The organism is Bacillus sp. SIMBA_026 (genome assembly GCF_046535335.1).
Lineage (GTDB): Bacteria > Bacillota > Bacilli > Bacillales > Bacillaceae > Bacillus > Bacillus velezensis.
Genome location: NZ_JAWRWX010000007.1, coordinates 1 through 55,156, shown reverse-complemented (window position 1 = coordinate 55,156; position 55,156 = coordinate 1). Strand labels below are relative to the sequence as shown.

Annotated in this window: 71 protein-coding genes, 1 rRNA gene, 1 pseudogene and 2 other annotated features (1 of these 75 cut by a window edge); of the genes and pseudogenes, 1 reads left to right on the top strand and 72 read right to left on the bottom strand. The window is 44.6% G+C overall.

The window, feature by feature from the left end; all coding sequences use genetic code 11:
* Nucleotides 1-65 carry the start of a DUF2521 family protein gene (locus tag SB847_RS19925; RefSeq protein WP_216062047.1) on the bottom strand. The gene continues 379 nt to the left of window position 1, outside the view, so the window shows 65 of its 444 coding nt (coding positions 1-65); its start codon is at nt 63-65; its stop codon lies beyond the left edge, outside the window.
* 130 nt (nt 66-195) lie between these two features.
* On the opposite strand from SB847_RS19925, the gene SB847_RS19920 reads away from it, so the two are divergent.
* Complete coding sequence (locus SB847_RS19920; RefSeq protein WP_044803070.1) at nt 196-669, top strand: DinB family protein; 474 nt, start codon at nt 196-198, stop codon at nt 667-669.
* Nucleotides 670-682: 13 nt separating this feature from the next.
* Here the strand turns inward: SB847_RS19920 and SB847_RS19915 are convergent, their stop codons facing one another.
* The 71 genes and pseudogenes from SB847_RS19915 to rrf form a co-directional block, all read right to left on the bottom strand.
* Nucleotides 683-1,450, bottom strand: a complete 768-nt coding sequence (locus tag SB847_RS19915; protein WP_044803069.1) for a class I SAM-dependent methyltransferase — start codon at nt 1,448-1,450, stop codon at nt 683-685.
* 137 nt (nt 1,451-1,587) lie between these two features.
* Nucleotides 1,588-1,980 carry a 30S ribosomal protein S9 gene (rpsI, locus tag SB847_RS19910; RefSeq protein ID WP_003225846.1) on the bottom strand — a complete coding sequence of 131 codons (393 nt, stop codon included), beginning with the start codon at nt 1,978-1,980 and terminating at the stop codon, nt 1,588-1,590.
* Nucleotides 1,981-2,000: 20 nt separating this feature from the next.
* Nucleotides 2,001-2,438: a 50S ribosomal protein L13 gene (rplM, locus tag SB847_RS19905; protein WP_003225844.1), complete on the bottom strand. Its 438-nt coding sequence runs from the start codon at nt 2,436-2,438 to the stop codon at nt 2,001-2,003.
* A 159-nt stretch (nt 2,439-2,597) separates the two neighbouring features.
* Nucleotides 2,598-3,341 carry a tRNA pseudouridine(38-40) synthase TruA gene (gene truA, locus SB847_RS19900; protein ID WP_017419475.1) on the bottom strand — a complete coding sequence of 248 codons (744 nt, stop codon included), beginning with the start codon at nt 3,339-3,341 and terminating at the stop codon, nt 2,598-2,600.
* 12 nt (nt 3,342-3,353) lie between these two features.
* Nucleotides 3,354-4,151 (bottom strand): energy-coupling factor transporter transmembrane component T family protein, encoded by a 798-nt coding sequence (locus tag SB847_RS19895; protein ID WP_007410412.1) that lies wholly within the window; start codon nt 4,149-4,151, stop codon nt 3,354-3,356.
* The gene (locus SB847_RS19890) at nt 4,148-5,017 is read right to left on the bottom strand and encodes an energy-coupling factor ABC transporter ATP-binding protein (RefSeq protein ID WP_082999145.1); all 870 of its coding nucleotides are present in this window, start codon (nt 5,015-5,017) and stop codon (nt 4,148-4,150) included. The genes SB847_RS19895 and SB847_RS19890 overlap by 4 nt, the downstream gene beginning before the upstream one ends.
* Entirely contained in the window at nt 4,993-5,838 is an 846-nt protein-coding gene (locus tag SB847_RS19885) for an energy-coupling factor ABC transporter ATP-binding protein (protein ID WP_007615256.1), read from the bottom strand. The genes SB847_RS19890 and SB847_RS19885 overlap by 25 nt, the downstream gene beginning before the upstream one ends.
* Nucleotides 5,839-5,969: 131 nt before the next feature.
* Entirely contained in the window at nt 5,970-6,332 is a 363-nt protein-coding gene (gene rplQ, locus SB847_RS19880) for a 50S ribosomal protein L17 (RefSeq protein ID WP_003156550.1), read from the bottom strand.
* Between the two features lie 77 nt (nt 6,333-6,409).
* On the bottom strand, nt 6,410-7,354 hold the full coding sequence (locus SB847_RS19875) for a DNA-directed RNA polymerase subunit alpha (protein WP_003156549.1): 945 nt from the start codon (nt 7,352-7,354) through the stop codon (nt 6,410-6,412).
* Between the two features lie 176 nt (nt 7,355-7,530).
* Nucleotides 7,531-7,926: a 30S ribosomal protein S11 gene (gene rpsK, locus SB847_RS19870; protein WP_003156547.1), complete on the bottom strand. Its 396-nt coding sequence runs from the start codon at nt 7,924-7,926 to the stop codon at nt 7,531-7,533.
* A 20-nt stretch (nt 7,927-7,946) separates the two neighbouring features.
* Nucleotides 7,947-8,312, bottom strand: coding sequence for a 30S ribosomal protein S13 (gene rpsM, locus SB847_RS19865; protein WP_003156545.1), 366 nt, complete (start codon nt 8,310-8,312; stop codon nt 7,947-7,949).
* Nucleotides 8,313-8,334: 22 nt separating this feature from the next.
* Complete coding sequence (gene rpmJ, locus SB847_RS19860) at nt 8,335-8,448, bottom strand: 50S ribosomal protein L36 (protein ID WP_003156543.1); 114 nt, start codon at nt 8,446-8,448, stop codon at nt 8,335-8,337.
* Nucleotides 8,449-8,481: 33 nt separating this feature from the next.
* The gene (gene infA / locus SB847_RS19855) at nt 8,482-8,700 is read right to left on the bottom strand and encodes a translation initiation factor IF-1 (RefSeq protein ID WP_003156508.1); all 219 of its coding nucleotides are present in this window, start codon (nt 8,698-8,700) and stop codon (nt 8,482-8,484) included.
* Nucleotides 8,678-9,002 (bottom strand): annotated as a pseudogene (locus tag SB847_RS19850) (KOW domain-containing RNA-binding protein). Before SB847_RS19850 ends, infA begins: the two are co-directional and overlap by 23 nt.
* Nucleotides 9,003-9,024: 22 nt before the next feature.
* The gene (gene map / locus SB847_RS19845) at nt 9,025-9,771 is read right to left on the bottom strand and encodes a type I methionyl aminopeptidase (protein WP_007410408.1); all 747 of its coding nucleotides are present in this window, start codon (nt 9,769-9,771) and stop codon (nt 9,025-9,027) included.
* Nucleotides 9,768-10,421, bottom strand: a complete 654-nt coding sequence (locus tag SB847_RS19840; RefSeq protein ID WP_007410407.1) for an adenylate kinase — start codon at nt 10,419-10,421, stop codon at nt 9,768-9,770. The genes map and SB847_RS19840 overlap by 4 nt, the downstream gene beginning before the upstream one ends.
* Before the next feature lie 51 nt (nt 10,422-10,472).
* The gene (gene secY / locus SB847_RS19835) at nt 10,473-11,768 is read right to left on the bottom strand and encodes a preprotein translocase subunit SecY (RefSeq protein WP_007615246.1); all 1,296 of its coding nucleotides are present in this window, start codon (nt 11,766-11,768) and stop codon (nt 10,473-10,475) included.
* A gap of 1 nt (nt 11,769) precedes the next feature.
* Nucleotides 11,770-12,210, bottom strand: a complete 441-nt coding sequence (gene rplO, locus SB847_RS19830) for a 50S ribosomal protein L15 (RefSeq protein WP_003156499.1) — start codon at nt 12,208-12,210, stop codon at nt 11,770-11,772.
* Between the two features lie 30 nt (nt 12,211-12,240).
* Nucleotides 12,241-12,420, bottom strand: coding sequence for a 50S ribosomal protein L30 (rpmD, locus tag SB847_RS19825; RefSeq protein WP_003156497.1), 180 nt, complete (start codon nt 12,418-12,420; stop codon nt 12,241-12,243).
* Between the two features lie 13 nt (nt 12,421-12,433).
* Entirely contained in the window at nt 12,434-12,934 is a 501-nt protein-coding gene (rpsE, locus tag SB847_RS19820; RefSeq protein ID WP_003328273.1) for a 30S ribosomal protein S5, read from the bottom strand.
* Nucleotides 12,935-12,958: 24 nt separating this feature from the next.
* The gene (rplR, locus tag SB847_RS19815; protein ID WP_003156492.1) at nt 12,959-13,321 is read right to left on the bottom strand and encodes a 50S ribosomal protein L18; all 363 of its coding nucleotides are present in this window, start codon (nt 13,319-13,321) and stop codon (nt 12,959-12,961) included.
* Nucleotides 13,322-13,355: 34 nt separating this feature from the next.
* Entirely contained in the window at nt 13,356-13,895 is a 540-nt protein-coding gene (gene rplF / locus SB847_RS19810; RefSeq protein ID WP_003156490.1) for a 50S ribosomal protein L6, read from the bottom strand.
* 30 nt (nt 13,896-13,925) lie between these two features.
* Nucleotides 13,926-14,324, bottom strand: coding sequence for a 30S ribosomal protein S8 (gene rpsH / locus SB847_RS19805; protein WP_003156489.1), 399 nt, complete (start codon nt 14,322-14,324; stop codon nt 13,926-13,928).
* A 31-nt stretch (nt 14,325-14,355) separates the two neighbouring features.
* Nucleotides 14,356-14,541, bottom strand: a complete 186-nt coding sequence (gene rpsN / locus SB847_RS19800; protein WP_003156488.1) for a 30S ribosomal protein S14 — start codon at nt 14,539-14,541, stop codon at nt 14,356-14,358.
* Nucleotides 14,542-14,563: 22 nt separating this feature from the next.
* Nucleotides 14,564-15,103: a 50S ribosomal protein L5 gene (rplE, locus tag SB847_RS19795; protein ID WP_003156487.1), complete on the bottom strand. Its 540-nt coding sequence runs from the start codon at nt 15,101-15,103 to the stop codon at nt 14,564-14,566.
* A 26-nt stretch (nt 15,104-15,129) separates the two neighbouring features.
* On the bottom strand, nt 15,130-15,441 hold the full coding sequence (gene rplX / locus SB847_RS19790) for a 50S ribosomal protein L24 (protein WP_003156486.1): 312 nt from the start codon (nt 15,439-15,441) through the stop codon (nt 15,130-15,132).
* A gap of 36 nt (nt 15,442-15,477) precedes the next feature.
* Nucleotides 15,478-15,846 (bottom strand): 50S ribosomal protein L14, encoded by a 369-nt coding sequence (rplN, locus tag SB847_RS19785; protein WP_007410404.1) that lies wholly within the window; start codon nt 15,844-15,846, stop codon nt 15,478-15,480.
* Nucleotides 15,847-15,886: 40 nt separating this feature from the next.
* A complete protein-coding gene (gene rpsQ, locus SB847_RS19780) occupies nt 15,887-16,150 on the bottom strand; it encodes a 30S ribosomal protein S17 (RefSeq protein ID WP_003156484.1) in 264 nt (87 codons plus the stop codon).
* A 22-nt stretch (nt 16,151-16,172) separates the two neighbouring features.
* Nucleotides 16,173-16,373 (bottom strand): 50S ribosomal protein L29, encoded by a 201-nt coding sequence (gene rpmC, locus SB847_RS19775; protein ID WP_003156482.1) that lies wholly within the window; start codon nt 16,371-16,373, stop codon nt 16,173-16,175.
* Nucleotides 16,363-16,797 (bottom strand): 50S ribosomal protein L16, encoded by a 435-nt coding sequence (gene rplP / locus SB847_RS19770; RefSeq protein WP_003156478.1) that lies wholly within the window; start codon nt 16,795-16,797, stop codon nt 16,363-16,365. The genes rpmC and rplP overlap by 11 nt, the downstream gene beginning before the upstream one ends.
* A gap of 1 nt (nt 16,798) precedes the next feature.
* A complete protein-coding gene (gene rpsC, locus SB847_RS19765; protein ID WP_003156476.1) occupies nt 16,799-17,455 on the bottom strand; it encodes a 30S ribosomal protein S3 in 657 nt (218 codons plus the stop codon).
* 3 nt (nt 17,456-17,458) lie between these two features.
* Nucleotides 17,459-17,800 (bottom strand): 50S ribosomal protein L22, encoded by a 342-nt coding sequence (gene rplV, locus SB847_RS19760; RefSeq protein WP_003156475.1) that lies wholly within the window; start codon nt 17,798-17,800, stop codon nt 17,459-17,461.
* 16 nt (nt 17,801-17,816) lie between these two features.
* Nucleotides 17,817-18,095, bottom strand: coding sequence for a 30S ribosomal protein S19 (rpsS, locus tag SB847_RS19755; protein WP_003156472.1), 279 nt, complete (start codon nt 18,093-18,095; stop codon nt 17,817-17,819).
* 57 nt (nt 18,096-18,152) lie between these two features.
* Entirely contained in the window at nt 18,153-18,986 is an 834-nt protein-coding gene (gene rplB, locus SB847_RS19750; RefSeq protein WP_003156470.1) for a 50S ribosomal protein L2, read from the bottom strand.
* A 31-nt stretch (nt 18,987-19,017) separates the two neighbouring features.
* A complete protein-coding gene (rplW, locus tag SB847_RS19745; RefSeq protein WP_003156467.1) occupies nt 19,018-19,305 on the bottom strand; it encodes a 50S ribosomal protein L23 in 288 nt (95 codons plus the stop codon).
* A complete protein-coding gene (gene rplD / locus SB847_RS19740) occupies nt 19,305-19,928 on the bottom strand; it encodes a 50S ribosomal protein L4 (protein WP_007615239.1) in 624 nt (207 codons plus the stop codon). Before rplD ends, rplW begins: the two co-directional genes overlap by 1 nt.
* A 27-nt stretch (nt 19,929-19,955) precedes the next feature.
* Entirely contained in the window at nt 19,956-20,585 is a 630-nt protein-coding gene (rplC, locus tag SB847_RS19735; protein ID WP_007410402.1) for a 50S ribosomal protein L3, read from the bottom strand.
* Nucleotides 20,586-20,624: 39 nt separating this feature from the next.
* Complete coding sequence (rpsJ, locus tag SB847_RS19730; RefSeq protein WP_003156464.1) at nt 20,625-20,933, bottom strand: 30S ribosomal protein S10; 309 nt, start codon at nt 20,931-20,933, stop codon at nt 20,625-20,627.
* A 248-nt stretch (nt 20,934-21,181) separates the two neighbouring features.
* Entirely contained in the window at nt 21,182-22,147 is a 966-nt protein-coding gene (locus SB847_RS19725; protein ID WP_410565209.1) for an alpha/beta fold hydrolase, read from the bottom strand.
* 103 nt (nt 22,148-22,250) lie between these two features.
* A complete protein-coding gene (gene tuf, locus SB847_RS19720; RefSeq protein ID WP_007410400.1) occupies nt 22,251-23,441 on the bottom strand; it encodes an elongation factor Tu in 1,191 nt (396 codons plus the stop codon).
* Between the two features lie 119 nt (nt 23,442-23,560).
* Nucleotides 23,561-25,639 (bottom strand): elongation factor G, encoded by a 2,079-nt coding sequence (fusA, locus tag SB847_RS19715; RefSeq protein WP_007410399.1) that lies wholly within the window; start codon nt 25,637-25,639, stop codon nt 23,561-23,563.
* A 52-nt stretch (nt 25,640-25,691) separates the two neighbouring features.
* The gene (rpsG, locus tag SB847_RS19710) at nt 25,692-26,162 is read right to left on the bottom strand and encodes a 30S ribosomal protein S7 (RefSeq protein ID WP_003156447.1); all 471 of its coding nucleotides are present in this window, start codon (nt 26,160-26,162) and stop codon (nt 25,692-25,694) included.
* Between the two features lie 39 nt (nt 26,163-26,201).
* Nucleotides 26,202-26,618 (bottom strand): 30S ribosomal protein S12, encoded by a 417-nt coding sequence (gene rpsL / locus SB847_RS19705; RefSeq protein ID WP_003156445.1) that lies wholly within the window; start codon nt 26,616-26,618, stop codon nt 26,202-26,204.
* 115 nt (nt 26,619-26,733) lie between these two features.
* On the bottom strand, nt 26,734-26,982 hold the full coding sequence (locus SB847_RS19700; RefSeq protein ID WP_003156443.1) for a 50S ribosomal protein L7ae-like protein: 249 nt from the start codon (nt 26,980-26,982) through the stop codon (nt 26,734-26,736).
* A 168-nt stretch (nt 26,983-27,150) separates the two neighbouring features.
* Nucleotides 27,151-30,750 (bottom strand): DNA-directed RNA polymerase subunit beta', encoded by a 3,600-nt coding sequence (rpoC, locus tag SB847_RS19695; protein ID WP_007410398.1) that lies wholly within the window; start codon nt 30,748-30,750, stop codon nt 27,151-27,153.
* A gap of 62 nt (nt 30,751-30,812) precedes the next feature.
* On the bottom strand, nt 30,813-34,394 hold the full coding sequence (gene rpoB, locus SB847_RS19690) for a DNA-directed RNA polymerase subunit beta (RefSeq protein ID WP_003156440.1): 3,582 nt from the start codon (nt 34,392-34,394) through the stop codon (nt 30,813-30,815).
* A 244-nt stretch (nt 34,395-34,638) separates the two neighbouring features.
* Complete coding sequence (locus tag SB847_RS19685; protein ID WP_029325705.1) at nt 34,639-35,244, bottom strand: class I SAM-dependent methyltransferase; 606 nt, start codon at nt 35,242-35,244, stop codon at nt 34,639-34,641.
* Between the two features lie 91 nt (nt 35,245-35,335).
* Nucleotides 35,336-35,707, bottom strand: coding sequence for a 50S ribosomal protein L7/L12 (gene rplL, locus SB847_RS19680; protein ID WP_003156436.1), 372 nt, complete (start codon nt 35,705-35,707; stop codon nt 35,336-35,338).
* A 41-nt stretch (nt 35,708-35,748) separates the two neighbouring features.
* Complete coding sequence (rplJ, locus tag SB847_RS19675; protein WP_007410396.1) at nt 35,749-36,249, bottom strand: 50S ribosomal protein L10; 501 nt, start codon at nt 36,247-36,249, stop codon at nt 35,749-35,751.
* Nucleotides 36,250-36,312: 63 nt separating this feature from the next.
* Nucleotides 36,313-36,455, bottom strand: a sequence feature (ribosomal protein L10 leader region).
* A 48-nt stretch (nt 36,456-36,503) separates the two neighbouring features.
* Nucleotides 36,504-37,202: a 50S ribosomal protein L1 gene (gene rplA / locus SB847_RS19670; protein WP_003156431.1), complete on the bottom strand. Its 699-nt coding sequence runs from the start codon at nt 37,200-37,202 to the stop codon at nt 36,504-36,506.
* A gap of 94 nt (nt 37,203-37,296) precedes the next feature.
* The gene (rplK, locus tag SB847_RS19665) at nt 37,297-37,722 is read right to left on the bottom strand and encodes a 50S ribosomal protein L11 (protein WP_003156430.1); all 426 of its coding nucleotides are present in this window, start codon (nt 37,720-37,722) and stop codon (nt 37,297-37,299) included.
* 167 nt (nt 37,723-37,889) lie between these two features.
* A complete protein-coding gene (gene nusG, locus SB847_RS19660; RefSeq protein ID WP_003156423.1) occupies nt 37,890-38,423 on the bottom strand; it encodes a transcription termination/antitermination protein NusG in 534 nt (177 codons plus the stop codon).
* Between the two features lie 166 nt (nt 38,424-38,589).
* Nucleotides 38,590-38,769 (bottom strand): preprotein translocase subunit SecE, encoded by a 180-nt coding sequence (secE, locus tag SB847_RS19655; RefSeq protein WP_003156422.1) that lies wholly within the window; start codon nt 38,767-38,769, stop codon nt 38,590-38,592.
* 32 nt (nt 38,770-38,801) lie between these two features.
* Nucleotides 38,802-38,951 carry a 50S ribosomal protein L33 gene (rpmG, locus tag SB847_RS19650; RefSeq protein ID WP_003156421.1) on the bottom strand — a complete coding sequence of 50 codons (150 nt, stop codon included), beginning with the start codon at nt 38,949-38,951 and terminating at the stop codon, nt 38,802-38,804.
* An 85-nt stretch (nt 38,952-39,036) separates the two neighbouring features.
* Nucleotides 39,037-39,693, bottom strand: a complete 657-nt coding sequence (sigH, locus tag SB847_RS19645; protein ID WP_003156415.1) for an RNA polymerase sporulation sigma factor SigH — start codon at nt 39,691-39,693, stop codon at nt 39,037-39,039.
* Between the two features lie 62 nt (nt 39,694-39,755).
* The gene (rae1, locus tag SB847_RS19640; RefSeq protein WP_003156414.1) at nt 39,756-40,268 is read right to left on the bottom strand and encodes a ribosome-dependent mRNA decay endonuclease Rae1/YacP; all 513 of its coding nucleotides are present in this window, start codon (nt 40,266-40,268) and stop codon (nt 39,756-39,758) included.
* Between the two features lie 6 nt (nt 40,269-40,274).
* Nucleotides 40,275-41,024, bottom strand: a complete 750-nt coding sequence (gene rlmB, locus SB847_RS19635; protein ID WP_003156413.1) for a 23S rRNA (guanosine(2251)-2'-O)-methyltransferase RlmB — start codon at nt 41,022-41,024, stop codon at nt 40,275-40,277.
* Complete coding sequence (locus tag SB847_RS19630; RefSeq protein ID WP_003156412.1) at nt 41,008-41,439, bottom strand: Mini-ribonuclease 3; 432 nt, start codon at nt 41,437-41,439, stop codon at nt 41,008-41,010. Before SB847_RS19630 ends, rlmB begins: the two co-directional genes overlap by 17 nt.
* 4 nt (nt 41,440-41,443) lie before the next feature.
* A complete protein-coding gene (gene cysS / locus SB847_RS19625; protein WP_007615229.1) occupies nt 41,444-42,844 on the bottom strand; it encodes a cysteine--tRNA ligase in 1,401 nt (466 codons plus the stop codon).
* Nucleotides 42,841-43,494, bottom strand: coding sequence for a serine O-acetyltransferase (gene cysE / locus SB847_RS19620; RefSeq protein ID WP_003156410.1), 654 nt, complete (start codon nt 43,492-43,494; stop codon nt 42,841-42,843). The genes cysS and cysE overlap by 4 nt, the downstream gene beginning before the upstream one ends.
* Nucleotides 43,495-43,568: 74 nt before the next feature.
* Nucleotides 43,569-43,802: a binding site (T-box leader), on the bottom strand.
* A gap of 2 nt (nt 43,803-43,804) precedes the next feature.
* Nucleotides 43,805-45,256, bottom strand: a complete 1,452-nt coding sequence (gltX, locus tag SB847_RS19615; protein WP_410578349.1) for a glutamate--tRNA ligase — start codon at nt 45,254-45,256, stop codon at nt 43,805-43,807.
* Nucleotides 45,257-45,347: 91 nt separating this feature from the next.
* Entirely contained in the window at nt 45,348-45,824 is a 477-nt protein-coding gene (gene ispF / locus SB847_RS19610; protein WP_003156407.1) for a 2-C-methyl-D-erythritol 2,4-cyclodiphosphate synthase, read from the bottom strand.
* Nucleotides 45,817-46,515, bottom strand: a complete 699-nt coding sequence (gene ispD, locus SB847_RS19605; protein ID WP_410565234.1) for a 2-C-methyl-D-erythritol 4-phosphate cytidylyltransferase — start codon at nt 46,513-46,515, stop codon at nt 45,817-45,819. The genes ispF and ispD overlap by 8 nt, the downstream gene beginning before the upstream one ends.
* Before the next feature lie 12 nt (nt 46,516-46,527).
* Complete coding sequence (locus SB847_RS19600) at nt 46,528-47,628, bottom strand: PIN/TRAM domain-containing protein (protein ID WP_003156403.1); 1,101 nt, start codon at nt 47,626-47,628, stop codon at nt 46,528-46,530.
* 113 nt (nt 47,629-47,741) lie between these two features.
* A complete protein-coding gene (gene disA, locus SB847_RS19595; RefSeq protein WP_007615225.1) occupies nt 47,742-48,824 on the bottom strand; it encodes a DNA integrity scanning diadenylate cyclase DisA in 1,083 nt (360 codons plus the stop codon).
* A 3-nt stretch (nt 48,825-48,827) separates the two neighbouring features.
* On the bottom strand, nt 48,828-50,207 hold the full coding sequence (radA, locus tag SB847_RS19590; protein WP_014416742.1) for a DNA repair protein RadA: 1,380 nt from the start codon (nt 50,205-50,207) through the stop codon (nt 48,828-48,830).
* Nucleotides 50,208-50,300: 93 nt separating this feature from the next.
* A complete protein-coding gene (gene clpC / locus SB847_RS19585; RefSeq protein WP_015239036.1) occupies nt 50,301-52,733 on the bottom strand; it encodes an ATP-dependent protease ATP-binding subunit ClpC in 2,433 nt (810 codons plus the stop codon).
* Nucleotides 52,730-53,821 (bottom strand): protein-arginine kinase McsB, encoded by a 1,092-nt coding sequence (gene mcsB, locus SB847_RS19580; RefSeq protein WP_003156398.1) that lies wholly within the window; start codon nt 53,819-53,821, stop codon nt 52,730-52,732. Before mcsB ends, clpC begins: the two co-directional genes overlap by 4 nt.
* Nucleotides 53,821-54,378, bottom strand: coding sequence for a protein-arginine kinase activator protein McsA (mcsA, locus tag SB847_RS19575; RefSeq protein ID WP_007410387.1), 558 nt, complete (start codon nt 54,376-54,378; stop codon nt 53,821-53,823). The genes mcsB and mcsA overlap by 1 nt, the downstream gene beginning before the upstream one ends.
* Nucleotides 54,379-54,391: 13 nt before the next feature.
* Entirely contained in the window at nt 54,392-54,856 is a 465-nt protein-coding gene (ctsR, locus tag SB847_RS19570) for a transcriptional regulator CtsR (RefSeq protein WP_003156396.1), read from the bottom strand.
* Between the two features lie 226 nt (nt 54,857-55,082).
* A 5S ribosomal RNA gene (gene rrf / locus SB847_RS22605) occupies nt 55,083-55,156 on the bottom strand; the annotation flags it as partial.

Below are 55,156 nucleotides of genomic sequence, written 5' to 3'. Positions count from 1 at the left end.
AAACTCTTCTCAAGCTCAAAATCCTTCTGCCGTTTCACGTCTGAAAAAGATAATACTTCTGCCATTGCCAGCCACGCTCCTTTTTACTGTTATTTTGAAAGGAAAAGGGAAAAAGCATGCTTTGTTGATAGTGGAAATCCTCCCAAATGAAGGAGTTTTATGTTAACTGGAAGAATAAAGAGCTGAGGTGACGTGATGAAAAAGCTGTTTCAATACAATTGGACGGTGCGTGACGAGTGGTTTATGATATGTGAAAAGCTGAGCCGGGAGGAACTGACGAAAACCCGGACGGGCGGAATGGAGAGCATCTTGCGGACTTTATTTCATATCATTGATGTCGAGATCAGCTGGGCTCGTGCCATTTTAGGTAAAGATGATGTTTTACCTGCTGAGTCTGACTATACGAGCATTCAGGATCTCAGAAAGCTGTCTGAACAGTATCGGGAGGATGTCATTCATGCGGTCTCCCTCAAAGGACCGGATCTTGTTAAGCCGGACTGGATGGACCAAACCTTTCCTAAAGAAGATATTCTCCGCCACATCCTTGCGCATGAGATTCACCATATGGGACAACTGTCGGTTTGGGCCAGAGAAATTGGAATAGAACCGGTTTCGGCTAATGTGATCAGCCGTCCGCAGGAAAAAGCCGCAAAAAAACAGCACCTCTGACGGGATGCCGTTTTTATATTTTAATGCTTCTTGTTACGGAGTATGTATTAATGTATTCATCCAGCACGAGGCCGCCTTTGTCCTCGTAAAAACCGGCAACCATGAAGCCTGCGTCAATCTGACCTTTAATTTGATCCTCCAGCGTATGACCGAATTCAAGCGCTTCATGATTATCAATAAGTTCCTTTACCTTTTTCTTACTCAGGTCTTTTTCATCCGAAAACGGAATGGAATACTTTACTTTGAGTACACCTTCCTGCTCTAAATCCATATCAAATAAGAACACGACGGGATTTACAAAACCGGAGACTAAAGACCCGCCTTTTTTCAATACGCGATGAGCTTCTTTCCATACCGGAAGAACCGTATCAACAAAGCAATTCGATACCGGGTGCACGATAAAATCAAATGACTCATCATCAAAACAGCTCAGATCATTCATGCTGCCTTTGACAGTCCGAAGCGTAAGATCGTCCCGCTTGGCAACCATTCTGTCTTGCGCAAGCTGTTTTTCCGAATTGTCAAAGATGGTCACGTCCGCTCCTGCAGCAGCAAGGACCGGCCCTTGCTGTCCTCCTCCTGAAGCGAGACAAAGAACCTTCAGACCGTCTATGGGCGGAAACCAATCCGCCGGCACATCTTTTCCGGGGGTCATTCTGATGCTCCAATTGCCTTTTTTCGCTTCACCAATCGTATGAGAATCAACCGCAACCGTCCATTCATTGCCTGTTTCGACTTTTTTATCCCATGCCTTGCTGTTATGTATGACTAACTTATTCATTATAACTGCGCTCCTTATTGGTAATGAATAGAGTATAACAAACAATTCTAGAAAAACATCGGATAACCTCTTGAATATGAGAAAAAAATACAAAAAAACCACAACCAAGAAGTTGTGGTTTTTGCCATCCAAAACGATTAACGTTTTGAGAACTGAGGTGCACGACGAGCGCCTTTAAGACCGTATTTTTTACGTTCTTTCATACGAGCGTCACGAGTCAGAAGACCAGCACGTTTAAGTGTTGCACGGTATTCTGGATCTGCTTCAAGCAAAGCACGAGCGATACCATGACGGATTGCTCCAGCTTGACCAGATAAGCCGCCTCCATGTACGTTTACTAAAACATCATAAGTACCAGCTGTTTCAGTTAAAGTTAATGGTTGTTTGATATCTTCGATTAGGGCTGGAGATGGAATGTGCTCGCTGATTTCACGATTATTAACGACGATACGACCTTCTCCTGGAACTAAGCGCACACGCGCTACAGAACTTTTACGACGGCCAGTACCGTAATATTGAACCTGTGCCAAATTGGTAACCTCCTTTTTAATTAACCGCGAAGTTCGTAAACTTCAGGTTTTTGTGCTTCATGTGGATGCTCAGAACCACGGTATACGTTCAATTTCTTGAACATTTGACGACCTAGAGAACCTTTTGGAAGCATGCCTTTGATAGCAAGCTCAAGCATTTTCTCAGGGTAGTTTGTACGCATTTCAAGAGCAGTTCTTGATTTTAATCCGCCTGGATGTTGAGTGTGACGGTAGTAGATTTTGTCAGTTAACTTTTTACCAGTTAACTCGATTTTTTCAGCGTTGATGATGATCACATGATCTCCAGTATCAACGTGCGGTGTGTAAGTCGGTTTGTGTTTCCCGCGAAGGATAGATGCAACTTCTGTAGAAAGACGTCCTAAAGTCTTGCCAGCTGCATCAACAACTAACCACTTGCGTTCAATAGTACTTGCGTTAGCCATAGGTGTTGTACGCATTGAATTTCCCTCCTAAATGATCTGTCATTTTCAATAATCTTCGATTACGTTCTATTTCACAACACAATAAGTTCCGGGGCTTATCGTGGGGTTGAAATACATACCATATGATATCTTATAACTTTATGCAGACTCTGTCAAGAAAATGTTACACCTGGTTTAGTTGTCATAGCAAACGCTCCATAAATACAGCCCGTGCCCCGGTGCGGTGCGCCCCGCGGCTTCGCGATCTTTCGCTTCGAGCATTGCTTTTACATCATCGGGAGAAAATTTTCCAGCTCCTGTATCCAATAACGTTCCGGCAATGATTCTGACCATATTATAGAGAAAACCGTTACCGGTGATCCGCATCTGCAGGCCGTCTCCGGTCTCAGTCCAATCCAGCTCGTAAATCGTTCTGACCTTATCCTGAACCGCGGTATCAGCCGCGCAAAAGCTTGTGAAATCATGTGTCCCGATGAGGTGCCTTGAAGCTTCCCTCATTTTCTGCACATTAAGCTGATATGCAAAATGGTAAGCGTAATGTCGTTTAAATACGTCCGGGTGTTTCTCCGTATATACAATATAGCGATATTCCTTTTGGACTGCGCTAAATCGTGCATGGAACCCATCATCCGCAATCTCTGCTGTTTTGACGGCAATATCATCAGGCAGCAGGGCATTGAGCGCAAACGGCCATTTCTCAGCCGGGATGGACAGCGGCGTATCAAAATGAATGACCTGCCCGGCAGCATGAACATCGCTGTCCGTGCGGCCGGATGAGTACACAGGCACTCTGCCGTCCGTTTTATGGATGACGGCCAGCGCTTTTTCCAATTCACTTTGAACGGTCCGCTTTCCAGGCTGAACCTGATATCCGTTAAATAAATGCCCGTCATAAGCAATGGTACATTTCACTCTCATTCAGCAGCACCTCTAACTTCTTAAGAAAAACAATAACACGGCTAATACCATGATGAGCAGAATAGCTCCGGTATCCTTTCCGGTCCAGACGAGCTTTCTGTATTTCGTTCTCCCCTCACCGCCCTGGTAGCCTCTCGCCTCCATGGCGACCGCGAGCTCTTCTGCGCGTTTAAAGGCGCTGACAAACAGCGGGACAAGCAGCGGAACAACCGCTTTGATTCTGTCTTTCACCGGGCCGCTTGTAAAGTCCGCACCCCTCGCCATTTGCGCCTTCATGATTTTATCTGTCTCTTCCATCAATGTCGGGATAAATCTCAATGATATCGACATCATCAATGCGAGTTCGTGTACGGGCAGCTTCACCTTTTTAAAAGGATTCAGCAGCTGCTCCATTCCATCCGTTATTTCAATCGGCGTTGTTGTCAGCGTCAGCAGCGTCGTCATAAAGATAAGGTAAACGAAACGGAGGGAGATAAAAATACCCTGTATAAGTCCGCCCTCATACACTTTAAACCAGCCAAGCTGAAAAATGACTGATCCTTCATGCGTCATGAAAATGTGTAATAAAAAGGTAAACGCCACAATCCAGATAATCGGCTTAAGCCCCTTCAGCAAAAAGCTGAACGGCACGCGCGTTAAGGCAATCACCCCGAATGTAAACAAACCGAGCAAAGCGTACGTCTGTACGTTGTTTGCCAAAAAAACGATACATACAAAAAGAAAGATGCTGACAAGTTTTGTTCGCGGGTCCAATCGGTGAATAAGCGATGATCCGGGAACATACTTTCCGATAATCATGCTGTCCATCATTGGTCCTTTTCCTCCTGAAAGAAAGCCTTAATTTCACTGGCGGCATCCTGCAGGGTCAGCATGGGTTTCTCATACTTGACTCCGAGAGCCGCCTCAAGCCGTCTCTGAAACTTTACTGATTCAGGAAGATCCAGGCCCATTTCGGACATCTCTTCACCTTTTACAAACAAGTCACGCGGACTCCCCGTCGCTTTAATGGTTCCTTTGTGCATGACGATCATTTCGTCAGCATAGCGGGCGGCGTCCTCCATACTGTGGGTGACGAGAACGGTTGTCAGGTTTCCCCGCTGATGAAGCGCATAGAACATGTCCATAATGTCCTGGCGCCCTCTCGGATCAAGACCGGCCGTCGGTTCATCCAAAACCAGCACTTCCGGCTCCATTGCGAGAACACCGGCAATCGCCACTCTGCGCATCTGGCCGCCGCTGAGCTCAAATGGTGAACGATCCAAAATGTCTTCCGGAAGGCCCACAAGCCCCAGCATTTCTTTTGCTTTCCGTTCAGCGTCTTCTTTTTTTACACCGAAATTCATCGGTCCGAATGCGATGTCCTTCAGCACAGTCTCTTCAAACAGCTGATGTTCGGGAAATTGGAAAACGATTCCGACTTTTTTTCGTAAAGTCTTAAGGTCTTTATTCTTTTTACCGGCTGCCAGAATCGTGCTCCCGAGTTCAAGCTGTCCTTTAGTCGGTTTCAGCAAACCGTTTAAATGCTGCAGGAGCGTCGATTTGCCCGACCCTGTATGCCCGATGACGGCAACGTAGCTGCCCTCTTTTATTACGGCATTGATATCATACAGAGCAAGCCGTTCAAACGGTGTTTTCATTTGATAGCGGTGTTCTACATCTTTGATTTTAATGTCCACAGCTCATTCACCAGCCCTTCCTGAGTCAGATGGTTTTTCGTTAACGCCAGTCCGCTTTCTTTCAAAAGCAGGCTGAGCTGGAATGAGAAAGGCAAATCAAGACCGATGCGAACCAAGTCTTCGTTTAATTTAAAAATCTCTTCAGGCGTGCCCTCTGCATATTTCCTGCCGCCGTTCATTACAATGATCCTGTCCGCCCTTGCGGCTTCTTCCAGGTCATGAGTTATCGAAATGACGGTGGCCATGCCCTGATCTTTTAAGCGTCTGACAGTATCAAGGACTTCTTCTCTCCCAATCGGGTCAAGCATGGATGTCGCTTCATCCAAAATCATAATATCAGGACGCGCGGCAATAATTCCCGCGATCGCCACTCTTTGTTTTTGACCTCCGGAGAGATGGTGCGGCTCTTGATCAAGAAAATCCTGCATATTGACTTGTGTGACAGCCCAATCTACTCTCTCAATCATTTCTTCGCGCGGAACACCATTGTTTTCTAAACCAAAAGCCACATCATCGCGAACAGTCGTTCCGACAAATTGGTTATCGGGATTCTGAAAGACCATCCCTATTTTTTTTCGCACATCCCACACGGTATCCTCAGTCAGCTTGATGCCGCCGACTTCAATTTCTCCGGCCTCAGGCAAAATCAGTCCGTTCAGCGCTCTGGCCAAAGTCGACTTCCCTGAACCGTTGTGGCCTACGATAGCCAGCCATTCTCCTTCGTATACCTCCAGACTCACACCGTCCAGCGCCGGTCTTTCCGCATCTTTGCGGTATCGGAATAGAATGTCTTTTACGGATATAAGCTGTTTTTGATCCACGGGCGCCTGGCCTCCTCTCAGCTATAGCTCTGCTTGTCTGTCTCATGATAAAAAGTTCTGATATCTAAAAAAAGGGCATAGATCCAGTTAGAAACTGTCCCGCCCTTCTTTAGATACACAAAAATATGTGATTAAACCAATTCGATGATTGCCATTGGTGCACCGTCACCACGGCGAGGACCAAGCTTCATAATACGTGTGTATCCGCCTTGGCGCTCCTCGTAACGAGTTGCAATGTCAGAGAACAATTTTTGAAGTGCATCTTGGTTATTTTCCTCATTAGCAACCTCGTTGCGAATGTATGCAGCAGCTTGACGACGAGCATGCAAGTCACCGCGCTTACCAAGAGTGATCATCTTTTCAACAACAGAGCGAAGTTCTTTCGCACGTGTTTCAGTTGTTTCAATTCTTTCGTTGATGATCAAATCTGTTGTAAGATCACGAAGCATAGCTTTACGCTGTGAACTCGTACGTCCTAGTTTTCTGTATGACATGTGATGTCCCCTCCTTTAATGGAATGCTGTTTCTAAATAAAAAACACACGAAAATCCTAGTTCACATGGAAACTAGATCAATCGTCTTTGCGAAGGCCGAGTCCAAGTTCTTCTAGTTTCGCTTTCACTTCTTCAAGTGATTTGCGTCCCAGGTTGCGAACTTTCATCATATCTTCTTCCGTCTTGTTCGCAAGTTCTTGAACCGTGTTAATGCCCGCACGCTTCAAGCAGTTGTAAGAACGGACAGAAAGGTCAAGTTCCTCAATCGTCATTTCAAGAACTTTTTCTTTTTGGTCCTCTTCTTTTTCAACCATGATTTCAGCATGCTGAGCTTCGTCAGTTAAACCGACGAATATATTAAGGTGTTCAGTTAAAATCTTTGAACCGAGCGCAATTGCTTCCTTCGGTCCAGTGCTTCCGTCAGTCCAAACATCAAGTGTAAGTTTGTCATAGTTTGCAACCTGGCCTACACGAGTGTTTTCTACCTGATAAGATAAACGAGAAACTGGCGTAAAGATTGAATCGATCGGAATCACGCCGATTGGCTGATCGTCTCTTTTGTTCGAATCAGCAGGTGTATACCCACGTCCTCTTTGTGCAGTAAGGCGAACTCGGAAACTCGCATTCTCACCAAGAGTCGCGATATGAAGATCCGGATTAAGGATTTCAACATCGCTGTCGTGTGTAATATCAGCTGCTGTGACAGTTCCTTCGCCCTGTACATCAATTTCAAGCGTCTTCTCTTCATCAGAGTAGATTTTCAATGCAAGCTTTTTAATGTGCAAGATTATCGTTGTAACATCTTCCACAACGCCTTCGATTGTCGAGAATTCGTGCAGTACACCATCTATCTGGATCGATGTTACAGCGGCACCAGGGAGTGAGGATAAGAGGATACGACGTAAGGAGTTACCCAGAGTTGTACCATATCCACGCTCAAGCGGCTCTACGACAAACTTACCAAATTTGGCATCGTCGCTGATTTCAACCGTTTCGATTTTTGGTTTTTCAATCTCGATCATTACTTAAAACCCTCCTTCAAAACGTCGAAACCTCGAATAGAATCATATGAGATTCCATCCGAAATTCCCCATTGTTTAGTCCCGTATGTGCTCAGGCAACGAGTCGGTGCATTCGTTTCATAAATAACTGTATCATAACCCATTATTGACAGGGACACAAAATCTATACAAACAAATTACACGCGGCGACGTTTTGGTGGACGGCATCCATTATGAGGAACAGGAGTTACGTCTCTGATAGCTGTAACTTCAAGCCCGGCAGCTTGTAAAGCACGGATTGCAGCTTCACGGCCAGAACCTGGTCCTTTAACAGTTACTTCAAGAGTTTTAAGTCCGTGTTCGATTGAACCTTTAGCAGCTGTTTCAGCAGCCATTTGCGCAGCAAAAGGAGTAGATTTACGAGAACCTCTGAATCCTAGAGCTCCGGCACTTGACCAAGAAATAGCATTACCATGAGTATCAGTGATCGTAACGATCGTGTTGTTGAAAGTTGAACGAATATGAGCGATTCCTGACTCAATATTCTTTTTCACGCGACGTTTACGCGTGTTTTGTTTACGAGCAGCAGCCATTGTTTAGGTACCTCCCTTACTTATTTTTTCTTGTTAGCTACAGTACGACGCGGACCTTTACGAGTACGCGCATTGTTTTTAGAGTTTTGTCCGCGAACAGGCAAACCTCTGCGATGGCGGATTCCGCGGTAGCTTCCGATTTCGATCAGACGCTTGATGTTAAGAGAAACTTCACGGCGAAGGTCACCTTCTACTTTCAGTTTGTCAATAACATCACGGATTTTACCAAGTTCTTCTTCAGTAAGATCACGCACACGAGTATCTTCAGAAACACCAGCCTCTTTCAAGACTTGCTGAGCCGTTGTGCGGCCAATTCCGAAGACATATGTTAAAGAAATAACAACACGTTTGTCACGTGGGATATCTACACCAGCAATACGAGCCATTCTCTGGGCACCTCCTTATTAATTATCCTTGTTTTTGTTTATGCTTTGGATTTTCACAGATCACCATTACTTTTCCTTTTCTGCGAATAACTTTACATTTCTCGCAGATTGGTTTAACTGATGGTCTCACTTTCATGTGTTTCCAACCTCCTTCAGTTTCCGGAGTGCTTTATTTGTAACGGTACGTAATCCTGCCACGAGTTAAGTCATATGGAGATAATTCTACCGTAACTTTGTCTCCAGGTAAAATGCGAATGAAGTGCATGCGGATTTTACCAGATACGTGAGCCAAAACCGTATGGCCATTTTCGAGTTCAACTTTGAACATCGCGTTTGGCAGTGTTTCGACAATCGTACCTTCCACTTCAATTACATCGTCTTTCGCCATTCAAGTGTTCTCCCTTCTTCAAATCAGTAACTTGCTCTCTGACAAATTTCAAAAGAGAAAATCTCAGTTATCCGTTTGTCACACGCCCTGTTTCGTTTATACTGTTCTGAACTTCCGGAGATACGCAATCATAAAGGGTGAATGATTGATATTCTTTTTCTAAGGAGAATGAAATGTACGCTTTTCTCCGTCTGCTTTAGTACACGATGATGAATCTTCATTCCGATGACAGCAGCTAGCCGGTTTTTCTTCCGACCAATTGTAAACCTACAATCTGCCCAAGTGCGGAATGAAAAACATATGTCATGGAATTCATTTCATCATCTAGACTTTTGTCAGTATATCAAAACCCGTTTCCGTAATCGCAATCGTATGTTCAAAATGAGCACACTTTTTCCCATCTACCGTTACAACCGTCCAGTTATCAGCCAATGTTTTCACATATCGGCTGCCAGCGTTAACCATCGGTTCTATAGCGAGAACCATACCAGGCTTCAGCCTAGGTCCTTTGTTTGGCGGACCGTAATGAGGAATTTGCGGATCCTCATGCAAGTCTTGACCAACACCATGTCCGACATACTCCCTAACAACTGAAAACTGCTCATTTTCGACATACGTTTGTATTGCGTGGGAAATATTCGACAAACGTTCACCTGGTTTTGCTTCCTTCAAGCCTTTATATAAAGACTCCTCTGTTACTTCCAGCAGTCGTTTATCATCATCACTGATGTTTCCTACCGGATATGTCCAAGCAGAGTCACCATGATAACCATTTAATTTAGCACCGATATCAATGCTGATAATGTCACCGTCACGCAAAACCCTTTTACCGGGTATTCCGTGAACGAGTTCTTCATTAACTGATACACAGATGCTCCCGCGAAACCCATTATACCCCTTAAAAGATGGGATTGCACCCTGCTTCTCAATAAAACGTTCGGCAATTTGATCCAATTCTTTTGTCGAGATTCCTGGTTTAATGTGCTTTTTCATCTCTTCATGAGTCAAAGCCACGATTCGCCCTGCTTCCCGCATGATGCCAAGCTCACGAGGGGTCTTACAGATAATCATTTGCTCAATCCTCCAAGAAGCTCTTTCACATCTTTGTACACGTCGTTAATGTCCTGCTGGCCATTGACGTTGACAAGATACCCTTTCTCAGAATAAAAATCGAGTAAAGGCTGAGTCTGCTTCATGTTGACCTCAAGCCGTTTTGAGACGGTTTCCTCATTATCATCTGCCCGTTGATAAAGGTCTCCTCCGTCTTTATCACAAACACCCGGCGTTTTCGGCGGATTGAAAACCAAATGGTAGGTTGTGCCGCAAACACTGCAAATTCTGCGTCCAGTCAAACGTTCCATTAAAGAGTCTTTGTCTACTTTAATGTTAATGACATAATCAATCGGCTTGCCGTATTCCTCAAGAATGTTTTCAAGAGCTTCAGCCTGAGCGACTGTTCGCGGAAATCCGTCCAGAAGAAAACCTCTTTCACAATCATCTTTGCCGAGTCTTTCTTTGACAATGCCGATTGTGACTTCGTCCGGTACGAGCTCGCCTTTATCAATATAAGACTTTGCTTCGAGTCCGAGTGGTGTTTCTTCTTTCATAGCAGCACGGAACATATCTCCCGTTGAGATATGAGGTATCCCATAATCCTCAACAATTCGTTCTCCCTGTGTGCCTTTACCGGCTCCAGGAAGTCCCATTAAGACTAAGTTCATTCGGATTTCCCCCGTCCTCTCTTATTTAGAGGAATGGTTAAAACCAGTCCTCTAATTTTTCATAAATCCTCGGTAATTACGTTTCACTAACTGGCTCTCCAGCTGCTTCATTGTCTCCAAGGCTACCCCGACGACAATTAACAATGATGTTCCGCCAATCTGTGCACTTTGAGGCAATCCAGCGAATTGAATGAAAAAGATAGGAAGAATGGAAATCACGGCTAAGAATATAGAACCCACAAACGTAAGTCGATACAAAATGCTCGTAATTCTATCTTGAGTCATTTTCCCTGGACGAACCCCCGGGATATAGCCACCCTGTTTTTTAAGGTTATCAGCCATTTGTTCAGGGTTTACCTGCACAAAAGCATAGAAGTACGTAAAGGCGATAATTAATGCGACATAAACCGCCATGCCCACCGGATGTGTATTGTCAAAGTTGGCTTGAATCCACTTTGTCACATTGTTTTCTCCGAAAAATGACGCGATAGTACGCGGCGTAATAAGAAACGCAACCGCAAAGATTACCGGAATAACCCCTGCCGGATTCACTTTAAGCGGAAGGTGAGTTGACTGGCCTCCGCCAACAGGTGAACGACCTTGCCCTTTTGCATATTGAATCGCGATTTTGCGTACGGCCTGCTGAATGAATATAACACCAACAATAACGGCCAAAATCGCAATCACCAGTAAAGCGATTTTTACAATATGAATAAACAGCTGATCGCTGCTGCCGACAAATTGAGTCTCATAAATCTGCCCAACAGTTTTCGGAATACTAGCCACAATCCCCGCGAAGATGATGATCGAAATTCCGTTACCTACTCCATTGGAAGTAATTTGTTCTCCCAGCCACATTAAAAAAGCAGTTCCTCCAGTGAGTACTAAAGCAATAATCAGATATGTCGATATGCCGGATTTCTCAATCAGCATACCGTTTGCCAGGTTGTTAAACCCGTAAGACATACCTAATGCCTGGATAAAACCAAGCACAATCGTAAAATATCTCGTGAACTGAGCTAATTTACGGCGGCCGACCTCACCTTGCTTAGACCACTCGGTAAACTTCGGCACAACATCCATCTGAAGCAGCTGAATGATGATTGAAGCAGTGATGTAAGGCGTAATTCCCATCGCAAAAATGGAGAACTGATAAAGCGCACCGCCGCCAAATGTATTAAGGAGATCAAAAACCCCCATCGAACTTTGTGTCTGCAACGCCTGAGCATTTACATATGGCACAGGGATAAACGCACCTATGCGAAAGACGATAAGCATGAGTAATGTAAAAATGATTTTATTCCGAATATCACTCACACGCATAAAGTTGGAGATTGTCTTAAACAAGTTAGATCACCTCAGCTGTACCGCCAGCAGCTTCAACAGCTTCTTTCGCAGAAGCAGAGAATTTATTGGCTTTTACAGTTAATTTTTTCTCTAATTTACCGTTGCCAAGAATCTTTACTCCTGCATTAAGTTTGCTAATAACACCAGTCTCAAGAAGAAGTTCAGGAGTGACTTCCGTTCCTTCCGCAAAACCGTTCAATTTGTCTACGTTCACAATAGCGTATTCCTTACGGTTGATGTTTGTAAAACCGCGTTTAGGAAGACGTTGGAATAAAGGCATTTGTCCCCCCTCGAATCCAGGGCGTACACCGCCGCCAGAACGAGCGTTTTGACCTTTGTGACCTTTACCAGCTGTTTTACCGTTACCAGAACCAATACCACGACCTACGCGATTGCGTACTTTACGTGAACCTTCTGAAGGCTTTAATTCATGAAGTTTCATTAGGACACCTCCTTAGCCTATAATTTATTTTTATTGTTCTTTAACAGAAACTAGATGAGATACTTTATTAATCATACCGCGGATCGCAGCGTTATCTTCATGAACGACAGTTTGGTTTGTTTTCTTTAAACCAAGTGTTCTTACAGTAACGCGCTGATCTTCCGGGCGACCGATTACACTGCGTTTGAGGGTAATTTCTAATTTAGCCATTAATGTTCCCTCCTTATCCTAACAGTTCTTCTACAGATTTTCCACGAAGCTTCGCAACGTCTTCGGCACGTTTAAGCTCACTTAAACCTTGAAGTGTTGCACGGATCATGTTGATCGGTGTGTTAGAACCTAAAGACTTAGAAAGGATATCAGCAACGCCAGCAAGCTCAAGTACCGCACGTACAGGGCCTCCAGCGATAACTCCAGTACCTTCAGAAGCAGGTTTCAACAAGATATTGCCTGCACCGAAACGTCCGATGATTTCGTGTGGAATCGTAGTTCCAACCATTGGTACTTCAATCAAATTCTTTTTCGCATCTTCAACAGCTTTGCGGATTGCTTCAGGTACTTCTTGTGCTTTACCAGTACCGAAACCTACGTGACCGTTTTTGTCACCGACAACGACTAGAGCTGCGAAACGGAAACGACGACCACCTTTAACAACTTTCGCTACGCGGTTAACCGTAACTAAGCGTTCTTCTAACTCTAATTTGCTTGGGTCAATACGACGCATAATCATGTGTCCCTCCTTTTTTTATTAAAATTTCAGTCCGGCTTCACGAGCTGCATCGGCCAGAGCTTTTACACGTCCATGGTATAAGTATCCGCCGCGGTCAAATACTACGTCAGAAACACCTTTCTCAGAAGCGCGTTTCGCAACGAGTTCACCGACTTTAGCAGCAGCAGCGCTGTCACCAGTGCTTTCCACGTTCAAATCTTTATCGAGAGTAGAGGCACTAGCAAGTGTAACGCCATTTACATCATCGATGATTTGAGCATAAATGTGTTTGTTTGAACGGAACACATTCAGACGAGGTCTTTCAGCTGTGCCTGAAAGTTTAGCACGAACACGGGCATGTCTTTTTTGACGAGCAGCATTTTTGCTAGTTTTCGTAATCATCCTTAGGTCACTCCTTTCTTCACTTTAAGCGGTCTTACTTAGCAGATTTACCTTCTTTACGGCGAACAACTTCACCTTCGTAGCGGATTCCTTTACCTTTGTAAGGCTCTGGAGAACGTACAGCGCGGATGTTAGCAGCGATAGCTCCTACACGCTCTTTGTCTGTACCTTTTACAACTACTTTAGTTTGAGAAGGAACTTCGATTTCGATGCCCTCTTCAGGAACGATCTCAACAGGATGAGAGTATCCAACGTTTAAAACAAGTTTGTTTCCGGATTTAGCCGCACGATAACCGACACCGACTAATTCCAAACCTCTTTCAAATCCTTTAGATACGCCTTCAACCATGTTTCCAAGCAGACTGCGAGTCGTACCATGCAGCGCACGGTGCTCTTTGTGATCAGAAGGACGAGTAACTGTAAGCACGTTGTCCTCAATTTTGATTTCCATATCAGGATGGAAAGTACGAGTTAATTCTCCTTTTGGTCCTTTTACAGCTACAGTGTTGCCTTCGTTCAGCGTTACTGTAACTCCAGAAGGGATCTCAAGCAGTTTTTTTCCTACACGAGACATACTAAAACACCTCCATTCTTGTTAAACTTCTTACCAAACGTATGCTAGAACTTCTCCACCAGCTTGTTTTGCACGGGCTTCTTTGTCCGTTAAAACACCTTGTGATGTAGAAATAATCGCGATTCCAAGACCGTTAAGTACGCGAGGTACTTCATTTGATTTAGCGTATACACGCAAACCTGGTTTGCTGATTCTTTTAAGACCAGTGATAACGCGCTCGTTGTTTTGTCCGTATTTCAAGAAAACGCGGATGATACCTTGTTTGCTGTCTTCTACGAACTCAACGTCACGAATGAAACCTTCACGCTTTAAAATGTCAGCAATTTCTCTTTTCAATTTAGAAGCAGGAATTTCAAGCTTCTCATGACGTACCATGTTTGCATTGCGAATACGAGTCAGCATATCTGCAATTGGATCTGTCATAACCATTATATAATTACCTCCTTCCCATTCTTGGGGATTACCAGCTGGCTTTTTTCACGCCAGGAATTTGTCCTTTATATGCAAGCTCACGGAAACAAATACGGCAAAGTTTAAATTTACGAATGACTGAGTGCGGACGTCCGCAGCGTTCACAGCGAGTGTACTCTTGCACTTTAAACTTTGGTGTACGTTGTTGTTTCGCAATCATTGACTTTTTAGCCACGATTTCGCCTCCCTTTCATTGATTATTTCTGGAACGGCATACCTACTTGAGTTAATAGCTCACGAGCCTCTTCGTCAGAGTTAGCAGTCGTTACGATAACGATGTCCATTCCGCGAACCTTTGTTACTTTATCGTAGTCAATTTCAGGGAAGATTAACTGTTCTTTGATACCAAGAGTGTAGTTTCCGCGACCGTCGAAAGATTTCTTAGAAATCCCGCGGAAGTCACGTACACGCGGTAAAGATACAGAAATAAGTTTATCAAGGAAATCATACATGCGCTCTCCGCGAAGAGTTACTTTCGCACCGATAGGCATTCCCTCACGAAGACGGAATCCAGCAATTGATTTCTTCGCACGAGTAACGACAGGTTTTTGACCTGCGATAAACGTTAATTCTTCAACAGCACTGTCGATTGCTTTCGCGTTTTGAACAGCATCACCAACACCCATGTTGATTACGATTTTTTCGATTTTTGGCACCTGCATAACAGAGTCGTAGTTGAACTTCGTCATTAAAGCAGGTGAAATTTCTTTATTGTACTTTTCTTTAAGGCGGTTCATGAGATAGACCTCCCTTCCTTTAAATACTATTTATCTAAGACTTGCCCAGATTTTTTTGCAACACGAACTTTTTTGCCATCTTCCACTTTGTATCCTACGCGAGTCACTTCACCTGTTTTAGGATCGAGCGGCATAACGTTTGATACATGAATTGGCGCCTCTTGATTAGAAATACCGCCTTGAGGGTTTGCTTGAGTTGGTTTAGAGTGCTTCTTCACCATGTTTACGCCCTCAACTAGAACGCGGTCCTTTTTAGGGAAAGCAGCAAGGATCGTACCTTGTTTGCCTTTATCTTTACCAGAGATAACCATTACTTTATCGCCTTTTTTCACATGCATCCTGATCGCACCTCCTTGAGTAAGGCATTTATTTCATTAGATAACTTCTGGAGCCAGAGAAACAATTTTCATGAAGTTGTTTTCACGTAATTCACGGGCAACCGGTCCGAAGATACGAGTTCCACGCGGGCTCTTGTCGTCACGGATGATAACACATGCATTCTCATCGAAGCTGATGTATGATCCGTCAGTTCTGCGTGCTCCGCTTTTTGTGCGAACGATAACAGCTCTTACGACTTCACCTTTTTTGACAACGCCTCCTGGTGTTGCTTGTTTAACCGTGCAAACAATTACATCACCAATGTTAGCCGTTTTACGTCCAGAACCGCCAAGAACTTTAATAGTAAGTACCTCACGCGCACCGGAGTTGTCAGCAACTTTTAAACGAGTCTCTTGTTGAATCATTATTTGTTACCTCCCTTCGGAAAAAGAATTCCGAACTTTATTAGATAATAACAGCTTCTTCGACAACTTCTACTAGACGAAAACGCTTAGTTGCAGATAATGGACGAGTTTCCATGATCTTTACGATGTCTCCGATTTTAGCTTGGTTATTTTCATCATGTGCTTTGAATTTCTTCGAGTATTTTACGCGTTTACCGTAAATAGGATCCTTTTTGTATGTTTCAACAACAACAGTGATGGTTTTATCCATTTTGTCAGAAACAACACGGCCTTGGTAAACTTTGCGTTGGTTACGTTCGCTCATGCTCACGACCTCCCCTCAGTGATTATTTGTTGGCAGCAATTTCTCTTTCACGAATCACAGTTTTCATGCGCGCGATAGCTTTGCGCACTTCACGAATGCGAGCAGTATTTTCAAGTTGTCCTGTCGCTAATTGAAAGCGAAGATTGAAAAGTTCTTCTTTAAGAGACTTTACTTTTTGTTCAATTTCAGCAGTGGTAAGGTCACGAATTTCATTAGCTTTCATTTGATTCACCACCAATTTCTTCACGTTTTACGAACTTCGTTTTAATTGGCAATTTGTGAGATGCAAGACGAAGAGCTTCACGAGCTACCTCTTCAGACACACCAGAAATCTCAAATAAAACTTTGCCCGGTTTTACAACAGCTACCCAGCCTTCAGGAGCCCCTTTACCGGAACCCATCCGTACCTCAAGCGGTTTAGCAGTGTAAGGTTTTGAAGGGAAAATTTTAATCCAAACTTTACCGCCACGTTTCATGTAACGAGTCATCGCAATACGTGCAGCTTCGATTTGGCGGTTCGTGATCCAAGAAGCTTCAAGAGCCTGGATACCGTACTCACCAAAATGTACTTCAGTACCGCCTTTAGCGCGACCGCGCATTTTTCCGCGATGCTCTCTGCGATATTTAACGCGTTTTGGTAATAACATATTATTTTCCTCCTTCCTCAGTTTTCTTCTTAGTAGGAAGAACCTCTCCACGATAGATCCAGACTTTTACACCAAGCTTACCGTAAGTTGTGTCAGCTTCAGATGTTGCATAGTCGATGTCAGCACGCAAAGTGTGCAATGGAACAGTTCCTTCACTGTAGTATTCAGAACGAGCAATGTCAGCTCCGCCAAGACGGCCGGAAACCATTGTTTTCACACCTTGTGCTCCAGCACGCATAGTGCGTTGGATTTGTTGTTTCTGCGCACGGCGGAAAGAAATACGGTTTTCTAGTTGACGAGCGATGTTGTCAGCTACAAGCTGAGCATCAAGATCTGCTCTTTTGATTTCAAGAATGTTAATGTGTACACGCTTGCCAGTAAGGCTGTTAAGGGCTTTACGAAGTGCTTCAACTTCAGATCCGCCTTTACCGATTACCATACCAGGCTTAGCAGTGTGGATCGTAATGTTAACGCGGTTTGCTGCGCGCTCGATTTCTACTTTAGAAACAGAAGCGTCAGAAAGGCGTTTGCTAATGAATTCACGAATTTTTAAATCTTCGTGCAGGAAGTCAGCGTAATCTTTACCAGCGTACCACTTAGATTCCCAATCACGAATGACTCCGATACGAAGACCGACTGGATTTACCTTTTGACCCACTACTTATCCCTCCTTCTTTTCTGATACAACGATTGTAATGTGGCTCGTACGTTTGTTGATTTGGCTCGCACGTCCCATAGCACGCGGGCGGAATCTTTTTAACGTTGGGCCTTCGTCAACAAATGCCTGAGAAATAACCAGATTGTTAGCGTCCATCTCGTAGTTGTGCTCAGCATTTGCGATAGCAGATTTTAAAACTTTTTCGATGATCGGAGAAGCAGCTCTCGGAGTTAAGTTCAGGATAGATACTGCTTCGCCTACTTGCTTACCTCGAATCAGGTCCATTACTAGACGTGCTTTACGAGGAGCAATACGGACTGTTCTTGCAACAGCTTTAGCTTGCATTTAAAAGCCTCCTCTCTTAGCGTCTTGTTTTTTTATCGTCACTGGCGTGGCCTTTGTAAGTACGAGTCGGTGCGAATTCGCCCAACTTGTGGCCTACCATGTCTTCAGAAATGAATACAGGCACGTGTTTACGTCCGTCATATACTGCGATAGTGTGACCGATAAATTGTGGGAAAATAGTTGAACGGCGAGACCAAGTTTTTACAACTTGTTTCTTGTCCGTTTCATTTAATTTCTCGATTTTTGTCATCAAGTGTCCATCGACAAATGGTCCTTTTTTCAAGCTGCGAGCCATTTTGGAACCTCCCTTCGTGATTGCACTACGGTCCGTAATGAACCGTAGACAACCCCGTTATTTATTTTTACGACGACGTACGATAAATTTATCAGATTTGTTCTTTTTCTTACGTGTCTTGAATCCAAGAGTCGGTTTGCCCCAAGGAGACATTGGTGATTTACGTCCGATTGGCGCGCGACCTTCACCACCACCGTGCGGGTGATCGTTAGGGTTCATTACAGAACCGCGGACTGTAGGGCGGATGCCTTTCCAGCGAGAGCGTCCTGCTTTACCAACGTTGATAAGTTCGTGCTGCTCGTTACCTACTTGACCGATAGAAGCGCGGCAAGCAGAAAGGATCATGCGAACTTCACCAGAGTTAAGACGTACAAGAACGTATTTGCCTTCTTTACCAAGAACCTGAGCAGATGTACCAGCTGAACGTACAAGCTGTCCGCCTTTACCAGGTTTTAATTCAATGTTATGCACAACTGTACCAACAGGGATGTTGATAAGCGGAAGTGCGTTACCTACTTTGATGTCAGCTTCAGGGCCGGACATGATTTCAGTACCTACTTGAATTCCTTTTGGTGCAAGAATGTAACGTTTTTCTCCGTCTACATAGTTGATTAGTGCAATGTTAGCTGAACGGTTTGGATCGTACTCAACTGTAGCAACGCGTCCAGGTATACCATCTTTATCGCGTTTGAAGTCGATAACACGGTATTGGCGTTTGTGTCCGCCACCTTGGTGACGTACAGTCAATTTACCTTGGTTGTTACGTCCGCCTTTTTTGTGAAGGGGCGCAAGCAAGGATTTTTCCGGCTGGTCAGTCGTGATTTCAGCAAAATCTGAAGTTGTCATGCCACGACGTCCGTTAGAGGTCGGTTTATACTTTTTAATCGCCATTTTGAATTTCCCTCCTTCTTTTTACAGATAATTAAGCTTCAAAAATTTCGATTTCTTTGCTGTCTGCAGTAAGTTTTACGATCGCTTTTCTGCGACGGCTAGTCATACCAGTGTAGCGGCCGACACGTTTTGATTTCCCTTTGTAGTTCATGATGTTGACTTTGTCAACTTTCACTCCAAAGATACTTTCAACTGCATCTTTCACTTCTGTTTTGTTAGCTCTTACATCAACTTCAAAAGTATATTTTTTTTCAGTCATTAAATCAGCAGAACGTTCAGTAATGACGGGGCGCTTAAGAACATCACGAGGATCTTTCATTATGCAAGCACCTCCTCTACTTTTTCAACCGCAGCTTTTGTAATCAGAAGCTTCTCGTGGTTGACAACGTCTAACACGTTGATTCCGTTAGCTTGAACAACTGTAACTCCAGGGATGTTGCGTGCAGAAAGAGATACTGCTTCGTTTGCATCCGCAGTTACGATTAAAGCTTTTTTCTCAACAGATAATCCTTTAAGGATAGCTGCCATTTCTTTTGTTTTAACCGTATCAAGAGTAAGATCTTCAAGAACAATAATGTTGTTGTCGTTCACTTTAGAAGACAATACTGATTTGATTGCCAAGCGGCGAACTTTTTTAGGTAATTTGTAAGAATAGCTGCGTGGTGTTGGGCCGAATACGACACCACCTCCGCGCCATTGCGGTGAACGGATTGAACCTTGACGGGCACGACCTGTACCTTTTTGACGCCATGGTTTGCGACCTCCGCCGCGTACTTCAGAACGATTTTTTACTTTGTGAGATCCTTGACGTAAGGAAGCTCTTTGCATAAGAATAGCGTCGAATACTACGCTCTCATTTGGCTCAATTCCAAATACAGACGCGTTTAATTCGATATCACCAGCAGTAGAACCGTTTTGGTTGTATAATGCTACTTTTGGCATGATCAATTTCCTCCTTTCCTAAGAGACTTATTTAGATTTAACAGCACTTTTAACAGTGATTAAAGTTTTTCTCGCACCAGGTACGTTACCTTTAATCAAAAGAAGATTGCGCTCAGCATCTACTTTTACGATTTCAAGGTTTTGGACAGTGATTTGATCTCCGCCCATGCGTCCAGGTAATAGTTTACCTTTGAATACACGGTTAGGATCTACAGGTCCCATTGAACCAGGACGACGGTGGTAGCGTGAACCGTGAGACATAGGTCCGCGAGATTGTCCGTGGCGCTTGATTGCACCTTGGAAACCTTTACCTTTAGATACTCCTGTTACATCTACGATTTCTCCTGCAGAGAAAATTTCAACCTTGACTTCCTGACCAATTTCATACGCATCCATATCCACGCCGCGTAATTCTTTAACGAAGCGCTTAGGAGCAGTTTCCGCTTTTGCAACGTGTCCTTTTTCCGGTTTGTTTGAAAGCTTTTCACGCTTATCGTCAAAACCAAGCTGGATCGCTTCATAGCCATCGTTTTCAGCTGTTTTCTTTTGAAGAACAACGTTTGGAGCTGCTTCAATAACAGTTACCGGAATAAGATCACCGTTCTCTGCGAATACTTGCGTCATACCAATTTTTCTTCCTAAGATTCCTTTGGTCATTCGTCACACCTCCTATTAAGATCATTCTATATTTTAGAATTAAAGTTTGATTTCGATATCGACACCAGATGGTAAGTCTAATCGCATGAGAGCATCAACAGTTTGTGGTGTTGGGTTCACAATGTCGATTAAACGTTTATGTGTACGCATTTCAAATTGCTCACGAGAATCTTTGTATTTGTGCACCGCACGAAGGATTGTGTAAACTGATTTTTCAGTTGGCAACGGAATCGGACCAGATACGCTGGCACCAGAACGTTTTGCCGTTTCAACAATCTTCTCTGCAGATTGATCAAGGATTCTATGATCATATGCTTTTAAACGAATACGAATTTTTTGTTTTGCCATTATTTTCCCTCCTTTTCGCCTACATCACGTTAGACAGTTCTCCGTGAGAAAAACCTGATCACCTTGCCATGGCAAAGCGGCCGGGTGTGTCAGCAACCTCTCACTTCATCGCAGTCAAAGACCAACATACACTATTATACAGAAAATAGACGCATGTTGCAAGGTTTATTTAAAGAACCTTGTGGTTTTCACACTTTGATTATTATACAGGTGATAACATGATTAATCAAGGATATGCCTGTTTTCTTTCAGAGATGGAACGATGCGAACCGGCTGACAACTTCGGCAAAGCGATCCGGTTCCTCCAAGTGAGGCGAATGGGCTGAGTTTTCAAACCAATGCCATTCTTTATACGGCGCATCAACCTTCTGATAATATTCATAAGACGTCGTTCCCGGGACCGTCAAATCGTATCTCCCTGACATAAAACAGCACGGTATTATAATAGAAGAAACTGATTCTCCGGCATCAAAGAAAATGAGATCCTCCCACAGGTGTTTCAGGCTGAACATTTGTCCCCGCGCGGCTAAGAAGCTCCCTCTCACACCGTACGGTTCACCAAACAGCATTCGCCCCCCTGCTTTAAGAGCACCGATCGGATGATGGGTAAAGCCCCCTCCCCTCATCTCGATACATAGCAGAAATAACGATCGCTGCAGCTGTTTCTCCCATGGAGGCGCTCCGATAAAGCTCAGCGTCTTTTCCAGCAGGAAATGTTTCCGTTGCCTGCTCCATTCCATCATCAGCCGGTAAGCTTCCGTTTCTTCCTTTTGAATATTAACCACCTGACTGATACCGATATACCCATAATACAAATCAGGTCTCTCTTGAAGAACAGGAAGCGCCAGAACTGAACCCCACGAATAGCCGGCGATATATATTTTTTGCCTGCTGAATTGCTTGCATAAGCGTTCGGTCAAATGAACGGTATCGGCTGTCAGCTGATCCAAAGTCATAGATGAACCCGGAATTTCCTTTGAATAAGAGAGACCCGCCCCTCTCTGATCCCAGTTCACAACGGTGAAATGCTTTTCCAGCTTATTCTGGTATTTTCTCGCATAGCCGATTTGAGGCGTGCCGGGACCGCCGTGCAAAAACAAAAGCAGCGGATTACTCCTGTCATCACCATTAATCATAATGGTTTGTTCACTGCCATTAATCAGCAATTGCTGAAGCATTGAAATACGATTGGTTTTCTTGAAGTTATCGTTCATCGGTCTGCTCCTAAAATTTGTATACGTTCTATTATACATGGAATCAGCGGGGAAACAAAAAAGCGAGGCCCCATAAGGGACCCCGCATTAATGAACGAGTCGATTACTCAGTGATTGTAGAAACAACGCCTGAACCAACTGTACGTCCGCCTTCACGAATAGAGAAACGAGTTCCTTCTTCGATAGCGATTGTAGAGATAAGTTCAACGATCATTTCAGTGTTATCTCCAGGCATAACCATTTCTACGCCTTCTGGAAGATTGATGATACCAGTTACGTCAGTTGTACGGAAGTAGAACTGAGGACGGTAGTTAGAGAAGAATGGAGTATGACGTCCACCCTCTTCTTTAGAAAGAACGTAAACTTCAGCTTTGAATTTGCTGTGTGGAGTGATTGTACCTGGTTTAGCAAGTACTTGTCCACGTTGGATGTCTTCACGAGCTACACCGCGAAGAAGTGCACCGATGTTGTCTCCAGCTTCAGCGTAGTCAAGAAGCTTACGGAACATTTCAACACCTGTAACAGTTGTTTTGCTGTTTTCTTCTTGAAGACCGATGATTTCAACTTCGTCACCGACTTTAACTTGTCCGCGTTCTACACGGCCAGTAGCAACTGTACCACGACCAGTGATTGAGAATACGTCCTCAACTGGCATCATGAATGGTTTGTCAGTGTCGCGTTCTGGAGTTGGGATGTACTCATCAACTGCAGCCATAAGTTCAAGAATTTTTTCTTCGTACTCAGCGTCACCTTCAAGAGCTTTAAGAGCAGAACCTTTAACAACTGGTACATCATCACCAGGGAAGTCGTATTCGCTAAGAAGATCGCGAACTTCCATTTCAACAAGCTCAAGAAGCTCTTCGTCGTCTACCATGTCGCATTTGTTAAGGAATACTACGATGTATGGTACACCAACGTTTTTAGAAAGAAGGATGTGCTCACGAGTTTGTGGCATTGGGCCATCAGCAGCAGATACTACAAGGATAGCTCCGTCCATTTGCGCAGCACCAGTGATCATGTTTTTAACATAGTCAGCGTGTCCTGGGCAGTCAACGTGTGCATAGTGACGAGTGTCAGTTTCGTACTCAACGTGTGCAGTAGAGATTGTGATACCGCGCTCACGTTCTTCTGGAGCACCATCAATTTGATCGTACGCCATAGCTGTACCTTTACCAGATTTCTTATGAAGTACTGTTGAGATAGCAGCAGTTAATGTTGTTTTACCATGGTCAACGTGTCCAATTGTACCGATATTGGCATGTGATTTGGAACGGTCGAATTTTTCTTTAGCCATTCTAAAATCCTCCTTAAGAGCTTTTAATTAGTAATGTATAGAGTGATAGAAAGTGAAAGCAAGCTCTCACTTCCTCATCTTACAATAGTAGTTATACTTGAGTTAAGTGGCAAAATCAATTATTCGCCTTTATTTTTTTTGATAATTTCTTCAGCGATGCTCTTCGGCACTTCTTCGTAGTGATCCATGAACATTGTGAACGTACCGCGTCCTTGCGTGTTAGAACGAAGGGCAGTAGCGTAACCGAACATTTCAGCAAGAGGTACCATCGCACGCACAACTTGAGCGTTACCGCGAGCTTCCATACCTTCTACGCGTCCGCGACGAGAAGTAACATCACCCATGATGTCTCCCATGTATTCTTCAGGAATAACAACTTCAACTTTCATGATTGGTTCAAGAAGAACTGGGTTACATTTGCTGACTGCATTTTTCAATGCCATAGAAGCAGCGACTTTAAACGCCATTTCGTTTGAGTCAACATCATGGTAAGATCCATCAAAAAGTTTCGCCTTGATGTCGATTAGCGGGAATCCGGCTAGGACACCATTTTCAAGAGAGTCTTCAAGACCTGCTTGTACGGCTGGGATGTATTCACGAGGAACAACACCACCGACGATTGCGTTTTCGAATTCAAAGCCAGCGCCTTCTTCGTTCGGTTCAAATTCGATCCAAACGTGACCGAACTGACCGCGTCCGCCTGATTGACGTACGAATTTACCTTCAACTTTTGCACCGGTACGGAATGTCTCACGGTACGCAACTTGAGGAGCACCAACGTTAGCTTCAACTTTGAACTCACGCTTCATACGATCAACAATGATATCAAGGTGAAGCTCACCCATACCAGAGATGATTGTTTGACCCGTTTCAGGGTTTGTTTGTGTACGGAATGTAGGATCTTCTTCAGCAAGTTTCGCTAAAGCGATACCCATTTTATCTTGGTCAGCTTTTGATTTAGGCTCAATCGCTACGTCGATAACAGGCTCTGGGAATTCCATTGATTCAAGGATTACAAGATCCTTCTCATCACATAGAGTATCTCCAGTAGAAGTATCTTTTAGACCTACAGCAGCTGCGATGTCTCCAGCGTAAACAGTAGAGATCTCTTCACGGCTGTTAGCGTGCATTTGAAGGATACGTCCTACGCGCTCACGCTTGCCTTTTGTAGAGTTCTTTACATATGAACCGGAATCAAGTGTACCGGAATATACGCGGAAGAATGTCAGCTTACCGACATAAGGGTCAGTCATAACTTTAAATGCAAGTGCAGAGAATGGCTCTTCATCAGAAGAATGACGAACGATCTCTTCATCTGTGTCAGGACGTACACCTTTGATTGCAGCAACATCAGTTGGCGCAGGAAGGTAGTCAAGAACAGCATCAAGTACAAGCTGAACACCTTTGTTTTTGAAAGCAGAACCAACAAGTACAGGGTAGAATTCAACATTCAGTGTACCTTTACGGATAGCAGCTTTCAGTTCAGGGATAGTGATTTCTTCACCTTCAAGGTACTTTTCCATAAGCTCTTCATCAAGCTCAGCTACAGCTTCAATCAGGCTGCTGCGAAGCTCTTCAGCTTGCTCTTTGTACTCTTCAGGGATTTCTTTCGCATCTGAACGAGTTCCAAGGTCATCTTCGTAGAAATACGCAACGTTTTCTACTAAGTCGATGATACCTTCGAAGTTGTCTTCAGCGCCGATCGGCAATTGAATTGCGTGAGCGTTAGCTTGAAGACGGTCTCTTAAAGTGCCTACAGAGTAAAGGAAGTCTGCGCCGATTTTGTCCATTTTGTTGACAAATACAACACGCGGTACTCCGTAAGTTGTTGCTTGGCGCCATACTGTTTCTGTCTGAGGCTCAACACCTGATTGAGCATCAAGTACGGCAACCGCACCATCAAGTACACGGAGTGAACGTTCAACTTCAACTGTGAAGTCTACGTGTCCCGGTGTATCGATGATGTTTACACGGTAACCTTTCCACTGTGCAGTCGTTGCTGCAGAAGTGATTGTGATACCGCGTTCTTGTTCCTGCTCCATCCAGTCCATTTGCGAAGCACCTTCGTGAGTTTCGCCAATTTTGTGGATACGGCCTGTGTAGAACAAGATCCGTTCTGTAGTAGTCGTTTTACCGGCATCGATGTGAGCCATGATCCCGATATTACGAGTTTTTTCTAAGGAGAACTCTCTTGCCATTGGGTAATTTCTCCTTCCTTATTAGGGAATTATTATTTTGATTATATGAATCCTACCAGCGGTAGTGAGCAAATGCTTTGTTCGCTTCTGCCATCTTGTGAGTGTCTTCACGTTTCTTAACGGCAGCACCAGTGTTGTTAGCTGCATCAAGAATTTCGTTAGCCAGGCGCTCTTCCATTGTTTTTTCTCCGCGAAGACGCGCATAGTTAACCAACCAGCGAAGACCAAGAGTTGTACGGCGTTCAGGACGAACTTCTACAGGCACTTGGTAGTTAGCTCCACCTACACGGCGTGCTTTTACTTCAAGTACAGGCATGATGTTTTTCAATGCTTGTTCGAAAACCTCCATTGCATCATTGCCAGTGCGTTCTTTAATGATATCGAATGACTTGTATAGGATTGTTTGAGATTTACCTTTTTTACCGTCGATCATCATTTTGTTGATCAGGCGGGATACCAGCTTAGAGTTGTAAAGCGGATCAGGTAAAACATCTCTTTTTGCTACAGGACCTTTACGTGGCATCTGAATATCCTCCCTTCATAGTTTTAATGATTTATTTGATTACTTTGCTTTAGGACGTTTCGTACCGTATTTAGAACGGCCTTGCGCACGGTTTTCAACTCCGGCAGTATCAAGCGCGCCACGAACGATGTGGTAGCGTACCCCCGGTAAGTCTTTTACACGTCCGCCGCGGATCAGTACAACGCTGTGCTCTTGCAGGTTGTGACCGATACCAGGAATGTAGGCAGTAACCTCGATTCCGTTAGTCAAACGAACACGAGCATATTTACGAAGTGCTGAGTTCGGTTTTTTCGGTGTCATTGTACCCACACGAGTACATACCCCGCGTTTTTGTGGAGAAGATACGTTAGTGTGCTCTTTTTTAAAGCTGTTGTATCCTTTGTTTAGTGCAGGTGACTTAGAGTTTTCAACTTTGCTCACGCGTCCCTTGCGAATTAGCTGATTAATTGTAGGCATGTTGTGTTCCTCCCTTCATTACGTTTTATAACCCACATACCCAGGTGGTTCATCATTAGGCAAAAAACAATGTCTTTACACAAGAATGATATCTTATATAAAAACAAAAAGTACGCTATAACATAATGGCAACAGCTGCTGCTCCCACTTCAATTCCGCAGGCTTTGCCGAGCTTTTTCATGGAATCCACCATACAGACAGCGGTATTTTGATTCTTTGCAAGCTGGATAACGCCAGCCGTAAGAACTGAATCCGCGTCTTTTGCCACGACGACTTCCTTCACTGAACCTCGTTTTAGAGCTTTCACTGTTTGCTTCGTACCAATAATAATTGATTTGGCCTGTGATACTTTATCATAAGACATAAACATATCCTCCAAAGTAACAGGTTTTATTTCGAGCACCTTGGTTATATTATCACTCTGCGGGACGGATGTCAACAATGTATGACATTTTTTAGTGCAGTCCCCCGCCAGAATAATTGTAATACTGAGGAAAAGCTGTCGAAACAGCCTTTCCTGCAGCAGTTTCTATTATTCAGCCGGAACCATATCTTCCGAAGGCTGAACGTTTGAAACAGGTTTTACTTTTCTGTAATTCATCATACCGGTACCGGCCGGAACCAGTTTACCGATGATAACATTCTCTTTCAGGCCGAGAAGTTCATCGCGCTTGCCTTTAATCGCAGCATCTGTAAGAACACGTGTTGTTTCTTGGAATGATGCGGCAGACAAGAATGAATCCGTCTCGAGTGAAGCTTTTGTGATACCGAGAAGGACAGGGCGGCCTGTAGCAGGTCGATTGCCTTCAAGCAGCACTTTTTTGTTCGCTTCTGTAAATTGGTGAATATCAAGCAATGTGCCAGGGAGAACATCAGTATCTCCGGCATCGATCACACGGACTTTGCGAAGCATCTGGCGAACCATTACTTCTACGTGTTTATCGCCGATTTCAACCCCCTGCATACGGTAAACCTTCTGAACCTCATGCAGAAGATATTCCTGAACCGTTGTCAGGTCAGTGACTTTAAGAAGTTCTTTCGGATCGATAGAACCTTCTGTCAGCACTTGACCGCGGGTAATCTGATCACCCTCAGCCACTTTCAGGCGTGAGTTGTAAGGTGCCGTGTATGAACGTGTCTCAACAGCGCCCTGAACAACAATCTCCTGCTGTTTGTCGCGGACTTCATTGATTTCGGCAATTGTACCGTCAATCTCAGAAATCGTCGCTTGACCTTTCGGATTACGCGCTTCGAAAAGCTCTTGGATACGCGGAAGACCTTGTGTGATATCGTCTCCGGCAACCCCGCCTGTGTGGAACGTACGCATTGTTAACTGTGTTCCAGGCTCACCGATAGATTGAGCGGCGATAATACCTACTGCTTCACCGACTTCAACATCAGTTCCGGTTGCAAGGTTACGTCCGTAGCATCGTTTACATACACCATGAGGAGTGTTACATGTGAACGCGGAACGGATCCACACTTCTTCGATTCCGGCTTCAACGATTTCCAGCGCTTTATCTTCATCGATCAATTCATTTTCGTTAATGAGCACAGCACCCGTTTCAGGATGTTTGATCTGTTTTCTGGCGAAACGTCCGATCAGACGCTCTTCCAGACGCTCGATGATTTCCGTGCCTTCTTTGAGCGGTTTTGCAAGAATACCGCGGTCTGTTCCGCAATCTGTTTCACGAATGATAACATCCTGCGCAACATCAACAAGACGGCGTGTAAGGTAACCTGAGTCAGCTGTTTTCAGGGCGGTATCGGCAAGACCTTTACGCGCACCGTGAGTGGAGATAAAGTACTCCAATACTGTCAGACCTTCACGGAAACTTGATTTAATCGGCAATTCAATGATTCGTCCAGCCGGGTTGGCCATCAGACCGCGCATACCCGCAAGCTGTGTAAAGTTAGATGCGTTACCACGGGCGCCTGAGTCACTCATCATGTAGATCGGGTTGACTTCGTCTAATGATTTCATCAGTTTGCCTTGGATAACATCTTTCGCTGAACTCCAAATTGAAATGACTCTTTCATAACGTTCTTCTTCGGTGATTAAACCGCGTCTGAACTGTTTCAGGACATTATCAACTTTGCTTTGTGCTTCTTCAAGGATTTCCTGTTTATCATCGAGAACGACGATATCAGATACCCCTACTGTGATGCCGGCTTTCGTTGAATATCTGAAACCGAGGTTTTTCATGCGGTCAAGCATTTTAGACGTTTCCGTGATATGGAATCGTTTAAAGATTTCCGCGATGATTTTACCGAGAATGCCTTTTTTAAACGGTGCGTTGATCGGCTGCTCAGCAATCACAGCTTTTACGTCAGCACCTTTATCTAAGAAGAAACGGTCAGGTGTCTTCTCTTCAATGTTGCTCTTCGTTGGTTCATTCATGTAAGGGAATGATTCCGGAAGAATTTCATTGAAGACGAGCTTACCGACAGTTGTAATTAACAATTTTGAACGCTGTTCTTCAGTAAATGTCACATTCTTAAGGGAGTTCGCTGCAACAGCTACTCTCGTATGAAGGTGAACATAACCGTTTTGATAAGCAAGAAGCGCTTCGTCCGTATTTTTGAAAACCATACCCTCGCCGACTGCTCCGGCGCGCTCAAGCGTCAGGTAGTAGTTTCCTAATACCATATCCTGAGACGGCGTAACAACCGGTTTACCATCTTTAGGGTTCAAGATGTTTTGGGCCGCAAGCATCAGAATGCGCGCCTCAGCTTGAGCCTCAGCTGATAAAGGTACGTGAACCGCCATTTGGTCACCGTCAAAGTCAGCGTTATAAGCTGTACATACTAACGGGTGAAGACGGATGGCGCGTCCTTCAACAAGCGTCGGTTCGAAAGCCTGGATACCTAATCTGTGAAGAGTAGGGGCACGGTTCAGTAAGACCGGATGCTCCTTAATGACAGATTCAAGTACATCCCATACTTCAGGCTGCACGCGTTCGATTTTGCGTTTTGCGCTCTTGATATTGTGAGCAAGGCCTTTTTCAACAAGCTCTTTCATGACGAAAGGCTTGAAGAGCTCAAGCGCCATTTCCTTCGGCAAACCGCACTGATACATTTTCAGATGCGGACCTACGACGATAACGGAACGTCCTGAGTAGTCTACACGTTTACCGAGAAGGTTCTGACGGAAACGCCCTTGTTTCCCTTTCAGCATATGAGAAAGAGATTTAAGCGGACGGTTACCCGGTCCGGTAACCGGACGGCCGCGGCGTCCGTTGTCAATCAGAGCGTCGACTGCTTCCTGAAGCATACGTTTTTCGTTCTGAACGATGATGCTTGGCGCGCCGAGGTCTAACAGACGTTTTAAACGGTTATTACGGTTGATGACACGACGGTAAAGGTCGTTCAGGTCAGACGTTGCGAAACGTCCGCCGTCAAGCTGAACCATCGGTCTTAATTCAGGCGGAATAACCGGAAGCACGTCGAGGATCATCCAAGACGGCTTGTTTCCTGAATTACGGAAGGCTTCAAGCACTTCAAGGCGTTTGATCGCACGTGTACGGCGCTGCCCTTGAGATGTCTTCAGCTCTTCTTTTAACATATCAACTTCTTTGACCAGGTCGATGTCCTGCAGAAGTTTATTAATGGCTTCCGCACCCATAGAGGCTTGGAATTTGTTTCCGTACTTATCCAGATACGCACGGTATTCCTTTTCAGATAAAAGCTGTTTCTTTTCGAGCGGTGTATTGGCCGGGTCAGTTACGACGTAAGAAGCAAAGTAAATAACTTCTTCCAGCGCACGCGGTGACATATCCAATACAAGACCCATACGGCTCGGAATACCTTTGAAATACCAAATGTGAGAAACCGGGGCAGCCAGTTCAATATGCCCCATTCTCTCACGACGGACTTTAGCCCGCGTTACTTCAACTCCGCAACGGTCACAAACTACGCCTTTATAACGAACCCGCTTGTACTTGCCGCAATGACATTCCCAGTCCTTAGTCGGTCCGAAAATGCGTTCGCAGAACAGGCCGTCCTTTTCAGGTTTCAATGTACGATAGTTTATCGTTTCAGGCTTTTTCACTTCACCAAAAGACCATGAACGGATTTTATCCGGTGAAGCAAGACCGATGTTCATATACTCAAAATTGTTCACATCTAGCAAGGGGCCTACCTCCCTTTTTATCTTCGGATTAACCGATGTCACTTGCCTTTATCAATCAGAGACTATTCTTTCGTTACTGCGTCACGTTCAACGTCTGGAGATGCTGTTTCTTCCGGCGCTTCATCACCTGATAATGCAAGGCCGTCAGCTTGTTTCGCATCTTCCTCGTCTTCTAGATCTCTCATTTCTATTTCTTCTTCATCGCCTGAAAGGATTTTTACGTCCATACCTAAGCTTTGAAGCTCTTTGATCAATACTTTGAATGATTCCGGAACACCAGGCTCTGGAACATTGTCGCCTTTGACGATGGCTTCATATGTTTTCACACGTCCGACCACGTCATCGGACTTCACAGTCAGGATTTCTTGAAGCGTGTAAGCTGCGCCGTAAGCTTCAAGCGCCCAAACCTCCATCTCACCGAAACGCTGTCCGCCGAATTGGGCTTTACCGCCGAGAGGCTGCTGCGTAACAAGTGAGTAAGGACCTGTAGAACGGGCATGAAGTTTATCATCAACCATGTGCGCCAGTTTGATCATGTACATGATTCCGACAGATACACGGTTGTCAAACGGTTCTCCCGTACGGCCGTCATAAAGAACTGTTTTAGCGTCTCTTGACATGCCTGCTTCTTCAAGTGTTTCCCACACATCTTCTTCACGCGCGCCGTCAAATACAGGTGACGCGATGTGAATGCCGAGGTAGCGGGCAGCCATACCCATGTGAAGTTCTAATACCTGACCGATATTCATACGTGATGGTACACCCAGCGGGTTAAGCATGATATCGATCGGCGTGCCGTCAGGAAGGTAAGGCATATCTTCTTCAGGAAGAATCTTCGAGATAACCCCTTTGTTTCCGTGACGTCCGGCCATTTTATCACCTTCAGAAATCTTACGTTTCTGAACGATATATACGCGTACAAGCTGGTTCACTCCCGGAGGAAGTTCGTCGCCGTCTTCACGGTTGAAGACTTTTACGTCGTGGATAATTCCGCCGCCGCCGTGAGGCACACGGAGAGAAGTATCACGGACTTCACGCGCTTTTTCTCCAAAGATCGCATGCAGAAGGCGTTCTTCAGCCGTAAGCTCAGTTACACCTTTAGGCGTTACTTTACCTACGAGAAGGTCTCCGTCGTTGACTTCCGCACCGATACGGATAATTCCGCGGTCATCAAGATTGCGAAGCGCGTCTTCCCCTACGTTTGGAATATCGCGGGTGATCTCTTCAGGCCCAAGCTTTGTATCACGTGCTTCTGATTCATATTCTTCAATGTGAATAGATGTGTATACATCATCTTTCACAAGGCGTTCACTCATGATGATGGCATCCTCATAGTTGTAACCATCCCATGTCATGAAGCCGACCATTACGTTGCGGCCGAGAGCAAGCTCGCCAAGCTCCATTGAAGGTCCGTCAGCAAGGATTTCTCCTTTGACTACTTCATCGCCGACACTGACGATCGGACGCTGGTTGTAGCACGTACCTTGGTTGGAGCGGACAAATTTCAGCAAGCTGTACTTATCCAGGTTGCCTTTTACTTTTTGGCCGTCAATTTCTTCATAGCGGCGCACCCATACGTTTTTCGCTTCCACCCGTTCAACGATACCAGGGTGTTTACAAATAACGGCTGCACCGGAGTCTTTACCGGATACGTATTCCATACCCGTTCCGACGATCGGAGCTTCCGGCTGCATCAAAGGCACAGCCTGACGCTGCATGTTCGCTCCCATGAGGGCGCGGTTCGAGTCATCGTTTTCCAAGAACGGAATACATGCTGTCGCAGCAGAAACAACCTGTTTAGGAGAAACGTCCATGTAATCCACGCGGTTGCGGGCTACAACGGTGTTTTCCCCTCTGAAACGCGCTACGATGCTGTCATCCAAGAAAGAACCGTCATCGCTCAGCTTAGCATTCGCTTGGGCTACGACATAGTTATCCTCTTCATCAGCAGTCAGGTAGTCGATTCTAGGCGTTACTTTTCCTGTTTCAGGATCAACGCGGCGGTATGGTGTCTCAATGAAACCAAAGCGGTTTACTTTCGCAAATGATGACAATGAGTTGATCAAACCGATGTTCGGGCCCTCAGGCGTTTCAATCGGACACATACGGCCATAGTGAGAGTAGTGAACGTCACGTACTTCCATACCTGCGCGCTCACGTGTCAAACCGCCTGGTCCGAGAGCTGACAGACGGCGTTTGTGCGTCAATTCAGCAAGCGGGTTCGTCTGATCCATGAATTGAGAAAGCTGTGAGCTTCCGAAGAACTCTTTAATAGACGCAATAACAGGTCTGATGTTAATCAGCTGCTGCGGCGTAATTGTATTTGTGTCTTGAATAGACATTCTTTCACGTACGACACGTTCCATCCGGCTTAAACCGATACGGAATTGGTTTTGCAGGAGCTCACCTACAGAACGCAGACGGCGGTTTCCGAGATGGTCGATATCATCAGTGTCGCCCACTCCGTGCAGGAGGTTGAAGAAGTAGCTGATAGAAGAAATAATATCAGCAGGCGTAATGTTTTTAATCGCTTCTTCGATGTAAGCATTGCCGATCACATTGATCGTCTGCTCTCCTTCTGCATCGGTAGGAGCATAGATTTTAATGGATTGAAGCATCACTTCATCCTCGACAACGCCGCCGTTAGGATAAAGTTTTCTGAAGCCGATTCCATTTTCTAAGTATGGCAATACTTTATCAAGTGTTCTTCTGTCAAGAATCTGCCCTTTTTCAGCGAGAATTTCACCGGTTTCCGGATCCACCAGTGTTTCTGCAAGGCGCTGGTTAAACAGGCGGTTCTTGATATGAAGCTTTTTATTAATTTTATAGCGTCCTACATTCGCAAGGTCGTATCGCTTCGGATCGAAGAAACGGGAATCCAGCAAGCTTTTTGCGTTTTCTACTGTAGGCGGCTCTCCGGGACGAAGGCGCTCATAGATTTCAAGAAGCGCTTTGTCACTGTTTTCAGTGTTGTCCTTATCCAGTGTATTGCGGAGATATTCGTTCTCACCAATGAGATCGAGAATCTCTTGGTCGGAACCGAAGCCGAGAGCACGCAAAAGAACCGTAACCGGCAACTTACGTGTGCGATCAATGCGGACATACACAACATCTTTCGCATCAGTTTCGTATTCTAACCATGCGCCACGGTTTGGAATGACAGTCGCGGTAAAACCTTTTTTACCGTTTTTGTCTACTTTACCACTGAAATATACACTTGGAGACCGAACAAGCTGAGATACGATAACACGTTCTGCACCGTTGATGATAAAAGTACCGGTATCTGTCATAATAGGGAAATCACCCATGAAGACATCCTGGTCTTTTACCTCTCCAGTTTCTTTGTTAATTAAACGAACCTTCACTCTCAGCGGAGCTGAGTAAGTCACATCACGTTCTTTTGACTCTTCAACGGGATACTTAGGATCTCCTAAACTGTAGTCAATGAACTCTAGAGAGAGGTTACCAGTGAAATCCTCAATTGGTGATATGTCTTGAAACATCTCTCTAAGACCCTCATCAAGAAACCACTGATAAGAAGAGGTTTGAATTTCAATGAGATTTGGTAATTCTAACACTTCGCTAATGCGAGCATAGCTTCTGCGCTGGCGGTGTCGTCCATACTGAACTAGTTGACCTGTCAACTGATTCACCCCTCAAATCATGCGTATTATATGTGTAATAAGCATCTCTTACGATAAAGAAATACTTTTACAAGACAAAAGAAAAAAGGGTTTCTAATTAAGAAAACCACATCCAAAAACAAATACCGATTTTATTAGCATTTCCATGTTTGTATAATTTATACATGCACTATGATTATTTCAGCATATCATGCAAAATATATACATTGGCATTTTACAATATTAACATAGCTGAAAATTCAAGTCAAACTTTTTTTGCTTTTATGATATAATAGCCTTTCTTTTTTTGAACCACAGAAACTTCGTCAAAAAGCTCCTTCAGTTTTTCAATGGCAGAAGGCCCGCCCTGTTTTTTCTGTATAACGATCCACAATTCACCTGAAGCCCTTAAATGCTCAGCGCTTTTTTCAAAAATGGCATGGACAACTTTTTTTCCGGCGCGGATTGGGGGGTTTGTAAAAATAGAAGCAAATGTTTGAGCAGAATCAATATTTGAAAATAAATCACTCTGATAAATCCGAACGTTTTTTATTCCGTTTTTTTCTGCATTTTCATTTGACAGCTCTACGGCTCTTTCATTCACGTCAATCATGTGCACGGTCCGGTCTGTAAATGCACCGGCGAGCGACAGACCGATCGGGCCGTAACCGCAGCCTGCATCCAGGAAGTCACCATCGATCTCCGGCTCTTCAAACGCTTCAATTAAGACACGCGAACCGAAATCAACTTCCTTTTTCGAGAAAACGCCGCTGTCACTTGTGAATGTATAAGATCTGTTCCGCAGTGTAAATGACCATGTCTGTTTATCGCTTTTAACTGAAGGTTTTTCTGAATAATAGTGTTCACTCATTATTAGAACCTCCTTTTTTAATGGCACTTAAAGAAAAGCAAAGAAAAAGCCCGCCTCATAAAAGCGAGCTTCCCCTACAGGCAAGTGAAGATTACTTAACTTCTACAGAAGCGCCAACTTCTTCAAGTTTAGCTTTAAGCTCTTCAGCTTCTTCTTTCGCAATACCTTCTTTAAGTGGTTTTGGAGTGTTGTCAACAAGTTCTTTAGCTTCTTTCAAGCCAAGACCAGTGATTTCACGAACAACTTTGATAACTTTGATTTTCTGAGAACCTGCACCAGCAAGGATAAGGTCGAATTCGCTTTGCTCTTCAGCAGCTCCGCCAGCAGCAGCTCCGCCAGCTACAGCTACAGGAGCAGCAGCAGTTACGCCAAATTCTTCTTCGATTGCTTTTACTAGGTCGTTCAATTCAAGTACAGTTGCTTCTTTAACGGAAGCAATGATTTCTTCGATATTTAAAGCCATTTGAAATTCCTCCATTTGTTTTATTTTAGGGTAAAATCAGATTAAGCGCCTTGTTCTTCCTTTTGGTCTGCAACTGCTTTAGCTGCAAGTGCAAGGTTGCGAACTGGAGCTTGAAGTACGCTAAGCAACATAGAAAGTAAGCCATCGCGTGAAGGAAGTTCAGCAAGAGCTTTCACTTCTTCAACAGAAGATACTTTTCCTTCGATAACGCCCGCTTTGATTTCCAGAGCTTCGTGATTTTTCGCGAACTCGTTAAGAACTTTTGCCGGAGCGATAACATCTTCAGTACTGAATGCGATCGCATTCGGTCCAGTTAAGACATCATTCAAACCATCAAGTTCAGCTTGTTCAACCGCACGGCGAGTCATTGTGTTTTTGTACACTTTGAACTCTACGTTAGCTTCGCGAAGCTGTTTACGGAGTTCAGTTACTTCAGAAACGTTAAGTCCGCGGTAGTCAACGATGATCGTTGATTTGCTTTCTTTCAGTTTAGAAGCAATCTCTTCAACAACAACTTTTTTTGTATCAATTGCGCTGCTCATGGTTACACCTCCTGTAGATTTTGTGTAACACTTATACCGCTAGGTGATCACGACTGTGACGACGATTTCATATAAAAAGCCTCCATGTGGACATGGAGGCTGTATATACAAGCATACGTAACGTAATAGCTGTGATATATATACACCTCGGCAGGATATTAAGCCTCAACGGCCCCTGCTGTCTACGGTATAAATGACATATTATATTTTACAACATTTTGAATCATATCAGAATGCTGATCTAAAGTCAAATATTATTTTACGTTGAAAGTAGAAGCGTCTACTTTGACACCAGGGCCCATAGTAGAAGTAACGGCAACGTTTTTCACGTAAACACCTTTAGCCGCAGCCGGTTTTGCTTTCAGGATTGTATCATACATTGTTGTGAAGTTCTCAACAAGTTTTTCATCCTCGAAAGAAACTTTTCCGATCGGAACATGGATGTTACCAGCTTTGTCAACGCGGTATTCTACTTTACCAGCTTTGATTTCGCCGATTGCTTTTTCTACTTCGAATGTAACAGTTCCTGTTTTAGGGTTTGGCATAAGACCTTTTGGTCCAAGCACACGGCCGATTTTACCGACTTCACCCATCATGTCAGGAGTCGCAACGATTACATCGAATTCGAACCAGCCTTGCTGGATTTTCGCGATGTAATCAGAATCGCCAACGTAGTCTGCACCGGCAGCTTCAGCTTCTTTTGCTTTTTCGCCTTTAGCGAATACAAGCACGCGCTGAGTTTTACCAGTTCCGTTAGGAAGTACAACTGCGCCGCGGATTTGCTGATCGTTTTTACGAGGGTCAACCCCTAAACGAAAAGCAACTTCAACTGTAGCGTCGAATTTAGCTGTGTTTGTTTTTTTAGTAAGCGCCACTGCTTCAGCGACGTCGTAAGCTTTCGCACGGTCTACAAGCTTCGCAGCTTCAACGTACTTTTTACCTTTTTTAGCCATTTTAAAATTTCCTCCTTATGTGGTTATAGCGGAATAACCTCCCACGAATAAGGGTTGCGAACTTGTGAAAACTCGCAACCCGACAAGAAACAAATTAATCCTCGATAACGATACCCATACTGCGGGCAGTACCTTCAACCATGCGCATTGCCGCTTCAACGTCTGCTGCGTTTAAGTCAGGCATTTTCGTTTCAGCGATTTCGCGAACCTTATCGCGCTTAACGGTTGCCACTTTATTACGGTTTGGTTCACCAGAACCAGACTCAATTCCAGCTGCTTTTTTAAGCAATACTGCAGCAGGCGGAGTTTTTGTAATAAATGTAAATGAACGGTCTTCGTAAACCGAAATTTCAACAGGAATGATTAAACCAGCTTGGTCAGCTGTACGAGCGTTAAACTCCTTACAGAATCCCATGATATTTACACCGGCTTGACCTAGTGCAGGTCCAACTGGCGGCGCTGGGTTAGCTTTTCCAGCAGGAATTTGCAATTTTACAACTTTTACTACTTTTTTAGCCACGAGACACACCTCCTTAAGTCCGTGATGTGGTAATAGGGTAAACCCTCCCACTCAAGGTTTCATTCTTTATATGAATGACGAAATATCAAGCTAGCTGCCTTGGATTAGTCCAAGACGTACCTTTGCTATATTATCATTAATATATAGCAATTTCAAGTTTTTTCACATTACAATTTGTCGATCTGGGTAAATTCCAGTTCAACCGGCGTTTCACGGCCGAACATGTTAACGAATACTTTCACTTTGCTCTTATCATAATCAATCTCTTCAATTGATCCTGTAAAGTTGGCGAAAGGTCCGTCTATGACTTTGACTGTCTCATTCAATTCAAAATCAATGTCGGTTTTCCGCTCATCCATGCCCATGCGTTTTAAGATGGTTTCCGCTTCGCCAGGAAGAAGCGGAGTCGGCTTTGAGCCTGAACCGGCTGATCCGACGAATCCGGTAACGCCCGGCGTGTTGCGGACCACATACCAGGAATCATCAGTCATGACGATTTCAACAAGCACATAACCCGGGAACACTTTCTTTTTGACTACTTTTTTCTTGCCGTTCTTAATATCAGTCTCTTCTTCTTCAGGGACGACAACGCGGAAAATTTTATCCTGCATTCCCATTGATTCCACACGTTTTTCAAGGTTTGCTTTTACTTTATTTTCATAACCGGAATACGTATGAACAACATACCAATTCTTTTCCATTCTATCAGGACTCTGCAGTCCTTCCCTCCCCGCATTTAAAAATGAAGTGTAAAACAAAAAATAGGCTCAGGGCCTATGAATCCTTTTTCAACAACACAATAAAAAACCCGCTGAACGGGTTTTGGCAAACGATATTATGATCTATTATAGCACGTATTGCTGATCATTATTCAACTATTAAACGAATTAATTGAGAAATTCCTGTATCAAGGAGGGCAAAAAAGATAACAAAAAAGATAACCGTTGAAATCACCGTGATTGTATAGCGCGTTAACTCTTTGCCTTTAGGCCAGCTAACCTTTTTCATTTCTTTCCCAACATCTTTAAAGAAACTCATCATGCGCATGTAAAAGACCTCCACAATTTAAAAAGCGAACACTATTTTGTTTCTAAATGAGCTGTATGTGAATTGCAAGTGCTGCAGTACTTCTTAACTTCTAACCGCTCAGCCGCTGATGCAGAGCTTTTCATTGTCGTATAATTACGATTTCCGCATGTTTTGCATGCCAGCGTAATCTTTTTTCTCATGTCGTTACACCTTTTCCTAAACATTCATTTATCTTAATAAAATAGCACAGTCAGAAAAATTCTGTCAATATGACACAGAAACCTGCTACAGGCTGATCTCTCTTATTTCTAAATACTTTTCAAGCTTGCGCTTCACGCGCTGCAGGGCATTATCGATTGATTTTACGTGTCGGTTTAAGTCATCTGAAATCTCTTGGTAACTTCTTCCGTCCAAGTACAAAACAAGCACCTTTCTCTCCAGATCGCTCAGCAGTTCTCCCATTTTCATTTCGATATCATCAAATTCTTCCTGATTAATAATCATCTCTTCAGGATTTAACGTTTTAGCACCTGAAATGACATCAAGCAGTGTTCTGTCAGATTCTTCATCAAAAATAGGTTTGTCTAAAGAAACATAGGAATTTAAAGGAATGTGTTTCTGACGGGTAGCTGTCTTTATTGCGGTAATAATCTGGCGGGTAATGCATAATTCTGCAAAAGCTTTAAATGAAGTAAGCTTGTCCTCTCTAAAGTCTCGGATAGACTTATATAAGCCTATCATCCCTTCCTGTACAATATCTTCTCTGTCGGCCCCTATTAAAAAATAAGACCTTGCTTTCGCCCGTACAAAATTACGGTACTTCGTAATCAAGTAATCTAACGCATCACTATCCCCAACATGAACCTTTTCAATGACCTGCTCGTCCTCCAACTGGCAAAATTGCACTTTGTTGAACTTTCCCTTGCTGTTCTGTAGATTCACTGCGATCCCCCCGGCGCACGTAGATAGAAATATTATACATTAATGGGCGAAAAAGCGTCAACCTAATCCAGACCGCCTCGGCGCCACTTTTCAAACGTTTTCAAAACCTCTTCGGACAGCTCGATTTTACCCGGTGGTTTTTCAGAAGTGATCTTTGAAACCCGCCTTTGAATCCGGCGTTCTATCGTATCCACTTCCCTCAGGAGCTCCCGGGCGGATTTGCGGAGAGCCCCTTGTCCGAAAATCGCCCACTGCTCCGTATAATCGGAAGTTGCGACATGAATCTGTGTCGCAATATTATTCAGCGCCTGGGCAAGCTTCTCGATCCGCTCATCCGCCGTCTCATTCTCCCGTGTGAAAATCACTTCGACTCTGTGATTCGTTTGTTTTTTCTCTATGCCTTTTACCAGGTGTGCGTCAAACACCACAATGACTCTGATTCCCGTGTAGGACTGATATTCCGCCATCTTCTGGATCAGTACATCTCTCGCTTCTTCAAAACTGTTCGCTTTTAAATCCTTTAGCTGCGGCCAAGCTCCAATCATGTTGTATCCGTCTACTAACAGGATGTCCATCTGTCTTCATTCCCCTAAAGGATTGCGCTTCCGGTAGACTTCATACATGAGAAGGCCGGCCGCTACCGACGCATTCAAAGACGTGACTTTTCCGGCCATCGGAAGCTTAATGAGAAAATCACATTTCTCTTTCACAAGCCGGCCCATTCCTCTGCCTTCGCTTCCGATAACGAGCGCCAAAGGCATCTTGCCGTCCATAGAGCGGTAGTCTTCCCGGGCGGATGCATCCGTTCCGACGACCCAAATCCCCCGCTCCTTCATTTCATCAAGTGTCCGGGCAAGGTTGGTCACCTTCACGACGGGAATGTGTTCAATCGCACCGGTCGAAGCTTTTGCGACTGTCGAAGTCAGTCCGACCGCTCTGCGTTTCGGAATCACGATGCCGTGTGCACCGACAGCGTCAGCCGTTCTCATGATGGAACCGAGATTATGAGGGTCTTCCAGCTCGTCCAGTATGAGAAAGAAAGGCTGTTCGTTTCTCTCTTCCGCTCTTTTATATAATTCGTCTAATTGTGCATATTCATATGCCGCCACTTGGGCGACAACACCCTGATGCTGCCCCTCCACCATCTGATCGAGTTTTTTCCTCGGTACAAATTGAATGGTGACGCCGCGCTTTTTAGCAAGCTCCATAACTTGCTGCGCCTGTCCTTTTACTGTGTTTTCCGCCATCCATAACTTATACAGCTTGCGATCTGACTTTAACGTCTCAATCACAGCGTTTTTTCCTATGACGTAATCATGTTGCTGACTCATTTGTTTTCCTCCCTGACGTCCCGACTTGTATAGCCTCAGCAATCAGCTGATTCAGTCTTTCTTCTCTTTTCTCAAGAAAAAGGTATCCGAGTAAAGCCTCAAAAGCTGTACTATGGCGGTACGTCTGTACATCTGTGTTTTTAGGCGTCGTCCCTGATTTCGCGTTTCTGCCTCTTCTCAGCACGGCTTCCTCTTCCTCCGTGAAAAAGGATTCGTCCTGAAGGCGGAACAATATGTCTGCCTGTGATTTTGCCGATACAATCCGGCTCGCCTTCTTATGAAGGTCATTCGGTTTCGTAAAGCCCTGCTTAAGCAGGTGATGCCGGACGTATATTTCAAAAATGGCATCACCCATATAAGCAAGCGCAAGACCGTTTAACTGCTTTGAATCTTTGATTTGTTCAAATTGAAGCATCCGCTTACTCTCCCCGCTTCCAGCGAGTTCCCTGGGCCGTATCTTCAAGAATGATATTCATGCTTTTCAGCTGATCGCGAATCTGGTCTGACAAAGCAAAATCGCGATTGCGGCGGGCTTCATTTCTCTTCTCAATCAACTCTTCAATCTCTTCGTCGACAAGCTCTTCTTCGCCGAGCGTAAGTCCGAGAACAGATCCGATTCTGTCAAACATGCTGATAAAGGCTTTAATGACGTGATCCGCCGTATTGTCTTCCTGCATGTAGTAATTGGCGAGCTTCGCCAGATCAAACCAAACGGAAATCGCATTCGCCGTATTAAAATCATCATCCATTGCTTCTTCAAACGCAGTGCGGTGCTCTTCGATTTTAGCGAGCCATTCCTCATCATTGTCAGTCAGATTCGTGCTGCTAATCAAACGATGGTTTAAATTACTATAGGCCGTCTTCAGGCGGTTAAACGCGTTTTTTGTTTTCTCAAGCAGCTCTTCCGAATAGTTGATCGGGTGGCGGTAATGAACGGACAGCATGAAAAATCTCAAAAGCTGCGGGTCATATTGCTTAATGATATCGTGCACCAAAACAAAGTTGCCGAGAGATTTTGACATCTTCTCATTATCGATATTGATATATCCGTTGTGAAGCCAGTATTTTGCGAATGTCTTGCCTGTTAATGCTTCAGATTGGGCGATTTCGTTTTCATGGTGCGGGAATGTCAGGTCCTGACCGCCGGCATGAATATCGATTTCGTCACCCAAATACTTTTTCACCATTGCGGAGCATTCAATATGCCAGCCTGGGCGGCCTTTTCCCCAAGGGCTATCCCATGAAATTTCTCCGTCCTTAGCAGCTTTCCAAAGAGCAAAGTCCAGCGCATCCTCTTTCTTCTCGCCGACACGGATACGCGCGCCTGATCTGAGTTCATCAATTGATTGCTGGGATAGCTTGCCGTAGCCTTCGAAGGCCCTTGTTTTGAAATAGACGTCGCCTTCTGATTCATAAGCGTAGCCTTTTTTAATCAGCTCGCTGACAAATTCAATAATGGCGTCCATGTTTTCCATGACCCGGGGGTGAAGATCCGCTTTCCGGCATCCGAGGGCGCCCACGTCTTCAAAATACGCTTTAATGAACCGTTCAGAAACGGCCGGGACGTCCTCACCGAGCTCGTTGGCGGCCTTAATCAGTTTGTCGTCAACATCGGTGAAATTCGATACGTATTGAACATCATATCCTTTATACTCTAAATAGTTGCGTACGGTATCATACACAATCGCCGGACGGGCGTTTCCGATATGAATATAGTTGTATACAGTCGGTCCGCACACGTACATTTTTACTTTGCCTTCCTCAAGAGGAACGAATGTTTCTTTTTTCCGTGTCAATGTATTATAAAGTGTAATGGTCATTTTTGGTTGATCCTTTCTTTTTTATCTTCCAGTTCAGCCTGCAGTTCAAAAATCTGCTGCTCCAATGCTCTAAACCGGTCAGCAACCGGATCGGGCAAGTCTTGGTGATTGAGATCGCGTTTGATTTTTCTTCCGTTCTGAATGACGACTTTCCCCGGTATGCCGACAACGGTCGAAAAGTCGGGAACATCACGAAGCACAACGGAGCCGGCCCCTACTTTAGAACCCTGCCCGACCGTAATAGAGCCGAGCACCTTCGCTCCGGTTGCAATTAAAGCATCATCTTTTATGGTCGGATGCCGCTTCCCCTTTTCTTTTCCCGTTCCCCCGAGAGTGACACCTTGGAATACCGTCACGTTATTGCCGATTTCACATGTTTCCCCTATGACGACCCCCATACCGTGGTCAATGAAAAACCTTCTCCCGATGGTCGCGCCGGGATGGATTTCAATTCCGGTAAAGAAACGGGCAATCTGTGATATCAGGCGCGCCAGGAAGAAAAATCTCCGTTTATATAAAGCATGTGCAATCCGATGCGCCCATATAGCATGTAAACCAGAATAAGTTAAAACAACTTCGAAATAGCTTCTTGCTGCCGGATCTTGATCGAACACTGTATCTATGTCTTCTTTTAGCATTTTAAAAAACACATGCTTCCCCCCATTCTCTCCCCGCTCCAGTCTGTTTTTCCGCCTATAAAAAAAGCGCCTCTGCATGTAAACATGACAGAGACGCTTTTACCGCGCGGTTCCACTCTGTTTGAAAAACAAGTCACTGTTTTCCCAACTTAAAAGCCGGTAACGGCGGCGGCCGCCTTTAAATACTGATTTCCGCAGAAATGTTCTTCAAAGGTCTTAAGGGCGCACTTCTAAAACATGACGCATGAATCTCTCTCAGCCGATGAAGATTCTTTCTGTAATGGTCATTGTTTTATACTCTTCCCTGTCAACAATCGTATATTTAAATGCTTTTCAGGCGTCTGACGGCTGTTTCTCTGCCAATCAGCTCAATGGCCTGCGGAAGCTCAGGACCGTGTGTCTGACCGGTAACCGCTACACGAATCGGCATGAACAGCTTTTTGCCTTTATGGCCTGTTTCTTTCTGAACAGCTTTGATTGAGGCTTTGATCAGCTCAGGCGTAAATTCTTCAAGCTCTTCAAGCTTCGCAGCAAATACGCTGAGCACTTCAGGCACCTGTTCTTCTTCCAGAACGGCTTTTGCCTCTTGATTATACTCGATCTCATCTTTAAAGAACAAATCAGTCAGCTCGACAATTTCAGCTCCGTAGCTCAATTGCTCATGGTAAAGAGAGATTAATTTACGAACCCATTCCTGCTCCTCGGCAGAAAGCTCAGTGCCGACTTTTCCAGCTTTTTGCAGGTGCGGCAGGGTCAGCTCAACCACTTGATCAAGATCCAGCGCTTTGACGTATTGGTTGTTGACCCATTTCAGTTTATGCATATCAAACAGAGCCGGTGACTTAGACAAACGATTTACATCAAAAATTTCAATGAATTGTTCCCTTGTGAAAAGCTCTTCTTCACCGACGGGAGACCAGCCGAGAAGTCCGATAAAGTTAAACAGCGCTTCAGGCAGGTAACCCAGCTCATCATACTGCTCAATAAACTGGATAATTGATTCATCACGTTTACTTAATTTTTTGCGGCTTTCGTTTACGATAAGCGTCATATGTCCGAAGACAGGAACATCCCAGCCGAATGCCTGGAAAATCATGATCTGTTTCGGTGTATTTGAAATGTGATCCTCACCGCGGAGCACGTGCGTCATTTTCATTAAGTAATCGTCAATCGCGACAGCAAAGTTATACGTCGGTGTTCCGTCTTTTTTGACGATGACAAAGTCGCCGATGCCGTCTGATTCAAAAGAAATCTCACCTTTTACGATATCGTTAAATGCGATGATTTTCCCTTCCGGCACCCGGAAACGGATGCTCGGCTGTCTGCCTTCGGCTAAAAACTGCTCCTGCTCTTCCTGAGTCAGGTTTCTGTGTTTGCCGGAATAGCGGGGCATTTCCCCGCGGGCGATTTGCTCTTCACGTTCTTTCTCAAGTTCTTCTTCCGTACAGAAACATTTATAAGCAAGCCCTTTTTCAAGAAGCTCTTCATAGTACTTTTTGTAAATGTCGTTACGCTCAGACTGGCGGTACGGGCCGTATTCTCCGCCGATATCCACACTTTCATCCCAGTCCATGCCGAGCCATTTCAAATAGTTGAGCTGGCTTTGCTCTCCGCATTCAATATTTCGCTTTTTGTCCGTATCCTCAATCCGGATAATAAACTTTCCGCCTTGGCTGCGGGCAAATAAATAGTTAAAAAGCGCTGTTCTGGCGTTACCGATATGCAAATGTCCGGTCGGACTCGGTGCATAACGAACGCGTACTTCATTTCCCATGTTCAAATACTTCCTTTCATCTCGTCTGTAGCCTCTAGCCGAATATATGTATCTATTCTACCACCAAATAGACCGGGCATCAAAACAATGATCAGGCTTTTTGGATCAGAACGGTCGCCTGAGCGGCAATTCCTTCGGCTCTTCCGGTAAACCCGAGCTTTTCAGTCGTCGTCGCTTTTACGTTTACTTGAGAGACGTCCGCCTCAAGGCCTTCCGCTATCCGTTTTCTCATAGCATCAATATGCGGCGCCATTTTCGGCTTTTGCGCAATAATCGTGCAGTCTATATTTCCGAGTACGTATCCTTTTTCTTTAACAATGTTCCAGACATGCTGAAGCAGCTTAAAAGAATCCGCATCCTTGAATTCCGGATCAGTATCCGGGAAATGCTTGCCGATATCTCCTTCACCTGCCGCTCCGAGACACGCGTCTGCGACTGTATGCAGCAATACATCAGCATCTGAATGTCCGAGCAGCCCCTTTTCATAAGGAATTTCAATTCCGCCGATGATGAGAGGACGGCCTTCCGTTAATTGATGCACATCAAATCCTTGTCCGATTCTAAACATTATGATTCCCACTTTCCGCTTTCATGATTGCTTCCGCAAATATCAGGTCATCCGGCGTTGTCAGCTTAATATTGGTATAGCTGCCTTCAACGATACTCACCTGATATCCATCAAGACGCTCGACGAGGCTGGCGTCATCCGTACCTAAGAAGCCTTTGTTTTCCGCTTCCATATGCGCCGTCTTCAATAAAGAAAGACGAAAAGCTTGCGGCGTTTGAACGGCCCACAAGCTTGAACGATCAAAGGTCTCCGCAACCCGGGAGCCTTCCGCCCGTTTTATCGTGTCTTTCACAGGAACAGCCAGGACAGCCGCTCCCGCCTCCTCTGCTGTTTCAACGAGCTTATCGATATGCTGATGTGTGACAAACGGGCGCGCTCCGTCATGAACAAGGACGACCGATTCCTTATCAATCACTTTCAGTCCTTCGAATACACTGTGCTGACGCTCCGCACCCCCGGTAACAAGCTCAATTTCCGTCTGAATCGGAAATTGGGCCAGCAGCTGGCGAAAATCTTCCCGTTCACTCTCGTTTATCACCAGGATTATTTTCTGACAGGGTGCGTGGCCTTCAAAAACCCGCAGTGTGTGTATAATAACAGGCGCACCTTTTAAGCTGATGAACAGCTTATTTTTTCCGGCCTTCATCCGTTTTCCTTGTCCGGCAGCCGGAATAATGACAACATACTCCATATGAACTCCCTCTTAAAGAGCTTTCTCAAGCAGCTTGGGCTTGGCAAAAATCATTCGTCCCGCCGCTGTCTGCAGTACGCTGGTTACGAGCACATCAATATGTTTCCCTATATAATTGCGGCCTTCTTCCACAACAATCATCGTCCCGTCATCCAAGTAAGCCACACCTTGATTATGCTCTTTCCCGTCCTTAATCACCTGCACATTCATCTCTTCGCCCGGAAGCACAACCGGCTTCACCGCGTTTGCAAGGTCATTAATATTCAGTACCGCAACCTTCTGAAGCTCACATACTTTATTTAAATTAAAATCATTCGTCACAACGACGCCGGATGTCAGCTTCGCAAGTTTGACAAGCTTGCTGTCAACCTCCTGAATGTCCTCGAAGTCGCCTTCATAAATTTCAACCGTAATATCCAGTTCCTTTTGAATGCGATTCAAGATATCCAGACCGCGGCGTCCTCTGTTACGTTTTAAAACATCTGAAGAATCAGCGATATGCTGTAATTCCTCCAGCACAAATTGAGGAATGACAATGACGCCTTCTAAAAAGCCCGTCTGACAAATATCTGCAATTCTCCCATCAATAATAACACTTGTATCCAAGATTTTCAGCCTTTTATCCTGTTCCTCCTGCTCCTCATCAGCACTTCCCTTTTTCTTCTGCATTCTTGCAGAAATGGAGAAAAGACTGATCAGTTCATCCTTTTTCTTAAATCCGACTTGGAAGCCCAGATAACCGAGAAAGAAAGCCAGAAAGACCGGAATGATGGTGCTGAATATACGGTACGGAATATTGTCCAGCGGAATCACGTTTACAATGAGATATGCGATGATAAGTCCAAAAACCAATCCGAGACTCCCGAATAACAGATCCGGCACCGGAGCTCTCAGCAAAGAATCTTCAATCCATTTTACCCAATTAATCACATATTCTGTCGTCCATATACTGATGAGAAAAAAGATAATAGCACCAATTGCAGCAGACGTATATGCGTTTGTTATTAAAGGTATGTCCTGTATATTTGACAGCACAAACAATTCAGGTATTAAAAAGATACCGACAACGCCGCCCACAATAATGAAGAACGCCTGAACTATTCGTTTTAACATACCTCCACCTCCTTTTAAGTAGCATTTTTTCAGCAGACTGTCAGAGCCTACAAATTCAGAATAAACAAAAACTAACAATAATATACCCGGATTCCGACAGGTTTAAGCGATTCTTAAAGCTGTCTATCTATATAGTGTTTTTCCTGAAGGCGTTTTAAGCCTTTTTTGATTTTTTTGGCGCGCACTTCGCCGATACCCTCAACATCATCAAGCTCTTCTACAGTGGCTTCCGTTATGCTTGGCAAAAACCCGAACGCCTCAACCACATTTTCAACAATCGGCATCGGCAGACGCGGAATTTTGTTCAGCAGCCTGTATCCTCTCGGGAGCACATAATCATCAATATTGGTAGAAGCCGGATATCCAAGCAGCTTAAACAGAATGGAGTCATCAAGCAGATCATAGCTGGACATATCCTGAAGCTCTTTTAACAGCACGAACGGATCTTTGATTTTTTCTTTGACATAGTCTTTGATGAAAAGTGCCGCCTCTTCTTCCATGTCCGTAATCAGTTCAATCACCTGCAGACGGATTAAGTGGCCTTCCGTTCCGAGTTCTTTAATATACATATTGATTTCATTTTTTATTCGGAGCACCATTTCATATCGATGCATGACGGACAGCACGTCACTGAATGTCACAAGCTCCTCAAACTCTAATGCGTTTAAAGCCGTAATCGTTTTGTCTAAAATGGTTTTATACTTCTCAAGCGTTTGAATGGCCTGATTTGCCTTTGTTAAAATAAATCCTATGTCCTTTAGTGTGTACTTCATGCTGTCCTGATATAACGTAATGACATTTCTGCGCTCTGAAATGGCGATGACGAGACAGCCGGTCTGCTTCGCCACCCGTTCCGCCGTACGGTGCCTCATCCCCGTTTCTGAAGAAGAAATGGTCGCTTCCGGCATAAGCTGCGTATTCGCATAAAGAATTTTCTGGCCGGAATCACTTAAAATAATGGCACCGTCCATTTTGGCCAGCTCGTATAAGTGAGCGGGCGCAAATGATGTATTAATATGAAAACCGCCATCCACGACTTGCTTTACCTTATCATTGTATCCGACAACAATCAGGCCGCCTGTATTTGCCCGAAGTACATTCTCTATCCCGGCTCTGAGCGGGGTGCCCGGTGCAACGAACTGCAGAATTGCAGACAGGTCAAGCTCTTGTTTCGCCCCTTTTTTCTCTTTTTCCATCTATTATGATCCTCCTAATGAAGTACGAAGCGCTTCTGCAACATTTGCTACTCCGACAACCTCAATCCCTTTTGGTATTGTCCACCCATCTGCATTCGCCTCAGGTATGATCATACGCTTGAAGCCGAGTTTTGCCGCTTCTTTTACGCGCTGTTCGATTCTTGACACCCTGCGGACTTCTCCTGTCAGACCCACTTCACCGATAAAGCAATCTGCGGGATTCGGCGGTGTATCTCTGAAGCTTGAGGCAATGCTGACGGCTACTGCCAAATCAATCGCCGGTTCATCCAGTTTGACCCCGCCGGCGACCTTTAAATATGCATCTTGATTTTGAAGCAAAAGACCCACCCGCTTCTCAAGCACAGCCATAATTAACGACACCCTGTTGTGGTCAATGCCTGTAGCCATGCGGCGCGGGTTTCCAAAACTGGTCGGTGATATGAGCGCCTGGATTTCAACCAGGATCGGTCTCGTTCCTTCCATTGACGCAACGATACTCGAACCCGATGCCCCGGCAGAACGCTCTTCCAAGAAAATTTCAGAAGGGTTCAGCACTTCCGTAAGCCCCTCTTCCCGCATTTCAAAGATGCCCATTTCATTTGTGGAGCCGAAACGGTTTTTTACGGCCCGCAAAATACGGAATGTATGGTGCCGCTCTCCTTCAAAGTATAGAACGGTATCGACCATGTGCTCAAGCAATCTCGGCCCTGCGATCGATCCTTCTTTTGTGACGTGCCCGACGATAAAAATAGGTATGCCGTTTGTTTTCGCGATTTTCATCAATTCGGCCGTACACTCTCTTACTTGTGATACACTGCCGGGAGCCGAGGTGATATCACTTTGGTAAACGGTCTGAATGGAGTCTACGACAACAAATGCGGGTTTCATCTCTTGTATAGCAGACGAAATATACTCCATATCGGTTTCAGATAAAACATGTAACATTTGGCTGTTGATTCCAAGTCTGTCGGCGCGCAGCTTCGTTTGCTTCACGGATTCTTCCCCTGAAATGTAAAGCACGCTGCCGGCCGTATCAGCTAATTGTGCGGATACTTGGAGAAGGAGCGTTGATTTTCCGATGCCGGGATCGCCGCCGATCAATACTAACGAGCCTTTCACAACGCCGCCGCCAAGCACTCTGTTGAATTCTTCGAGCTTTGTGTGAACGCGGGGTTCTTCTGATGTTTCAATTGATGTAATGGGTGATGGTTTCTGGACGGTTTGAACGGAGTGGGAGAAAGCCGCCCGCCGATTCGCCGGCGCTTTTTTTATGGTTTCTTCCACCATTGTATTCCAAGCCCCGCAGCCCGGGCACTTTCCCATCCACTTTGCGGATTCATAACCGCATGAGTGGCAGATGAATTTTGTTTTTGATTTAGCCATATATGTTGTAAGACCTCTTCCTTATCGAATATTTCTCTATATAACAAAGTGAGGCATACACTCGCTTACGTATGCCTCATGTTTGTCACTATATTAGTTCGTTTTAGCAGTTGTTTTTACGACAAATTCGCCGTCCTCAACATCAAGAACAATGTGCTGGCCTTTATCAATATTGCCTCTGAGGAGTTCTTCTGATAACCGGTCCTCCACATGCTTTTGAATCGCTCTTCTTAGCGGACGTGCGCCGTATTCCAAATCGACGCCCTCTTCTGCCACTTTTGCTTTTGCAGCATCCGTCAGCTCGATAGAGAGATCTTGTTCTTTCAGACGTTTTGTTAACTGATCAGACATAAGCGACACGATGTCTGTAAGATGTTTTTTCTCAAGGGAGTGGAAGACGATAATTTCGTCAATCCGGTTGATAAACTCAGGTCTGAAGGCACGCTTCAGCTCTCCCATGACTTTGTCTTTCATGTCTTTATGGTTTTGTGATTCATCCTGCACATTGAAGCCCACATATTTGTTGCGTTTCAGCTCGCTCGCTCCGACGTTTGACGTCATAATCAGGATCGTGTTGCGGAAATCCACAGTGCGTCCTTTTGAATCAGTCAAGCGTCCGTCTTCAAGCACTTGCAGGAGTATGTTAAACACATCAGGATGCGCTTTTTCAATTTCATCAAGCAGTACGACAGAGTAAGGTTTTCTTCTCACTTTTTCTGTCAGCTGGCCGCCTTCATCATAGCCGACATATCCCGGAGGAGAACCGACAAGACGTGAAGTCGAGTGTTTCTCCATGTATTCGGACATATCCACTCTGATCATCGCTTCCTCATCACCGAAAATGGATTCCGCCAGCGCTCGTGCCAGCTCTGTCTTCCCAACGCCTGTAGGGCCTAAGAAGATGAATGAACCAATCGGGCGTTTCGGGTCCTTCAGACCGGCTCTTGCACGTCTGACGGCCTTTGCAACGGCTACAACAGCTTCATCCTGGCCGATGACGCGGGAGTGCAGAATGTTTTCCATATTGAGAAGCTTATCTGTTTCCGTTTGGGCAATTTTAGATACAGGCACCCCGGTCCAGCTGGATACAACCATCGCAATATCCTCTACAGAAACTTCGGAGTTCTCCTGGCCTTGTTTTTCTTTCCACGTTTTTTTCGTGTCTTCCACCTGTTCTCTCAGGCGCTGCTCCGTATCACGAAGGGAAGCCGCTTTTTCAAACTCCTGGCTCTGAACGGCAGCGTCTTTTTCCTTGCGAACTTCATCGAGTTTCTGCTCAAGCTCTTTTAAGTTCGGAGGTGTTGTGAAAGAACGGAGACGCACTTTTGAACCGGCTTCATCAATTAAATCGATCGCTTTATCCGGAAGGAAGCGGTCAGAAATATAACGGTCGGACAATTTTACCGCCGCTTCAATCGCTTCATCGGTAATGGATACGCGGTGATGCGCTTCATAGCGGTCACGGAGCCCTTTTAAAATTTGAATGCTTTCATCGGCTGACGGCTGATCCACCTGAATCGGCTGGAAACGGCGCTCCAGAGCGGCGTCTTTTTCGATATATTTACGGTATTCATCAAGCGTTGTCGCACCGATGCATTGAAGCTCTCCGCGGGCCAGTGAAGGTTTTAAGATATTCGATGCGTCAATCGCACCTTCTGCTCCCCCCGCTCCGATCAGTGTATGCAGTTCGTCAATGAATAAAATAATATTGCCGGCCTGACGTATTTCATCCATTACTTTTTTCAAGCGGTCTTCAAATTCTCCGCGGTATTTCGTACCGGCTACAACCGTACCCATGTCTAATGTCATTACGCGTTTATCACGTAAAATTTCCGGCACTTCATTATTGATGATCTGCTGTGCGAGGCCTTCAGCAATCGCAGTTTTACCTACACCCGGTTCCCCGATAAGAACGGGGTTATTCTTCGTTCTGCGGCTTAATACCTCAATAACACGCTGAATTTCTTTGCTTCGGCCGATAACCGGATCAAGACTGTCTTCCTTCGCAATCGCGGTTAAATCACGAGCCAGACTGTCAAGCGTCGGCGTGTTTGCATTGCTGTTCGTACCGGATGCAGAAGACCCCGTCTCATTGCTTCCCAGAAGCTGCAGCACTTGCTGTCTCGCCTTATTCAAGCTGACACCGAGATTATTCAGAACTCTCGCGGCCACGCCTTCTCCTTCACGAATCAGTCCGAGAAGTATGTGTTCTGTTCCCACATAAGAATGTCCTAGCTTTCTGGCTTCATCCATGCTGAGCTCAATGACTTTTTTTGCTCTTGGCGTATAATGAATCGTTTGAGACATTTCCTGTCCCCGTCCGATTAAGCTCTCCACTTCTTTCTGAATTTTATCCGAACCGAGTCCGAGTGCTTGGAGTGCTTTAGCTGCAATCCCTTCTCCTTCACGAACCAGACCTAATAAGATATGTTCAGTTCCAATATTGTTATGGCCTAAGCGCAGTGCTTCTTCCTGTGCCAGTGCCAATACCTTTTGAGCTCGCTCTGTAAACCTTCCAAACATCATATCGAATCATCCTCCTGTCTATTTGCACTCATTTCTAAATGCAGCCTTTCCCTGATAAGAGCTGCTCTTCTCGCGTCTCTTTCGTTCGGCCGTAATGCACCGCCCGAATATTGCTGGAGAAAACCCGGCTGTGTCAAAATCATCAGTTCATTAAGTATATTGCTTGATAGCCCTTTGATGATTCCAAGGTCTATCCCCAGCCGAACGTCAGAAAGGCATTTCGCCGTTTCCTTTGATTCAATCATACGGCAGTTGGATAAAACACCGTAAGATCTGAATACCCGGTCCTCCAATTCAATTTTCGAGGTTTGGTAAAGCGCTTCTCGGGCTGAACGTTCCTGCTCAATCAGCTGGGCAGCCACACTGTTTAAATCATCTACAATGTCCTGTTCTGATTTTCCGAGTGTGATTTGATTTGAAATTTGAAAGATATTTCCTAATGCTTCGCTGCCTTCACCGTAAATTCCTCTAACAACTAAGCCTAATTGGTTAATTGCCGGTATAATTCGATTCATTTGCCTAGTTAATACAAGGCCCGGCAAATGCATCATGACTGAAGCCCTTAGTCCCGTCCCTACATTTGTAGGACAGCTTGTTAAGTATCCTCTCTTCTCTCCAAAGGCGTAATCCACTTTCTCCTCAATCCAGTCATCAACCTGGTTTGCCGCTTTTATAGCATTGAGAAGCTGGAAGCCGGGGAAGAGGCATTGAATTCTGATATGATCTTCTTCATTTAACATAATGCTGACTTCTTCATTTTCAGAAAGCAGACAGCCGCCAAAAGGGGATTCCGTTAAATTCGGGCTGATCAGATGTTTCTCCATCAGCACCCGTTTTTCCAAAGGCTGAGCTTCACTCATTCTGATTAAATGAAATTGACCGATATCAGGCAGTTCTTTCCCTGAAAAATGATCTTCGAATTGCTGAATGATGGATGAGGCTTCTTCATTCGTATACCTGGCAGGAAACTTTATATTTTCAAAGTTTCGGGCCAACCGTATACGGCTGCTGAGTACAATGTCACTTTCAGGTCCCTTTTGCTTCATCCAATTGCTTAGTGCGTCCTGAATAAAATGCTTGAGCGACATTACCCTTGTTCCCCCTCACTGTCTTTACTTTTTAATTTCTGCTCTAACGATCGGATCTGATCCCTGACCTCCGCTGCTCTTTCAAACTCTTCGTGGTGTATTAAAGATTCAAGTTCTTTTTTTAACATTTCCATTTGCCGTCTTACATGCAGGTTTCCGCCTATTCGTTTTGGAATTTTCCCGGCATGCACCGTATTCCCGCTGTGAACTTTTCGCAAGATCGGCGTAATTTGGCTGTAGAACGTATCGTAACATTCCGCACAGCCGAAACGCCCTGTTTTTCTCAGCTGCTGAAACGTCATACCGCATTTCTTACAAGCTGTGCCTTGCTCTGAGTAGCCGAACATTTGAGAACCGGTGTTTTGAAATGAAGACTCCATATTCAGCAGCCCTGATAATAAATTATGGATCGAGAACCCTTGGTTTCCACTTATACTGTATGAATCGCTATTTTCTTTTGCACATTGTTCACAAATATGAACTTCTTGTTTTTCTCCATTAACAACTTTCGTAAAGTGAAAAGTGGCCGGTCTCTCATTGCATTCTTGACAAATCAATCTTTTCACCCGCTTACTTTAGTTTTAAAGATGTGAGCATTGCTTTCATCATTCTGGCTCTTAGTTCATCCCGTTCGGGCAAATCAATATATAGAACTGAACGATCCATTACACTCACCATCATTTTAGCTTCTCTTTCCGAAATAACTCCGTCCTCTAACAGTCTGAGAATAATGTCATCAGAGGCTGCCTGGGACAAGTGGGTATGAATCTGCGAAATAATATTATTGATGAGGACGACTTCGTTATTCATTTTAATTTTGATAATACGAATATAACCGCCGCCTCCCCGTTTACTTTCAACAATATATCCTCTTTCACTTGTAAATCTGGTGTTGATGACATAATTTATTTGGGAAGGAACACATTGAAATTTATCAGCGATTTCACTGCGTTTGATCTCTAAAATTTCTTTGCCATTTTGATCTAATACTTGTTTCAAGTACTGTTCAATGATGTCAGAAATATTATGTCCCACTCAACCCCCTCCTTTATTGACTTTGACTATATTTGACTTTAACCTTACTATAAGGTGTTTCGCAAAATTTTTCAACTGTATCGCTCTATCTCTATTATTTCCACTTTGCACAAGCATAAAACCTGCTTTTACAAAAAGGCATATCGTTACGTTTCTCATATTATATAATGTATGCAGAAAAACACAAAAAAGGCAGCTCATCATGAGCTGCCTTTACCATAATATAGCTTGGCGGCGTCCTACTCTCACAGGGGGAAACCCCCGACTACCATCGGCGCTGAAGAGCTTAACTTCCGTGTT

Excerpts from the sequence above, each read along its gene's own strand:
- rplJ (WP_007410396.1), bottom strand. The coding sequence starts at position 36,249 with ATGAGCAGCGCAATTGATACAAAAAAAGTTGTTGTTGAAGAGATTGCT.
- ispD (WP_410565234.1), bottom strand. The coding sequence starts at position 46,515 with ATGGAGTATGTTGTCATTATTCCGGCTGCCGGACAAGGAAAACGGATG.
- rpmJ (WP_003156543.1), bottom strand. The coding sequence starts at position 8,448 with ATGAAAGTGAGACCATCAGTTAAACCAATCTGCGAGAAATGTAAAGTT.
- rplB (WP_003156470.1), bottom strand. The coding sequence starts at position 18,986 with ATGGCGATTAAAAAGTATAAACCGACCTCTAACGGACGTCGTGGCATG.
- infA (WP_003156508.1), bottom strand. The coding sequence starts at position 8,700 with ATGGCGAAAGACGATGTAATTGAAGTGGAAGGTACGATTGTCGAAACA.
- rlmB (WP_003156413.1), bottom strand. The coding sequence starts at position 41,024 with ATGAGTCAGCAACATGATTACGTCATAGGAAAAAACGCTGTGATTGAG.
- map (WP_007410408.1), bottom strand. The coding sequence starts at position 9,771 with ATGATTATCTGTAAGACCCCTCGTGAGCTTGGCATCATGCGGGAAGCA.
- rpsH (WP_003156489.1), bottom strand. The coding sequence starts at position 14,324 with ATGGTTATGACAGATCCAATTGCAGATATGCTGACTCGTATTCGCAAT.
- rpmC (WP_003156482.1), bottom strand. The coding sequence starts at position 16,373 with ATGAAAGCTAATGAAATTCGTGACCTTACCACTGCTGAAATTGAACAA.
- rpsK (WP_003156547.1), bottom strand. The coding sequence starts at position 7,926 with ATGGCTGCTGCTCGTAAACAAAACACGCGTAAACGTCGCGTGAAAAAG.
- rplQ (WP_003156550.1), bottom strand. The coding sequence starts at position 6,332 with ATGTCATACAGAAAACTAGGACGTACGAGTTCACAGCGTAAAGCTATG.
- rplD (WP_007615239.1), bottom strand. The coding sequence starts at position 19,928 with ATGCCAAAAGTAGCATTATACAACCAAAACGGTTCTACTGCTGGTGAT.
- SB847_RS19685 (WP_029325705.1), bottom strand. The coding sequence starts at position 35,244 with ATGAGTGAACACTATTATTCAGAAAAACCTTCAGTTAAAAGCGATAAA.
- SB847_RS19725 (WP_410565209.1), bottom strand. The coding sequence starts at position 22,147 with ATGAACGATAACTTCAAGAAAACCAATCGTATTTCAATGCTTCAGCAA.
- mcsB (WP_003156398.1), bottom strand. The coding sequence starts at position 53,821 with ATGTCGCTCAAGCATTTTATTCAGGACGCACTAAGCAATTGGATGAAG.
- rpsE (WP_003328273.1), bottom strand. The coding sequence starts at position 12,934 with ATGCGTCGTATTGACCCAAGCAAATTAGAGTTAGAAGAACGCTTAGTT.
- SB847_RS19630 (WP_003156412.1), bottom strand. The coding sequence starts at position 41,439 with ATGCTTCAATTTGAACAAATCAAAGATTCAAAGCAGTTAAACGGTCTT.
- rpsS (WP_003156472.1), bottom strand. The coding sequence starts at position 18,095 with ATGGCTCGCAGCTTGAAAAAAGGACCATTTGTCGATGGACACTTGATG.
- rplL (WP_003156436.1), bottom strand. The coding sequence starts at position 35,707 with ATGGCTTTAAATATCGAAGAAATCATTGCTTCCGTTAAAGAAGCAACT.
- cysS (WP_007615229.1), bottom strand. The coding sequence starts at position 42,844 with ATGACCATTACACTTTATAATACATTGACACGGAAAAAAGAAACATTC.
- rpsM (WP_003156545.1), bottom strand. The coding sequence starts at position 8,312 with ATGGCTCGTATTGCTGGTGTAGATATCCCACGTGACAAACGTGTTGTT.
- rplX (WP_003156486.1), bottom strand. The coding sequence starts at position 15,441 with ATGCATGTGAAAAAAGGCGATAAAGTAATGGTTATCTCTGGTAAAGAT.
- rplV (WP_003156475.1), bottom strand. The coding sequence starts at position 17,800 with ATGCAAGCTAAAGCTGTTGCAAGAACAGTCCGTATTGCTCCTCGTAAA.
- rplO (WP_003156499.1), bottom strand. The coding sequence starts at position 12,210 with ATGAAACTTCATGAATTAAAGCCTTCAGAAGGTTCACGTAAAGTACGC.
- rplA (WP_003156431.1), bottom strand. The coding sequence starts at position 37,202 with ATGGCTAAAAAAGGTAAAAAGTACGTTGAAGCTGCGAAGCTTGTAGAC.
- SB847_RS19875 (WP_003156549.1), bottom strand. The coding sequence starts at position 7,354 with ATGATCGAGATTGAAAAACCAAAAATCGAAACGGTTGAAATCAGCGAC.
- rplW (WP_003156467.1), bottom strand. The coding sequence starts at position 19,305 with ATGAAAGATCCTCGTGATGTTCTTAAGCGCCCCGTCATTACTGAACGT.
- rpsL (WP_003156445.1), bottom strand. The coding sequence starts at position 26,618 with ATGCCTACAATTAATCAGCTAATTCGCAAGGGACGCGTGAGCAAAGTT.
- rpsJ (WP_003156464.1), bottom strand. The coding sequence starts at position 20,933 with ATGGCAAAACAAAAAATTCGTATTCGTTTAAAAGCATATGATCATAGA.
- SB847_RS19920 (WP_044803070.1), top strand. The coding sequence starts at position 196 with ATGAAAAAGCTGTTTCAATACAATTGGACGGTGCGTGACGAGTGGTTT.
- SB847_RS19840 (WP_007410407.1), bottom strand. The coding sequence starts at position 10,421 with ATGAACTTAGTCTTAATGGGACTTCCTGGAGCCGGTAAAGGCACACAG.
- fusA (WP_007410399.1), bottom strand. The coding sequence starts at position 25,639 with ATGGCAAGAGAGTTCTCCTTAGAAAAAACTCGTAATATCGGGATCATG.
- rplR (WP_003156492.1), bottom strand. The coding sequence starts at position 13,321 with ATGATTACGAAAACTAGCAAAAATGCTGCTCGTCAAAAAAGACATGCC.
- disA (WP_007615225.1), bottom strand. The coding sequence starts at position 48,824 with ATGGAAAAAGAGAAAAAAGGGGCGAAACAAGAGCTTGACCTGTCTGCA.
- rplN (WP_007410404.1), bottom strand. The coding sequence starts at position 15,846 with ATGATTCAACAAGAGACTCGTTTAAAAGTTGCTGACAACTCCGGTGCG.
- SB847_RS19915 (WP_044803069.1), bottom strand. The coding sequence starts at position 1,450 with ATGAATAAGTTAGTCATACATAACAGCAAGGCATGGGATAAAAAAGTC.
- rplF (WP_003156490.1), bottom strand. The coding sequence starts at position 13,895 with ATGTCTCGTGTAGGAAAAAAACTGCTTGAGATCCCTTCTGGAGTTACA.
- nusG (WP_003156423.1), bottom strand. The coding sequence starts at position 38,423 with ATGGAAAAGAATTGGTATGTTGTTCATACGTATTCCGGTTATGAAAAT.
- SB847_RS19600 (WP_003156403.1), bottom strand. The coding sequence starts at position 47,628 with ATGTTAAAACGAATAGTTCAGGCGTTCTTCATTATTGTGGGCGGCGTT.
- truA (WP_017419475.1), bottom strand. The coding sequence starts at position 3,341 with ATGAGAGTGAAATGTACCATTGCTTATGACGGGCATTTATTTAACGGA.
- rplC (WP_007410402.1), bottom strand. The coding sequence starts at position 20,585 with ATGACCAAAGGAATCTTAGGAAGAAAAATTGGTATGACGCAAGTATTC.
- tuf (WP_007410400.1), bottom strand. The coding sequence starts at position 23,441 with ATGGCTAAAGAAAAATTCGACCGTTCCAAATCACATGCCAATATCGGT.
- rpsG (WP_003156447.1), bottom strand. The coding sequence starts at position 26,162 with ATGCCACGTAAAGGTCCTGTAGCAAAAAGAGATGTTTTACCTGATCCG.
- SB847_RS19700 (WP_003156443.1), bottom strand. The coding sequence starts at position 26,982 with ATGTCTTATGATAAAGTATCACAGGCCAAATCAATTATTATTGGTACG.
- rpmD (WP_003156497.1), bottom strand. The coding sequence starts at position 12,420 with ATGGCTAAATTAGAAATTACCCTCAAACGCAGTGTAATCGGTCGCCCG.
- rplE (WP_003156487.1), bottom strand. The coding sequence starts at position 15,103 with ATGAACCGCCTTAAAGAAAAGTACAATAAAGAAATTTCACCTGCTTTA.
- gltX (WP_410578349.1), bottom strand. The coding sequence starts at position 45,256 with ATGGGAAATGAAGTACGCGTTCGTTATGCACCGAGTCCGACCGGACAT.
- rpmG (WP_003156421.1), bottom strand. The coding sequence starts at position 38,951 with ATGAGAAAAAAGATTACGCTGGCATGCAAAACATGCGGAAATCGTAAT.
- clpC (WP_015239036.1), bottom strand. The coding sequence starts at position 52,733 with ATGATGTTTGGAAGGTTTACAGAGCGAGCTCAAAAGGTATTGGCACTG.
- radA (WP_014416742.1), bottom strand. The coding sequence starts at position 50,207 with ATGGCTAAATCAAAAACAAAATTCATCTGCCACTCATGCGGTTATGAA.
- rplM (WP_003225844.1), bottom strand. The coding sequence starts at position 2,438 with ATGCGTACAACACCTATGGCTAACGCAAGTACTATTGAACGCAAGTGG.
- ispF (WP_003156407.1), bottom strand. The coding sequence starts at position 45,824 with ATGTTTAGAATCGGACAAGGATTTGATGTGCATCAATTAACGGAAGGC.
- rplP (WP_003156478.1), bottom strand. The coding sequence starts at position 16,797 with ATGTTATTACCAAAACGCGTTAAATATCGCAGAGAGCATCGCGGAAAA.
- secE (WP_003156422.1), bottom strand. The coding sequence starts at position 38,769 with ATGCGCATGATGAGTTTCTTTAAAGATGTTGGGAAAGAAATGAAAAAG.
- rae1 (WP_003156414.1), bottom strand. The coding sequence starts at position 40,268 with ATGGACATCCTGTTAGTAGACGGATACAACATGATTGGAGCTTGGCCG.
- rpsQ (WP_003156484.1), bottom strand. The coding sequence starts at position 16,150 with ATGAGCGAACGTAACCAACGCAAAGTTTACCAAGGCCGTGTTGTTTCT.
- SB847_RS19895 (WP_007410412.1), bottom strand. The coding sequence starts at position 4,151 with ATGATGGACAGCATGATTATCGGAAAGTATGTTCCCGGATCATCGCTT.